The following is a 55,895-nucleotide window of genomic DNA, read 5'->3' on the forward strand; positions in this document are numbered from 1 at the left end:
TAAACGTTATCAGCGTGACGGCTGGTAATGCGCAAATCGCAGAGCGCGATTTGCCGGCATCGACAGATGCAACGTAAAAGAATCGGTGGAGCGGTAGTTCAGTTGGTTAGAATACCTGCCTGTCACGCAGGGGGTCGCGGGTTCGAGCCCCGTCCGTTCCGCCACTTAATTGATAAGCCCTGAGTCTCTGACTCAGGGCTTTTTCATATCTGCATTTTGCGCTTTTCAGGCCGAAATCCTTCTCCTTTACCGTCTTATTTCCCCATATTGTTGCTGGAAAATCAAAAGTCTTATGCCGAACCAGGCGTTTCTGATCAATAAAAAAGTTGCCATAATCTTTCGCATACCGCATCTACCCGCTAATGAGAGAAAATATTATGAGCATCCCTGCATTTGGTTTAGGTACTTTCCGCCTTCAGGATCAGGTTGTTATCGATTCCGTAAGCACCGCACTTGAGCTGGGTTATCGTACTATCGATACCGCACAGATCTATGAAAACGAAGCGGCTGTTGGTCAGGCTATCGCTGCCAGCGGCGTGAAACGCGAAGACCTGTTCATCACCACCAAGATTTGGATCGCGAACCTGGCGAAGGGCGCGCTGATCCCAAGCCTGCAAGAAAGTCTGAAAAAACTGCAGACGTCCTACGTCGATCTGACGCTGATCCACTGGCCATCGCCAAACGATGAAGTGCCGGTTGCCGAATTTATGGCTGAGTTGTTGGAAGCGAAAAAGCTGGGGCTGACTCGTCAAATCGGTGTATCTAACTTCACCATCGATTTGATGCAGCAAGCGATTGACGCGATTGGCGTAGATGAAATCGCCACCAACCAAATCGAGTTGTCACCGTTCTTGCAGAACCGCAAGGTGGTAGAATTCGCACAGCAGCACGGCATCGCCATCACCTCTTACATGACGTTGGCCTACGGCAAAGCGCTGCAGGATGAAACGATCAAAAGCATCGCCGCACGTCACAAGGCGACCCCTGCACAGGTAGTCCTGGCCTGGGCGCTGAAGCTGGGTTATGCGGTGATCCCGTCTTCGACCAAGCGTGAAAACCTGGCGAGCAACCTGTTGGCGCAGCAACTGACGCTGACCGACGAAGATATGGCGCAGATCGCCGCACTGGAGTGCAACGGCCGTCTGGTGAGCCCGGAAGGTCTGGCGCCAAACTGGGATTAATCATTCCTCACGGCATCAGCTTAAGGCGTCCCTCGGGGCGCCTTTTTATCGTTTGAGGTATTCGCTCACAAAATCAATGAAGCTGCGCAGGCGGTTGCTGACGGCGCTGTCGCTGTAATACACCGCGTTGATCGGCATAGCGACCGGCAGTGTCGCTTCCACCAGAATCGGGACTAAATCTCCACGTTTGATATCTTCGTCGCTCATAAAGTCCGACAGGCAGGCGATGCCGTTGCCATGCAGGCAGAGATGACGCTGGGTCTCTCCGCTGTTGGTGGTCAATCCCGGGGTGATTTCCAGCTGGCTGCCGTCTGAACAAGCCAGCGGCCAGCGGTTCAGGCTGGGCAGGTCGTTGAAGCCTATGCAGCAGTGATGTTCAAGATCTTCCACCGTTTGTGGCGTGCCGTATTGGGCCAGATAGGCGGGGGAGGCGAGCACATGCCGGTAGCTGGTCATCAGTTTGCGCGCTTTCAGCGTGGAATCGGTCAGTTCGCCGACGCGGATTGCGATATCCACTTTTCGCTCGATCAAGTTGATAAAGTTTTCCGAAGACACCAGTGATAACGACATTTCAGGATAACGCTCGCGGAACTCCGCGACTAACGGTGTCAGCAAGTGCAGCACCACCGGTGTTGCCGCATCGACCCGCAGCAGGCCTTGCGGGCGCTGGCGGCTTTCCAATAGCGCATTTTCTGCCGCGGCCATATCGTTCAGTACCTTCTGCACCTGGCGAAAGTAATTTTCTCCTTCTTGGGTCAGACTGATTTGGCGCGTGGTTCGGTTGAGCAACGTCACGCCCAGTTTGCTTTCCAGCTTTTTCACCGTTCTGCTGACCACGGAGTTCGCTTGTTCCAGGCGCTCCGCCGCCCGGCTGAAGCTGCCGCTCTCCACTACCGTGACGAAAGTGATAAGTTCATCAGAATTCGCTTTCATTTTTGCTCCGCAGGCAAACTCTATTTTCGATTATTCGCGATCCTGTCATTTAAACACGATAGGCGCAGGGCCGCTATTCACTTGAATACAACAGACTGTAAAACGCTGGGGCACACACCATGCGTTTACGCGCAGGTTTTGCGGCCCTTTTCGCATTTTTCATCCTCCATGCCCAACCTTTACACAGCTATACCGTCAGAAGATTGAAATCGCCGCAGGCGGCCCCTATAACTGAAAAGGTTATGCCTGTAAAAGCCATGCCCTCCGCATGGCTCAGGCGTATAATCAATTCATCGTTGGCGAGTATTCATCGCCAGTTTCATGTTAATGGGTAATAGGCGAATCGCGTGCCGAAACGAACTTATGCAATGAGGTATGTTGCAGGTCAGCCAGTTGAGCGAATCTTTCCTGGCGCCGTTAACCAGCCGCTGCCGCCTGGGGCGGCGCTGCCAACGACCGGCGCCTTGCGCGTCATGGTATGGAATATCTTCAAGCAGCAGCGAGCCGACTGGCTTTCGGTGCTGAAAAATCATGGCAAAGACGCACAGTTGGTATTGTTGCAAGAGGCGCAAACCACGCCGGAGCTGGTGAGCTATGCGACCGCCAACTATCTGGCGGCCGATCAGGTGCCGGCCTTTGTCTTGCCGCAGCATCCTTCCGGCGTGATGACGCTGGCGGCCGCTCACCCGGTTTACTGTTGCCCGTTACGTGAGCGTGAGCCGTTGCTGCGGTTGTCCAAGTCGGCCTTGATCACCGTTTATCCGCTGTACAATGGCGAACTGTTGATGGTGGTGAATATCCATGCGGTGAACTTTAGTCTTGGAGTCGACGTCTACAGCAAGCAGCTGGGGCCGATCGGCGAACAGATCGCCAGCCATCGGGGGCCGGTGATCATGGCGGGGGATTTCAACGCCTGGAGCCGCAAGCGCATCAATGCGCTGTATGACTTTGCCGGCGAGATGGCGTTACGTGAGGTGAGCTTCACCGATGATCATCGCCGCAAGGCCTTTGGCCGCCCGTTGGACTTCGTGTTTTACCGTAACCTGGGCGTCGTGGAGGCCTCGGTGCTGGTGACCAGCGCGTCGGATCACAATCCGTTGTTGGTGGAGTTTCATCCGGAAAAAGACTCGCCCGTCTGGTGAATCGCAGATAATAAAAAAGCACCCCGAGGGGTGCTTTTTTTGTGCCGGAAACTTAGGTGTCCGGCGTGAGCTTGTTGCCGACAAACAGGGTCAGCTTCAGACCAGGTTGCAGGTTGCCTTTGGCGAGCGTTGAATTCCAACGCATCACGTCGTTAATATCGACGCCGTGACGACGTGCGATACTGGCGAGCGAATCACCTTTACGAACCTGATAGGTGATACTGCTGTTACTGCCAGTATTGCTGGCCACTTGCAGGGTTTGCCCAACTTTCAGAGCGCTCTTGGCGCGTAAGTTGTTCCAACTCTGCAAATCGCTGGTCTTAACGTTCAGCCGCTTGGCAATGCCCGATAAGGTGTCGCCGGAGCGCACTTTATACGAACTGCCGCCGGACAAACCGCTGTTCTTCGCCAACTGCGTCGTTGGCTGAGTCACGGCGATCTGGCCATCGGCCAGCGAGTCTTTCAGCTGATCGGCATGACCTTTGGGAACCATAATGTAATGGGGCCCGTTGGGTGCCGTAACGCCTTTCTTGTAGCCTGGGTTATACGCTTTCATCTTGGTGACCGAAAGCCCTGCCATCTCAGCCGCCTGAGTCAGCTGGATCTGCTGCCCAACATCGATACGAGCCAGCGCACGGGTTTCATCCGTTTTCGGGAGTTTCACGCCGTACTTCTTGCTGTTCTTGATGATGTCGCTCAGCGCCAGCATTTTCGGGACATAGATTGACGTTTCACGCGGAAGCGACAATGCCCAGAAATTGGTTGGCTTACCCTGACGTTTGTTTGCCTTCACCGCTTGCATCACGCGGCCTTCACCACTGTTATAGGCGGCTACGGTCAGTAACCAGTCGCCGTTAAACATGCGGTTCAAGCGTTGCATCATGTTAAGCGCAGCGGTTGTCGAAGCGACGACATCACGTCGACCGTCATACCACTGATTGTTTTTCAAACCATAATTGCGACCCGTTTGCGGCACGATTTGCCATAGCCCTGCGGCGTTGGCACTTGACGTGGCGTGTGGGTCAAAAGCGCTCTCCACTATGGGTAGCAGTACCAGTTCCATCGGCATATTACGTTTCTTAATCTGCCCGACTATCCAGTACATGTACGGCTCTGCCCGTAATGTTACATCGTGGAGATAGCTCTTACTTTTTAAGTACTTTCTTTTCTGATCACGGATCCGGGAATTTTCCGGAACCTCCATCTTCAGCTCGTCGCTAATGAAGTTCCACAGGTCCTGTTGCGCGGCGGGACTATTGTTATCTAGCCACCGCGCCGAGCTCGCTCGGCCATTTGCTGTGTACTCTCCTGCTTCACCATCTTGACCAGCCGAAGACAAACTCTGTGCATGCTGTTCTGGCGCCGGTGCGTCCTGCCTGGACGACTGGCAACCCACTAGCAAGACTGAGGCGAGAAATATCGCTTTAGCCTTCATGTGTGTGTCAATGTAGTTGCTTAAAAGACGAGCAATAATACTTTGCTTCGCCAAATAACACAACTAAAAGCTTAGAAGTTATCTTTCCGCAGGCGTAATTCGGAAAAAACTGAATGAAGGCTTTCCGGTGGTGAGTTAAAGCCTAATTTCTTTTGTAAATCAGCGTCATGGCAACGTAAAAACAGGTTAATTTTACGCTCTAATTGCAACGTGGTCGGCACACTGGCTTGGCCTTTTGCCCTTAACGCTTCAACATGTTGTTGATATGTTTCAATCTCTCGATCTTCCGGCAAAATAGCCCGCGCAAACTTAAGATTTGAAAGAGTATATTCATGCGCGCAGCAAATTAAAGTGTTATCGGGAAGTTGCGCGAGTTGTTGAAATGAGTCGTACATTTGTTTGGCGGTGCCTTCAAACAGCCTGCCGCAGCCGGCGGAGAAAATTGTGTCGCCGCAGAACAGATAAGGGGCGCTATAGAATGCTACGTGGCCCAGCGTATGGCCGGGAACGGCGATGGTCCGGTACTGACGGCCATCGATGTCAAAGGTGTCGCCGTCACGGACGATGTGGTTAGCGCCTTTATCCGCGGTTTCCTGCGGTCCGTAGACCGCAAGATCCGGGTATTGCGCTACGATTTGGGCCACGCCGCCGACGTGATCGTGGTGGTGGTGGGTCAACAGGATCGCCGAAGGTGTCAGCTGCAGGCGCTGCAGCGCCTCGAGCACCGGCCGCGCCTCACCCGGATCGACAATAACGCAGCGCCCCTGCCGGTCATCCAATAACCAAATGTAATTGTCCTGGAAGGCGGGAATGCTGATAAGATTCATGGTGTACCTCTCGTTGGCAACGGCTTGAAAGAAGATAATAAATCATGAAACCAGCCCATACTCTACGAAAGCTTACCGGCCCGCAGTCCTGGGCTGAGCTGCCGTGGGGGGAGTACTATCGTGAAGCGCTCGAACGGCAGTTGCAACCCTGGTGGCCGAAGCTGTTTGGTTTTCATCTGCTGAAGATGGGGATGCTTAGCGCCGAGCTGGCCACGGACAAATGCGCGATTTCCCACCAGGTCAACGTCGGGCTGGAGGGGGAAGGGCTGCAGGTGATCGCCGATGCCTATCAACTGCCGTTTGCCGCCAAGTCGGTGGATGCCTGCCTGCTGGCGCACACGTTGTCCTACGCGGACGATCCGCACCGCATGCTGCGTGAAGTGGACAGGGTGTTGATCGACGACGGCTGGCTGGTGATCAGCAGTTTCAACCCGTTCAGCCTGCTGGGACTGGGCAAGTTGGTGCCCGGATTGCGCCATCGCCAGCCCTATGTCAGCCGCATGTTTACCCAAATGCGGCTGCTGGACTGGCTTAGCCTGCTGAATTACGAGGTGTTGTACCAGGCGCGTTTTCACGTGCTGCCGTGGCACCGCAAGGGCGGCAAATTTTTATGCACCCATTTGCCGGCGTTGGGCTGTATGAGCGTGATTGTGGCGCGCAAGCGCACCCTGCCGTTGACGCCCACGCCGATGAAATTGGGGGCGAGAAAACCGTCTCTCAGCCGCGCGGTGGGCGCGACCAAGAGCTATCGCAAGCTGCCTTAGGCTTCCGGTTGGTAACCGACGTCTTCCTGCGTCGGCTTACCGGCCGCTTCGCGCGCCAACACGTCGCAACGTTCGTTCTCCGGGTGGCCGGCGTGGCCCTTGACCCATTCCCATTTCACGTCGTGGCGTTGAATGGCCAGATCCAGGCGCTGCCACAGATCGACATTCTTGACCGGCTTTTTGTCGGCGGTTTTCCAGCCGCGCTTTTTCCAGTTATGGATCCAGCTGGTGATGCCCTGGCGCACATACTGGCTGTCGGTGCTGAGCGTCACGGCGCAAGGCACGGTCAGCGCTTCCAGCGCCACGATCGCCGCCATCATTTCCATGCGGTTATTGGTGGTCAGACGAAAACCCTCGCTGAAGGTTTTTTCCGTCTGCTTATAGCGTAATATCGCGCCGTAGCCACCGGGGCCGGGGTTGCCAAGGCAGGAGCCGTCGGTGAAAATTTCTACCTGTTTGAGCATCTCTGGTAGACTCTTCCTATTAGTTTTACAAAAGCCAAGTCTGACATAAACGAGCGCTGTGAGCACTGCAATATGATCTCAACAACCACCAGACAGATTGTCCTCGATACCGAAACCACCGGTATGAACAAGCTTGGGGTGCACTACGAAGGGCACCGCATCATCGAAATCGGTGCGGTGGAAGTGATTAACCGCCGCCTGACCGGGCGCAACTTCCACGTTTACATCAAGCCGGATCGGCTGGTGGATCCGGAAGCGTACGGCGTACACGGCATCAGCGACGACTTCCTGGCCGACAAACCGACCTTCGATCAGGTTGCCGACGAATTCCTCGAGTTTATCCGCGGCGGCGAGCTGGTGATCCATAACGCGGCGTTCGATATCGGCTTTATGGATCACGAATTCCGCATGCTGCAGCAGGGGATCCCGAAAACCGAGACCTTCTGCACCATTACCGACAGCCTGTTGATGGCGCGTCGCCTGTTCCCGGGCAAGCGCAACAACCTCGATGCCTTGTGCAGCCGCTATGAGATAGACAACAGCAAGCGTACGCTGCACGGCGCATTGCTCGATGCCGAGATCCTGGCTGAAGTCTATCTGGCGATGACCGGCGGTCAGACCTCGATAGCGTTCCAGATGGAAGGCGACTCTCAGCAAAACGACGATGCGCAAGAAATCCAGCGCATTGTCCGCCCGGCGACGGCGATGAAAGTGGTCTATGCCAGCGATGAAGAAGTGAAGGCGCACGAAGCGCGTCTGGATCTGGTGGCAAAGAAGGGCGGCAGCTGCCTGTGGCGCGGGGCGTCGGCCGAATAACGGCGTTTTTGCACGAAAAAACCTCAGTGGGTGATGCTTCGTTGAAAAACTGTGCAAACGGTTCATTTGCGGAGAAAAAGGCGTTGACGGAACCGAGAGGCGTCCGTAATATGCGCCTCGTTCCCCCGCAAGAGGGAATGGCGCGGAGCGGTAGTTCAGTTGGTTAGAATACCTGCCTGTCACGCAGGGGGTCGCGGGTTCGAGCCCCGTCCGTTCCGCCACTATTCAGAAGCCCTGAGTTAGCGATAACTCAGGGCTTCGTCGTTTCTGCACTCTGCAAAACGGCGTGGCCCAATCAACGGGGCCGGCAGGCCGGCCCCTTATTCTCAGAACAACACCGAGTAGTTCAAACCGAAGGTGCGTCCGCGGCCCTTATAGCTGTACAGCTCAGGCGAACCGTAAGTCGGGCTGTACAGGATCGGCGCGCGCTGGCCCCAAACGGTGGTGTACTCCTTGTCCAGCAGGTTTTCCACGCTGAAGCTGATTTTCCCTACCGGCAGGGTATAGCTGCCGAGGAAGTCGAGGGTGTTGTAGCCCTCGATCTTGCGGCCCTGGGTGGCGTTGGCCTTGGTGTAATCGCCATCGTCCGACACGTCGAAAGTTTGCTGCGATTGTAAGCGCAGATTCCAGTCGCCCGGCGCCCAGCCGACATAGGCGGTAACTTTGGATGGGCTGGCGGTATCGACCACCAGTTTCTTCCATTCGCCGTTGACCTTGGTTTCGGAGCGGATGAAGTTGAAGTTGGTGCCGGCGCTCCAGTCGCTGTCTTCAAAGAAATAATCCACCGCGCCTTCCAGCCCGTAGATACGGCGCTTATCCGCATTGACGTTGATGGTCATGTCGGTTTTATTGATGGCGATGCTTTTGTCGGACAACGAATAGTAGGCGGCGATCTGCGTGCGCAGGTTATCGCCGGTATAGCGCCAGCCCAGTTCGTAGGAATTGACTTTGATGCCTTCCAGCTTGGAATCGCCAACGTTAACGCTCTTCAGCAGCCGGTAGTGGCCGCCGTTCAGCGCGTAGGTGCCGTTGCCGTAATACTTGCCCGGATCCGGGATCTCGAAACCCTGAGAGAAGTTGAACCAGGTTTGCTGGCGCTCGGTCAGGTGCGCCAGCAGGCCGGCGTTGAACAGCGCATTGTTGTAGTCGGTTTTCCCTCCCGGTATGGCGTCGGCGGAGGCGGCGGCGCCGGTGGCGATCGCCTGCTGTTGATTGTAGCCGATAAAGTCGTCGATCTTGTTTTCGGTGTACTGATAACGCACGCCGCCGCTCAGGGTGAAGATCGGGTTGATGTCGTAGCTGGCCTGCAGGAACGACGCCAGGTTGCTGGTGGTATAGCTGGGGTAGCGGCCGGTGTTGTAAGCGTTCTCCAGCTTTATGCCGCCGGACTGTTGGGCCTTCGGCAGGTTGAAGAACTGTTGGTTGGCGTTGAAGCTCTCATGCTCGGCGTCGATGCCGTAAGTCAGCGTCAGCGCGTCGAGCGGCTTGCTGTTCAGCGTCAGTTTGCCGCCGTAGAAATCGGTTTTTTGCTGTGAAGCGCCAATGCTGCTGACGTAATAGTTCGGCGCTTTGCCCGCCAGCGTCGGGAACGGATAGAAGGTCAAGGTTTCGTCACGGTAATAGACCTGAGCCACCAGATCCTGGCCGAGGAAATCGGTGTTGGAGTACTGCAGGTTGATCAGGTGGCGTTCGGTGCCGGGGATGCGGTCGGAGTTTAAGTTGCCGCTGTTGTAAGCCTTGGCGTTGCCGGTCACCGCTGCGAAGTTTTCCCCCAGGAACAGGCCATGATCGCCGTCGGACTGGCTTTTGTAATATTGGGTGGTCAGTTGCAGCTGTTGGTGGTCGTCGATGTTGAGGGTGCCGGTGCCCATGACGTCAAGGCGATCGGAATACTGCAGGCCGGTTTGGGTATTGTCGATCAGCACCTCGTTGCCTTTGCCGTCGTACCAGCCGCCATAGCGCTGGTAAGAAACGGACAGGCGTCCCGAGGCGTTGTCGTTGCCGCCGCTGACCGCCGCCGCGACGTTCTCGTCGTGATCGCTATGGCCGCCAAAGCCGGTTTTGCCGCCGACCTGCAATTCGACCTGCTGCTCTTTCTGCCCTTTTTTGGTCACGATGTTGATCAGGCCGCCGGTGCTGCCGCCACCATAGAGTGCGGTGGCGCCGGAGATCACCTCAATATGATCGATATTGAACGGATCGATCGAATCCAGTTGGCGGCTGTCGCTGCGCGATGAGTTCAGACGTACGCCGTCGATCATCACCATCATCGAACGGCCGCGCATATTCATGCCATAGTTGGTGCGGCCCTGGCCACTGACGTCCATGCCGGGGATCAGCTGCGCCAACATGTCCTTGATCTCTTTGCCGCCCTGAACCTGCTGTTCGATCTCCTGGCTTTCGATCACCCAGGTGGTCTGCGCCATTTCCGCCGTGCTGCGGTGTGAACGGCTGGCGGAGACCACCATCTGCTCTTCGGCGCCGGCTTTCTGATCTTCTGCCCAAGCCGTCGGCGCAAGCATCGCCAGCAGACAAGGGTTCAAAACCCAAAGGTGTTTGCGTTTCATCGTTATTTATTTCCCAGGTGATATTGTTATTGCGTTATTTTTGAGAATGATTCTTTTATCAATAACGTTTCTTGTTATCAATAAAATCGTGATATGATTTTTTGCGATACATTAACGTAATTAATTAGTTTTATTAACATTTTACCCGCTGCGCGATCGAGCAACCCACGCCGTCAACACGGCAGCCGATCGGCCATAGGTGCAAGCGACAGCCGTTGCCGGAGAATCGAGAACATGTCCGCCAGCTACAGAATTTTTGATATCACCTTGAAAAGCAAAACGCTGATTTCACCTTCGCTGGTGCGCTGCGTGTTTGAAGGTGCGGATATTCATCGGATGAAGTTGGAAGCGCCGGATCAGCGCATCAAACTGCTGTTCCCGGCGGCGGACGGCCAGATCCCGCAGTTGGCCAATAGCCCGGACTGGTACGGCGATTACATGGCGATCCCCAAAGAGCGGCGCCCGGTGATGCGCACCTATACGCTGCGTGCGCTGCGCCGCGAACAGAATCAGATGGACGTCGAGTTCGTGCTGCATGGTGTGAACGGCCCGGCCTCCGCCTGGGCGACTCACGCCGAGCCGGGCGATGCCATCCAGACGGTCGCCCCCAACGCTGACTTCGATGGCGATAGCGGCGGCTACGAATGGGCGCCGCCGGCGCAGTTGCAGCAGGCGCTGTTGATCGCCGATGAAACGGCGGTGCCGGCGGCGATGGGCATTCTGGAGCAATTGGCGCAGCAGGCCAATCCGCCGCGCGTGCAGGCGTTCTTCGAAGTGCCGCAGGCGGGGGATTGTCTGGATTTGGTCCGTTTCCCGTTCGCCGAGGTTTACTGGCTGCCGCGCGACGTGGGCCGCCAGCTGGCGCACGGCACGTTGCTGGTGGAAGCGGTGCGGCAGCGGGTGGATATTCCCGCTTCGGCGTGCGCGCAAGCGCAGTCTTTGGCGGAAAGCAGCCTGAGCGATGAAGTCTTGTGGGAACGGGCAGCGGGCGGCAACGCTTTTTATGCCTGGGTGGCGGCCGAGTCTTCGGCGGTGAAAACCCTGCGCCGTTATCTGATCGGCGAACGCGATCTGGATCGCGCTACCGTTAACTTTATGGCCTACTGGTGCTGAACGCGCCGCCCTTTTCCGGCGACGCTGCCGGAGAGGGGCTGGCCGCTGTTATTTCCCATCAACGAAGAATCGCTTGCCAGCGGGTAGTTCGGCCGTGCTATGTTCCGCTGAAACAAAGGTTACAGCGAGAACGATAATGCAACGGTTCGACGAACGCCTGCGCCGCGACTACCCACAGCTGACGCCACAGGAGCAGCGGGTGGCCGACTTCATCTTCGATCACTATGACGATTTGATCGGCTACAACAGCGCCGAGCTGGCGCGCCTGAGCGGCGTTTCCAAAGCCACGGTCAGCCGCTTGTTCAAACGGCTGGGCTACCCCAACTATCGCGCCATGCGCGATGAGCTGCGCACCCTGCGCCAGAGCGGCATGCCGCTGACCGATAGCCGCGATGCGGTGCAGGGCGATACGCTGCTGGCGCGGCACTATAAGCAGGAAATGGCCAATCTCACCCGCTGGGTAAAACATATCGATGCCGAACAGTTCAGTGCGACAATCGCCGCGCTGGCACGAGCGCGTGGCGTGATGCTGTTGGGGCTGCGCAACAGCTATCCGGTGGCGATGCACCTGCGTCAACAACTGATGCAGGTGCGTGAACAGGTGCTGCTGGCGCCGCAGCCGGGGCAGACGCTGGCGGAAGATCTGGCGGGCCTGACACCGCAGGACATGGCGGTGGTGGTGGCGTTCCGCCGCCGGCCGCGCCAGATAAAGGCGGTGCTGACGCTGTTGCAAAGCCGCGGGGTACCGACGCTGCTGATCTGCGAGCCGCAGGCGCAGGCGTTGTTTTCGTTGGCCGACTGGCAATTGACCGTGCCGCTCGACAGCGTGTCGGCCTTCGACAGCTATGCCGCCGCCATGAGCCTGGCCAGTTTGCTCAGCAATGCGTTGCTGCATGAGAGGCTGGCGCAGGGGCGGCAGCGCATTCATCACGTCGCTGAACTGTTCCAGACGCTGGACGAACTGGAGCTGCGTTAAGCACGGCAGATCATTTCCCTTCCTTCCCCCCTCCGCCGTTTAAGGCGGATCGGTCATCTCATTGTGTTACTTTGGTTTCATTAATTGATCATAAGAATCTTTTGTTTCAACTGAATCCCTATCGGGAGTAGGCTGTTGGGCAGCAAACAAACGTCATGTCGACGCTGAAGGCATAACTCAATAACTTACTAAGCTGACAGGGAATGAACATGTTGGATATCTCGCAATTCGATCAGATTAACCCGCCGGCGCGCCTGCTGATGGGGCCGGGGCCGATCAACGCCGATCCGCGCGTGCTGCGTGCCATGTCGAGCCAGCTGATCGGCCAGTACGATCCGGCGATGACCGGTTACATGAATCAGGTCATGGCGCTGTATCGCGCGCTGTTCCGCACCGAAAACCGCTGGACGATGCTGGTGGACGGCACCTCGCGCGCCGGTATCGAAGCGCTGCTGGTTTCCGCCATTCGCCCGGGCGATAAGGTGCTGGTGCCGGTATTCGGCCGCTTCGGACATCTGCTGTGCGAGATCGCTCGCCGTTGCCGTGCCGAGGTGCATACGATCGAGGTGCCGTGGGGTGAGGTGTTCAGTGCCGATCGCATCGAAGACGCGATTAAGCGGGTTCGTCCGCGCCTGCTGCTGACGGTGCAGGGCGACACCTCCACCACCATGCTGCAGCCGCTGCATGAGCTGGGCGATATCTGCCGCCGTCACGGCGTGCTGTTCTACACTGATGCGACCGCTTCCTTCGGCGGCAACCCGCTGGAGACCGATGCCTGGGGGCTGGATGCGGTCTCTGCCGGGCTGCAGAAGTGTCTGGGCGGCCCCTCCGGCAGTTCACCGGTCACCCTCAGCCCGCAGTTTGAAGAAATCGTGCGCCGCCGTAAATGCGTGGAGCAGGGGATCCGCACCGCCGAGCACGCCGACGGCGACGACGAGATGATCTACTCCAACTATTTCGATATCGGCATGATCATGGATTATTGGGGGCCGGAACGCCTGAATCACCACACCGAAGCCACCAGCATGCTGTTCGCGGCGCGAGAATGCGCACGGGTGATCCTCGAAGAAGGGCTGGATCGCGCCATCGCCCGCCACCGGCTGCACGGCGCGGCGCTGCTGGCGGGCATCCTGGGCATGGGGCTGGCGGTGTTCGGGGATCTTGAACACCGCATGAATAACGTGCTCGGCGTGATGATCCCGCCGCAGGTGCATGGCGAACAGGTGCGGCAGATGATGCTGAACGACTTCGCCATCGAAATCGGCACCTCGTTCGGCCCGCTACAGGGAAAAATCTGGCGCATCGGCACCATGGGCTACAACGCGCGCAAGGATTGCGTGTTGCAAACGCTGGCGGCGCTGGAGGCGGTGTTGAACCGCCTCGGTTTCGTCAGCAAGCAGGGCGAGGCATTGCAGGCCGCCTGGAACGTTTATGACGCAGGACATCATGGATGACGCCACTGGAGGCGCAACAGGCCGCCGCGCGGGTGATGGCGCGCTGTGACGAGCTGGCGGCGATCAGCGCGGAGCCCGATCGGCTCACGCGCCTTTATCTTTCTGCGGAACATCCACTCGCCAACCGCCTGGTTGGCGAGTGGATGCGCGAGAGCGGGATGGCGGTTTGGCAGGACGGCGTCGGCAATATCTGCGGCCGCTATGAAGGGCTCATGCCCGGCGCTCCGGCGCTGCTGCTCGGCTCGCATCTGGACACGGTGCGTAACGCCGGGCGCTATGACGGTATGCTCGGCGTGCTTACGGCGCTGGAAGTGGTGGCGCGCTATCACCGCCAGGGGCGCCGATTGCCGCTGGCGCTGGAGGTGATCGGTTTTGCCGACGAAGAGGGCGCGCGCTTCGGCGTCACGCTGCTGGGCAGCCGCGGCCTGACCGGCCAGTGGCCCGCAGAGTGGCTGGCGCGCACCGATGCCGACGGCGTCAGCATCGCCCAGGCAATGCGCGAATTCGGGCTGGATCCGGCGGCGATTGCACAGGCGCACCGTGCGCCGCAGGACATCCGCGCCTATCTCGAGCTGCATATCGAACAGGGCCCGTGCCTGGAGGCGGCCGATTTGGCGCTGGGCGTGGTGACGGCGATCAACGGCGCGCGTCGCCTCAACTGTATCTTTAGCGGGGAGGCGGGCCACGCCGGCACGGTGCCGATGGGGCAGCGCAAAGATGCGCTGATGGCCGCGGCGGAATGGATCACGGCGCTGGAAACTTTGACCTGCAACGCCGATCCGCACCTGGTGGCCACCGTGGGCTGCATCGAGAGCCTGCCGGGCGCGGTCAACGTGATCCCCGGCGAGGTGCGGTTGACGCTCGACGTGCGCGGCCCGCAGGATGCGCCGCTGACGGCGCTATTGGCGACGTTGCTGGCGCAGGCGCAGGCGATCTGTGCGCGGCGCGGATTGCGCTTCGCCAGCGAGGAGTTTTATCGCATCGACGCCACCGCCTGCGACGCGGACCTGCAGCATCGTTGGCTGGCGGCCGTCGCACAAGTACAGGGCCGCAGCCTGACGCTGCCGAGCGGCGCCGGGCACGACGCCATCGCCATGGCGGCGCACTGGCCGGTCGGCATGCTGTTTGTGCGTTGCGCCGGCGGCATCAGCCATCATCCGGCCGAAGCGGTGCGACAGGCGGACGTGGCGCTGGCGATCCAGGCCTATTGCCTGATGATCGCCGGCTGGGAGAGCGGTTGATCAGTCCAGGCGCAGAAAACTGTCGGCGTCGCGCCAGGCCGGGAAGGCGCTGCGGTAACTCTGCAGACTTTCCAGCGACAGCTCGGCGTCCAGCCGCGCGGCTGCGCCGGGCTCCGCATCTGCCAGGATCTCGCCCTGTGGGCTGATGATCAGGCTGTCTCCGCTGTAGTTTAGGCCGTTGGCATCTTCGCCCACCCGGTTGCAGCCCGCCACATACACCTGATTTTCAATCGCCCGCGCCGCCAGCAGCGTTTGCCAATGGTTGCTGCGCGGCGCCGGCCAGTTGGCAACGTACAGCGCCAGATCGTAATCCTGCTGATAGCGCGCCCAGACCGGGAAACGCAGGTCGTAACAGATCTGCGGCAGGATGCGCCAGCCGCGCCACTCGAAGATTTCACGCCGGTTGCCGGCCTGGTAGTGCAGATGTTCGCCGGCCATTCGGAACAGGTGGCGTTTGTCATAGGCGTGTACCTGGCCGCCCGGTTCCACCAACAGGAAGCGGTTGACCGCCCCCTCGTCAGTTTTCAGCGCCACGCTGCCGCCGATTAACGCATGGCTTTTCACCGCCCAACCGTGCAGCCAGTCGATCACCTGCTGTTCGGGCAGGGCGCTCTCGCCGGCATCCATGGCAAAACCGGTGGTGAACATTTCCGGCAAGACGATGAGATCGCGCCCGACGATCGGTGCCAGCAACGCGTCGAAGGCGGCCAGGTTAGCGAGGCCGTCGCGCCAGACCAGCGGTTGCTGCAACAGGGTAATTTTTAAAGTCGACATAACCGCTCCGCAGCTGCATCCAGCGTGGCGTCCTGTTTAGCGAAGCACAGCCGGATCAATTTATGGGGGAAAGGATCGGCACAGAAGACCGACAGCGGAATGGCCGCCACGCCCACGTGCTCGGTTAACCAATGGCAGAACGCCACATCGTCCAGATCGGAGATGGCGCTGTAGTCCGCCAGCAAGAAGTATGTACCCGCGCAGGGTAAAATTTCCAGTCGGCTGCTCGCCAGCGCCTGCACAAAGCGATCGCGCTTGGCGCGATAGAACGCCGGCAGCTGTCGCCAGTGCTCCTGCTCGGCGCGCAGGCTATCCGCCAGGGCCAGCTGCGCCGGGGTATTGACCGAAAAGGTCAGGTATTGATGCACCTTGCGCACTTCGGCGCTCAGCGCGGCGGGCGCCACGCAGTAACCCACTTTCCAGCCGGTCATGTGGAAGGTTTTGCCGAAGGAGGACACCGCGATTGCGCGCTGGCGCAGCTGCGGGTGGGCCAGCACGCTGGCGTGGCCGCCTTTGGCGAAGCAGATGTGTTCGTAAACCTCGTCGCTGAGCACGTAGATTTCGCGTTTGGCAATGGCGTGCCACAGCTGCTGCAGGTCTTCCGCCTGCCAGGCGGTGGCGGACGGATTGTGCGGCGTGTTGACGATCACCAGACGAGTGCGCGGCGACAGCGCGGCGGCGAACCGTTGCCAATCGACGGCAAAGGCCGGCGGCTGCAGGGCGATGCGTTTGAGGACGCCGCCGGCCAGCGTTACCGCCGGCGCATAGCTGTCGTAGCTGGGATCAAAACAGACCACCTCATCGCCGGGGCGCACCAGTGCACTGATGGCAGCGAACAGCGCTTCGGTGGCGCCGGCGGTGACGGTCACTTCGCTGTTGGCGTCCGGCTGCCAGCCATACAGCTCGGCGGTTTTGTCGGCGATGGCTTCACGCAGCGGCGCCACGCCGGTCATCGGCGCATATTGGTTGGCGCCCTGGGCGACGTGCCAGGCCAGACGTTCTTTCAGATAGTCCGGCCCGTCGAAATCGGGGAAGCCCTGCGACAGATTGATCGCCTGGTGCTGCTGCGCCAGTGCGCTCATCTGGGTGAAAATGGTGGTGCCCAGAGCGGGCAGCTTACTGTCGGGAATCAATGCGGAAGTGCTCATAGCAGGTGAATACTCCAGGCGCTTATATTGCCGTCAATATAACACGATGCTAGTATTTGGCAATCAAGACGCTTAGATGGCTAAATGCGAAAAAGTGCTTAGCCTGCCTGCTGACTGCTTTAGCGAACGGGAAACGATAATAATGACGGAGAATCCGCAACTTGCCGCGTTACTGGCGGCCTGCCACTGGATTGGCGACAAAGGCTGGTGTCCGGCGACCGGCGGCAACATGTCGCTGCGCCTCGACGAACGTCAATGCCTGATTACCGAGTCCGGCAAAGACAAGGGCAGCCTGAGTGCCGCCGATTTTCTGCGGGTGAATATCGCCGACAATCACGTGCCGAGCGGCCGCACGCCATCGGCGGAAACCGGGCTGCACACGCTGCTCTACCGCCTGTCTGCGCACATCGGCGCGGTGCTGCATACCCATTCCGTTAACGCTACCGTCCTGTCGCGGGTGGAACGCGGCGATGCGCTGGTGCTGCAGGGGTACGAAATGCAAAAGTCGCTGGCCGGCCAATGCAGCCACCTGGACAGCGTGGCGATCCCCATTTTCGACAACGATCAGGACATTCCCCGGCTGGCGGCGCGGGTGGCGGCCTATGCCGAGGCTACGCCGCTGCGGTACGGCTTTCTGGTGCGCGGGCACGGTCTCTATTGTTGGGGAAGCCAGGTGGCGGAAGCCCGCCGCCATCTCGAAGGGCTGGAATTCTTGTTCCAGTGTGAACTGCAACGTCGCTTGCTGGAGGCGAAATGATCCGCGCTATCGTGACCGATATTGAAGGCACCACCAGCGATATTCGCTTTGTGCATCAGGTGCTGTTTCCCTATGCCCGTGAACGGCTGGCGGATTTTGTACGCCGTCATGCCTCAGAGGACGAAGTCGCCGCGCCGCTGGCCGCGCTGCGCGCTGAAATTGGCGAGCCGCAGGCGGATCTCGATGCACTGATCGCCGCGCTGTACCGCTTTATGGATGAAGATCGCAAATCCACCGCGCTCAAGGCGCTGCAAGGCATCATCTGGCGCAGCGGTTATCACGAGGGCGACTTCCGCGGGCATCTTTATCCGGAGGTCGCCGGGCAATTGGCCTCCTGGCAGCGGCAGGGGCTGAAGCTCTACGTCTACTCTTCCGGTTCGGTGGAGGCGCAGAAGCTGCTGTTTGGCTACAGCGACGCCGGCGATCTGCAGCCGCTGTTCAGCGGCTATTTCGATACGCACGTCGGCGCTAAGCGTGAAACTGCGTCGTACCGCAACATCGCGCAGGCTATCGGCACCGCGCCTGACGAGCTGTTGTTCCTGTCCGATATCCGCCAGGAGCTGGACGCGGCACAGGCCGCCGGCTGGCATACCTGCCAGCTGATCCGCGATGAGGGGGATACGCAGAGCCGGCACCCGCAGGTAGGCCGTTTTGATCACATCGATTTAAGGGAGTTCGTCTCATGAGTGGATTGACCATTTTCAGCGATGAAGCGCCGCAGCAGCCGTTGTGGCAGAGCCGCGATGCGCAGGAGATCCAGCGGCAGTTGGCGCAGATCGGCGTACGCTTTGAGCGCTGGCAGGCGGATCGCGAGCTGGGTGACAACCCGCAGCCGGAGGCGGTGATCGCCGCCTATCAGCATGAGATAGACCGGCTGGTGGCGGAAAAGGGTTACCAGAGCTGGGATGTGATCAGCATGCGGCCGGACCATGAGCAGCGCCACGCGCTGCGCGAAAAATTCCTGTCCGAACATACGCACGGCGAAGATGAAGTACGCTTTTTCGTTGAAGGGGCGGGGCTGTTTTGCCTGCACCTGGACGGCAAGATCTTCCAGATCCTGTGCGAAAAGAACGATCTGATCTCAGTGCCGGCCAATACCCGCCACTGGTTCGATATGGGATCGGCGCCGCATTTCACCGCGATCCGGGTGTTCGATAACCCGGAAGGCTGGGTGGCGCATTTCACCGGCGACAAGATCGCCGATGCTTATCCGCGTCTGGACTGAGTGCCGACGGGCGGGCGTTAACCCAACGCCCGCTGGAAAATCCCCGCTTTAACCTGCTGCGGCGTAATCACGCCGCTGTCGAATACCCACCCGCTGATGAGTGCCGCCGGCGTGACGTCGAACGCCGGATTGTAGACCGGCGCATCGGTCGGCGCCCACTGGCAGGCACCGAAGCTGCCTGAAACGCCGGTCACCTCGGCCGCGGCGCGTTGCTCGATCGGGATGGCGGCGCCGTCCGGGCAGTGCGGATCGTGGGTGGTGTGTGGGGCGGCCACGTAGAACGGGATGCCGTGATAGTGCGCCAGCACCGCCAGGCTGTAAGTGCCGATCTTGTTGGCGACGTCGCCGTTGGCGGCGATGCGATCCGCGCCGACCCATACCGCATCGATCTGGCCCTGCGCCATCAGGCTGGCAGCCATCGAATCGCAGATCAGGCGATAGGGAATGCCCAGCTCGCCCAGTTCCCAGGCGGTCAGGCGGCCGCCTTGCAGCAGCGGCCGGGTTTCATCGACCCACACCTGCTGCACTTTACCCTGCTGGTGGGCGCGCAACAGCACGCCGATGGCGGTGCCGACACCGGCGGTGGCCAACCCGCCGGTATTGCAGTGGGTCAGCAGGCGGCTGTCGGGCTTGACCAGTTCCGCGCCGTGTTCGGCGATGCGATCGCAAAGCTGACGATCTTCTTCTACCAACCGCAGTGCTTCGTGCGCCATTGCCGGCGCCCAGTCTGGCGCCGCCAGCGCCAGTTTCATGCGATCCAGATTGTTCATCAGGTTGACCGCCGTCGGGCGGGCGGCGCGCAGCGTGTGCAGCGCCTGTTCCAGTTCGGCGCGCGGCAGACCGCGTTCCGCGAGCAGCGCCAGCAGCAGGCTGGCGGATAGCCCGATCAGCGGCGCGCCGCGTACCCGCAGGCTGTGAATGTGGCCCACCAATTCCTCCACGCTGTCGCAGGCGCGCCACCGCTTTTCCTGCGGCAGGGCTTGCTGATCGAGGATCCAAAGGCGGTTGTCTCGCAGGGTCAAACTGGTGGTGTTAAGCGCTTGCATCGGCGGTTAATTCCTTGTTGCGTGGTTATTGCATCTGAAACGCTATTCTGCCAACATGACTTCCAGATGTATAGACGTCCAAATGCTTTTACGTCTAAATAGATAAAATCGCTGGGGCCAGTGAGAGAGAACAGAGGGGTTGGGGAATGTCGCTTTATCGTACGTTTACGGCTGCCGATGCCGTTGAATACGCCCGTCAATACGGACAGGTGGCCGATCCGCAGGCGCTGGTGAGCGCCGACGAGATCGGTGACGGCAACCTGAACCTGGTGTTCAAGATCCGCGATCGCGAAGGCGTAAGCCGGGTGATCGTCAAACAGGCGTTGCCGTACGTGCGCTGCGTGGGCGAATCCTGGCCGCTGACGCTGGATCGGGCGCGCATCGAAGCGGAAACGCTGCTGATCCACGGTGATTTCTGTCCGCGACATACGGTGAAGGTGCTGCATCACGATCCCGAGTTGGCGGTGATGGTGCAGGAAGATCTCTCCGATCACCGCATTTGGCGCAGCGAGCTGGTACAGGGGCATTACCACCCGCTGGCGGCTGGGCAGCTGGCGGAATACCTGGCGCAGACGCTGTTCCATACCTCCGACTTTTATCAATCGGCGCAACAGAAAAAAGCGGAAGTCAGCCGCTTCACCAACCCCGAGCTGTGCCAGATCACCGAAGATCTGTTCTTTACCGACCCTTACATCGACCATGAACGCAATCAGTTCGAGGCGGCGCTGTTGCCGCAGGTGCAGGCGCTGCGTGAGGATGCGCCGCTAAGACTGGCGGTCGCCGGCCTGAAACATCGCTTCCTCAGCAAGGCGGAGGCGCTGCTACACGGAGATATTCACAGCGGTTCGATCTTCGTGGCGGAAGGACGGTTAAAAGCGATCGACGCTGAATTCGGTTTCTACGGCCCTATCGGCTTCGATATCGGCACGGCGCTAGGTAACCTGCTGCTCAACTACTGCGGCCTGCCGGGGCTATTCGGGCCGCGCGACGCCGCCGCCGGACGCGAGCAGCGGCTGCAGGATGTGCGCGAGCTGTGGTTGATTTTCGCCGATCGTTTCCTGGCCCTGTGCCACCAGCAAAGCCGCGATGCGGCGCTGGCGGCGCCGGGTTATGCCGAGCAGTTCCTGCAGCAGGTCTGGAGCGACGCGATAGGGTACTGCGGCACCGAACTGATTCGGCGCACTATCGGCCTGGCGCACGTCGCCGATCTGGACAGCATCGCCGACGCCGATATGCGCCTCGACTGCCAGCGCCACGCACTGGGATTGGGGCGCACGCTGATCGTCAATGCGCCACATATAGAGCATATTGACGCGCTGTTGGCGCGTATTCGTCAGCAAGGCTGAAAGTCTTGGCAATGAGGCAAACCCGGCTGCGGCCGGGTTTTTTATTTTTTAATAACTTATAGGTATCAGCAATAGAATAGATAAATTCTTTTTAACTAAAAATATATTTTTCTCGCGTCTAATTTGTAAATTTAATTATATTTTTTGACCGTTGGTTACATGTCATTAATATTGTGCGAGACGTATCATTGATGGTTATTTTCCAGGTGTCTGTTGAGGTGGTAAAAATAATAAATGGTAGCCTGTGCTTTTTTTGATCGTTTTATTGTGGGGGCGCAAAGAGAAAATAAGATTTTTTATAGATAAAATCTATCACGCCACCGTTACTTTTTTGTGGCGTGGGTGAGTCTTGTTTTTGCATGAATAAAGTTGCGGCTTGATCATCTCAACATTACCTCCTAGATTGTTCGAAGGTCAGATAAGCACAAATAAATAACGCAAGGTTATTAACTATTAATCACCTTTGGCCTCGGCTTGTCTGATTATTTCTATTAAGACTGGAGTCCTCCATGCAATTAACGCCTAGAGAAATCGAAAAGCTAATGGTCTATACGCTGGCCGACGTCGCCTTAAAGCGAAAGTCCAGAGGGATAAAGCTTAATTACCCCGAGGCGGTGGCGATTATTACCACCGCGGCACTGGAAGGCGCCCGCGAGGGCAAAACGCTGGAAGAGGTCATGAACGACACGCGGCAGGTGTTAAGCCGCGACGACGTGATGGATGGCGTGGCGGATCTGATCCCGCACGTGCAGGTTGAAGCGATTTTCAGCGACGGCAGTCGTCTGGTGACGGTGCACGATCCGATCCAATAAGCGCGTCCCCTGAGAGCTACGGATAAACTTTATCAGCGCAGGTATTTTCGATGAAAAAGCATGACCAAGAAAAGCACGTGCCGCCGGGCGGCTATATCCTGTCCGAAAGTCCCATCACCTTCAATGAAGATCGCGCGGCCATTATTTTAACGGTGCGTAATACCGGCGACAGACCTATTCAGGTCGGCTCGCATTTTCATTTCTTTGAAGCCAACAAAGCGTTGCAGTTCGATCGTGCTGCCGCCTTTGGTAAACGTTTAAATATCACCGCTACGACGGCGATCCGTTTTGAACCCGGCGATGAGATCGAAGTGGCGCTTATTGCCATCGGCGGTAAACAAACGGTGTATGGCTTTAATAATCTGGTGGACGGCTGGGCGGGGGACAGCCCGGTAGCCGCCGGTGAAAGAGTAAAGAAAACTGTAGATGTAAAGCGAGCTATTGAACTGGGTTATAAAAATGTCGAACAGACGCCGACGAAGACGAACGGGGAATAAAGCATGCCAACCATTTCCAGGCAGGAATATGCCGGGCTGTTCGGCCCGACCACCGGCGATAAAATTCGCTTGGGCGACACGCAGCTGTTTATTGAAATAGAAAAAGACCTGCGCGGTTACGGTGAGGAATCGGTCTACGGCGGCGGCAAGTCGCTGCGTGACGGCATGGGTGCCGATAACCGATTAACCAGCGATAATGTTCTGGATCTGGTCATTACCAACGTGACCATCCTGGATGCCCGGCAAGGGGTGATCAAGGCGGACGTCGGCATTAAAAACGGCCTGATCGCCGGCATCGGCAAAAGCGGCAACCCGGCGGTGATGAACGGCGTCACGCCTGGCATGGTGGTGGGCGTCAGCACTGACGCCATCTCAGGGGAGCACCTGATCCTGACCGCCGCCGGCATCGATACGCATATCCATTTCATTTCGCCGCAGCAGGCCGCACACGCGCTCTCCAACGGCGTGGCGACCTTCTTCGGCGGCGGCGTCGGGCCGACCGACGGCTCTAACGGCACCACCGTGACCGCCGGCCCCTGGCATATCCATCGCATGCTGCGCGCCTTCGAAAATATGCCGGTCAACGTGGGGATGCTCGGCAAAGGGCATGCTTCCCATGCCGCGCCGTTGGTCGAACAAATTACCGCCGGCGTGGCCGGATTGAAAGTGCACGAAGACTGGGGCGCCACCAATTCCGCACTGCGCCATGCGCTGCGGGTGGCCGACGATATGGATATTCAGGTGGCGGTGCACACCGACAGCCTGAATGAGGGCGGCTACGTCGAGGACACTATCGACGCCTTCGAAGGGCGCACCATCCACACCTTCCACACCGAAGGCGCCGGCGGCGGGCACTCGCCGGATATCATCAAAGTCGCCGCGCAGATGAACGTTTTGCCGAGTTCTACCAACCCCACGCTGCCGTTCGGTATCAACAGCCAGGCCGAACTGTTCGACATGATCATGGTGTGCCACAACCTCAATCCCAATGTGCCGGCCGACGTGGCGTTCTCCGAAAGCCGGGTGCGCCCGGAAACCATCGCTGCGGAAAACGTGCTGCATGACATGGGCGTGCTGTCGATGTTTTCCAGCGATTCACAGGCGATGGGGCGGGTCGGTGAAAACTGGCTGCGGGTGATGCAGACGGCGCATGCGATGAAAGTCGCCCGCGGCAAGCTGCCGGAGGATGCGGCGGAGCACGATAACTTCCGCGTGTTGCGTTACGTGGCGAAGATCACCATCAACCCGGCGATCGCGCAGGGGATCAGCCATGTGCTGGGCTCGGTCGAGGTCGGCAAGATGGCCGATCTGGTGCTGTGGGAGCCGCGTTTCTTCGGCGCCAAGCCGAAGCTGGTGATCAAGGGCGGCATGATCAACTGGGCGGTGATGGGCGATCCCAATGCGTCGCTGCCGACGCCGCAGCCTACCTTCTACCGCCCGATGTTCGGCGCCATGGGCAAATCGCTGCAGGAAACCTGCGTCACTTTCGTCTCCGGCGCTGCGTTGCACGACGGCATCAAAGAGAAACTGGGGCTGGAGCGGCAGGTGATGGCGGTGCATAACTGCCGGGCGATCTCCAAGCAGGACATGGTGCGCAATGCGGAAACGCCGCACATCGAGGTGGATCCCGAGACCTTCGCCGTCAAGGTTAACGGCGAACATGCCACGGTGAAACCGATCGCCACCGCCGTGCTTAATCAACGCTACTTCTTCAGCTAGGGATCGCCGCTCATGATCGTGATTGAAAAGATACTCGGCAATATCAAACGTGATGCCGATTGGCGCGAGCGCTTGCAACACGCCTCGCTGGACGTGCTGACGCTCTCGCAGTGGGAGGCGCAAAAAAGCCGGTGCCGCAAAACCACCCGCGACGGTCAAGACCTCGGCATTTCCCTCGATCGTCATCAGGTGCTGGCTGACGGCGACGTACTGCTCTGGGACGAAGCGAACCGCAGCGCGGTGGTGGTGCAGATGAACCTGCGCGACGTGATGGTGATCCATCTGCAGTCGCTGTTGGCGACCGATATGGCGACGGTGCTGAAAACCGCGTTCGAACTGGGGCATGCGCTGGGCAACCAGCACTGGAAATCGGTCATCAAGGGGGACCGCATTTTTATTCCGCTGACGGTGGCGACCAAGGTGATGGATTCGGTGATGAAAACCCACGGTTTCCATGCACTGCCTTATTCGTTCGTGAAGGGCGAGAGCATATTGCCGCATTTGACCCAGCCCGAAGCGCGCCTGCTGTTCGGCGGCGCGGAGGATTCCGCCACCCATGTGCATGTCGACAGCCCGTTCCTCGGTCAGCACGTGATCAAACTGAAATGAACGCCGTTCAGTTGATACGCATCCTGCAGTTTGCCGACTCGGTGCTGCCGGTGGGGGCGTTCGCCTTTTCCAACGGCGTCGAGTCGGCGATCCAGGCCGGTATCGTGCGCGATGCCGACACGCTGCAATCGTTCACCCGCACCGCCTTGCAGCAGGCGGCGGGCGGCGACGGCAGGGCGGTGGTGGCGGCCTGTCGGGCGCTGCAGGCGGACGATCGCGAGGCGGCTCTCGGCCACGACTGGGCGCTGTTCAACCGCAAGCTGAACGAAGAAGGGCGCAGCATGGTGGTGCGAATGGGAAAAAAGCTGGCGGAAATGACGGCGGCCATCTGCGATGAGCCCCAGGTGCTCTGGTGGCTTGAGCAGATCAAAACCGGCCGCGCCGCCGGCACCTATCCGGTGACGCAGGCGGTGGTGATGACGGCGCTGGGCGTCGGCCCGCGCGAGGTGGCGGTGATGCACCAGTACGGGGTGGCGATGACCATTCTCAGCGCCGCCATGCGCCTGATGCGCATCACCCATATCGACACCCAACGCATCCTGTTTCAACTCAACCGCGACATCGATGTTTTTTGTGACGAAGCCGAACGCGGCGGCGTTGAACAAATGGCCTCTTACGCGCCGGTGACCGATGTCCTGGCCGCGCTGCACGTCGGCGCATTTACCCGACTGTTCAGCAACTAATGAATAAGGAACGATCAGAGTGAAAAAAATTACCCGCATTGGCATCGGCGGCCCGGTAGGTTCGGGCAAAACCGCAATCATTGAAGTCATCACGCCGCGCTTGATCGAACGGGGCATCAGCCCGTTGATCATCACCAACGACATCGTCACCACCGAAGACGCCAAACAGGTTAAGCGCACGCTCAAGGGGATTCTGGACGAGGAAAAAATCCTGGGCGTAGAAACCGGCGCCTGTCCGCATACCGCCGTGCGTGAAGATCCGAGCATGAATATCGCGGCGGTGGAGGAGATGGAGGCCCGTTTTCCGGAAAGCGACGTGGTGATGATCGAGAGCGGCGGCGATAACCTGACGCTGACTTTCAGCCCGGCGCTGGCGGACTTTTACATCTATGTCATCGACGTCGCCGAAGGGGAAAAGATCCCGCGCAAAAACGGCCCCGGTCTGGTGCAGGCCGACATTCTGGTGATCAACAAAATCGATTTGGCCCCCTACGTCGGCGCCAGCCTGGCGGTGATGGAGCACGACACCCGCGTGGTGCGCGGCGAGCGGCCCTATATTCTCACCAACTGCAAAACCGGCGAAGGCATCGACGAACTGGTGGACATGATCATGCGTGATTTTCTGTTTACCCACGCGCCGTCGGCGGCGGTATGACAGCGGTCAGCGAAGCGGCGAGGCGCGTTGCCCAGCTCGGCGCCGACGCGCCGGAGTTGGCCGACTATCAGGATGAGCCGCCGCAGATGGCCAGCGGTGGCGTAGGCAAAACCGGTTATCTGCGGCTGGAGTTTGCACTGAACGGGCATCGCAGCGTGCTGCGGCGGATGGAGCGGCGGGTGCCGTTTCTGGTACAGCGGGCGCTGTATTGGGATGAAGCGCTGCCGCAGATGCCGTGCGTGTTCGTCATCTCCACCTCGGGGTGCATCTTGCAGGGCGATCGCCTGACGCTCGAGGTGCAAGTTGCCCCCCAGGCCTGCGGGCATATCACCACCCAGTCGGCGACCAAGATCCACGCCATGGAAAATAACTACGCGGCGCAGATGCAAATGCTGAGGCTGGAAGCCGGCAGCTATCTGGAGATGATGCCCGATCCGGTGATCCCCCACTGCGGTTCGCGCTTCATTACCGATACCCGCATTACGCTGCATCCGACGGCAACGCTGCTCTACGGCGAGATCCTGATGTCCGGGCGCAAACACCATCAGGCGGATCGCGGGTTCAGATTCGACGTTTACTCCTCACGCATCAGCGCCTGCAGCCCCGATGGCAAGACGCTGTTTGTCGAACGTTATGTGCTGGAACCGCATAAGCATCCGTTGCACGGCGTTGGCGTGATGGGGCCGTTCGATGTGTTCGGCAATGTCATCCTGCTGACGCCGCGCGAGCATCATCAGCGGATCCTCGATCGCATCGCACCCCGCTATGACGAGGTTGAAGGGATCGCCAGCGGCGTCAGCCGATTGCCCAACGAGTGCGGCCTGATCTTTAAGGCATTGGGCAAAGAGGCGCGTCAGGTGAAGGCGGCCATTCGCGTTTTTTGGCGCGTCGCGCGGGAAGAGATCCTGGGCGTGACGCTGCCCGAGCCCTTTATCTGGCGCTAATCTGCAGCGGGAAACGGTCATGACGACAAAGTGGGATTGGGCGGGGCTGTGCGTTCGCTGCCGGGTGGTGGCGGCGACGGATGCGGTGCTGCGCGGCTGTTCGCAGGTGATGTTTCAAAATAATCCGTTGACCGGATTGCTGTTTTTCATCGCCATTTTCGTCGGTGCCTGGGAGGAAGGGCTGCCGCAGGTGGCCTTCGGCTGCCTGTTGGGCACCGCCACGGCGACGCTGAGTGCGGCGTGGCTGGTGGACGACCGCGCTGCGTTGCGTTCCGGCCTGTATGGCTATAACGGCTGCCTGGTCGGCGCCGCGCTACCGACTTTTTTGTTGCCTTCCGCCTGGCTGTGGGTCGGCGTGATCTTCTGCGGCGCGATCTCGGTGATCGTCACCGTCGGCCTCAATCGGCTGCTGCGCACCTGGCAGATCGCCGCGCTGACCGCGCCTTTCGTGCTGACCACCTGGACGGTGCTGCTGGCCAGCTATCCGTTCAGCCATCTGCGACATGTGCGGCTGCCACCGGCGACCATTCCGGCCGATGGCGCGGTGTTCAACGCGCATCTCGAGATGATGGAGATGCTGAACGGCGCGTTGCACGGCGTTTCTCAGGTCTTTTTGTGCAGCAGCGTGAGCGGTGGCCTGCTGCTGCTGCTCGGGCTGGCGGTTTCGTCGCCGCGCGCGATGCTGCTGGCCTTTTCCGGCGCTTTGCTGGCGGTGGCGACCGCACTGGCGATCGGCGCCGATCCGCAGGCGGTTTTCGCCGGCCTGTACGCCTTCAGCGCAGTGTTGACGGCGGTGGCGCTGGGCTCCGTCTTCAATCCACCCGGCCGGCGGGTGCTGATCTATACGCTGCTTGGCGTGATTTTCACGGTGCTGGTGCAGGGGGCTTTCAATACCTTGCTGGCCCCGCTGGGTATGCCGTCGCTGACCATGCCGTTCGTGATCGCATCCTGGCTGTTCTTGAGCGCCAATCCGGCGGTGATCGCGGCGCGGCGTTAATCCCTCGATTTGAACATAACGATAAAACAGGAGTGTGGGTATGACGGTAGTTTCTGAAGGATTGCACGGTGCGGCCCGGCGGCGGGCGGCATATCTGCTGCTGGGGCTGTTGGCGGTCAACGTCGGCGTCTGGCTGCTGGCGCTGGCGGTGTTCAAAGACAACGCCGCGCTGATGGGCACCGCCTTGCTGGCCTACAGCTTTGGTCTGCGCCATGCGGTGGACGCCGACCACATCGCCGCGATCGACAACGTGACCCGCAAGCTGATGCAGCAGGGCAAAACGCCGGTGGCGGTCGGCACCTTCTTCTCGCTCGGCCACTCGACCATCGTGGTGCTGGCCTCCGCCGCCATTGCCGCGACGGCGATGATGTTCAGCCGCCAGATGAGCTGGTTTCACGAGACCGGCGGCTTGATCGGCACGCTGGTATCCGCGCTGTTTCTGCTGACGGTGGCCTTTATCAATCTGCTGGTGCTGATCTCCGTGTGGCGCGCTTTCCGGCAGGTGAAAGCGGGGGCGCTGCCTGCGCATCAATCGCTGGATGCGCTGATGAGTGGTGGCGGTGCGCTGGCGCGCTGTTTCCGCCCGCTGTTCAGGCTGGTGAATAAGAGTTGGCACATGTACCTGGTGGGCTTCTTGTTTGGCCTGGGCTTCGACACCGCCACCGAGGTTGGGTTGCTGGGCATTTCGGCCGCCGGTGCCGGCCACGGCATGAATCTGTGGAGCATCATGCTGTTCCCGGCGCTGTTCGCCGCCGGCATGGCGCTGATCGACTCCATCGACAACTTCGTGATGATCGGCGCTTACGGCTGGGCGTTTTCCAAACCGATCCGCAAGCTGTACTACAACATGACGATCACGGCGGCATCGGTGCTCATCGCGGTGTTTATCGGCGGCATCGAAGCGCTCGGGCTCATCGCCGACAAGCTGGCGCTGTCCGGCCCGCTGTGGGACGCCGTCGCGCGGCTCAACGATCATCTGGGGGAGATGGGGTATTGGGTGATTGCCGTGTTTATCTTCTGCTGGCTGGTGTCGGTGGTGAATTACTGCTTGCGCGGCTATGACAAACTGACGGTCAGCGGCTGAAAAGGCGGGTGCTCGTAGATCCTGCCTGACACCATCGGCCAACGGGCGGGGCGAACCCCGCCGTTGGGTTGCCTTACCGTTCGGATTCGTAAGCCAAAGTGGCCGCAACCTCCGAGTCTCCCAGCCTGATGCGCAGTTCGCATAGAGAACCGCGGGTTAGCCAGATGAACGCGATCAGCGTCATACAGACGATCACCAGCTTAAGCACGACCCGTTTTTGCTGCATTTTTGACCTCCCTATCCTTGCCTTGCGGCGGGTAAGAGGCTAACCTGATGTTGCTAGGCATCAGAGTGGCCTCGGGTTGATAATATCGACTCGGGGCCTTTCTCTTTCTTTCCTTTGCCAAGGCTCCGGACAGAAAGATCCAGAGCACCCGCCGCGCAGTCTACTCGAACTTCCTTCCGGTGAAATCCGCCGCTGCGCCAACCTGCGGCGCGGTGCGCAGTTTGTGATGCAAGAAAAGAAAAAGGGGCGATGATGATCGCCCCTTGGATGCGTGGAGTTGGACTTGGCGTTAAGCCGCTTCGGTCTGCTGTTGGCGCTTAGACTGCGCCGCCGGCTTTTCCGGCTTGGCGGCCGCCAGCGCGTCCGGCGCGAAGTCGTCCACGTTGATGGAGCGCAGGCGGCTCTCTTCGGCTTTCACCAAGATCTTCGCCTCGTCGGCGCTGATCTTGCCTTCTTCCAGCGCGCGTTCCGCCAAACGATCCAGACGGGTGAACGGCAGATTTTTGCCGGCCGCCTTGCACAGGCGTTCGTGAATCGGCTCGGCGGCCATCACGTCGGCCAGCGCCGCTTCCAGCAGGCCGATTGGGTTATGCTCGCTCGGCGTCAGATACTGACCGCGCCCCAGACGGCTGCGGGTGGCGGAAGGCACCTGCAGGATCTTGGCCAGCTGATGGTCCAGACGATCGGACGGTGCGGTATGCACGCGGCCGAGCGGGAAGACCACGAAGCGCATCGCACCGGCGATAAAGCGGTTCGGGAAGTTGCGCAGCAGGTCATCCAGTGCCTGTTCAGCTTTATGCAGGCTGTCTTGCACGCCCCAATGCACCAGCGGCAGATCTTCTTTCTGACGGCCTTCGTCGTCAAAGCGTTTCAGCACGGCGGAAGCCAGGTACATCTGGCTGAGGATATCCCCCAGGCGAGCGGAGATGCGCTCACGGCGCTTCAAGCTGCCGCCCAGCACGCCCATGGAAACGTCCGACAGCAACGCCAGGTTGGCGCTCAGACGGTTCAACTGCTGATAGTAACGACGGGTCGCGTCCTTGGTCGGCGTGGCGCTGGTGCGGCCATTGGTCAGGCCCAGCCAGAAGCTGCGCACCTTGTTGCTGCCGACGTGGCCCAGGTGGCCGAACAGCGATTTATCGAAAGCGTTCAGATCGTTGTTTTGCGCGGCCGCCATTTCATCCAGTACATAAGGATGGCAGCGGATCGCGCCCTGACCGAAGATCATCATGGTGCGAGTCAGGATGTTCGCGCCTTCCACCGTGATGGCGATCGGTGCGCCCTGATATGCGCGAGCCAGGAAGTTGGATTCGCCCAGCATGATGCCTTTACCGCCGGCGATGTCCATGGCGTCAACGATCGACTGCTGGCCGCGGTGCGTACAGTGGTATTTGACGATGGCCGACAGTACGGCCGGCTTCTCGCCCTGCACCAGCGCATAGGTGATCAATGAAGCGGCGGCGTCCATCACATAGGTGTTGCCGGCGATGCGCGCCAACGGCTCTTCGATCCCTTCCATCTTGCCGATGGAGATCTTGAACTGACGGCGAATGTGCGCGTAGGCGCCGGTCGCCAGGGCAATGGATTTCAGGCTGCCGGTGGAGTTGGACGGCAGGGTGATGCCGCGACCGACCGACAGACATTCAACCAGCATGCGCCAGCCCTGGCCGGCCATTTTCGGGCCGCCGATGATGTAATCGATCGGCACGAATACGTCGGTGCCGCGGGTCGGGCCGTTCTGGAACGGCACGTTCAGCGGGAAGTGGCGGTTGCCGATCTCCACGCCCGGCGTGCTGGTCGGGATCAGCGCACAGGTGATGCCCGGGGATTCGTTGTCGCTCAGCAGGCGATTCGGGTCATGCAGTTTGAACGCCAGGCCCAGTACGGTAGCGACCGGTGCCAGCGTGATGTAGCGCTTGTTCCAGGTCAGGCGCATGCCCAGCACCTGTTTGCCTTGCCATTCGCCCATGCAGACGGTGCCGACGTCCGGGATCGCACCGGCATCGGAACCCGCTTCCGGGCTGGTCAGCGCGAAGCAAGGGATCTCGTCGCCGCGTGCCAGGCCCGGCAGATAGTGATTTTTCTGTTCTTCAGTGCCGTAGTGCTGCAGCAGTTCGCCCGGGCCGAGGGAGTTCGGCACGCCGACGGTGATCGCCAGGATGCCGGAAACGCCGGCCAGTTTTTGCAGCACCTGCGCCTGAGCATAAGGCGAGAATTCCAGACCGCCGTACTCTTTCTTGATGATCATCGCGAAGAAACGGTGTTCTTTCAGGTACGCCCACAGTTCAGGCGGCAGATCGGCCAGTTCGTGGGTGATTTGGAAGTCGTTGGCCATGCGGCAGGCTTCTTCCACCGGGCCGTCGATAAACGCCTGCTCTTCTGCCGTCAGGCGCGGTTTCGGGTAGTTGTGCAGCTTGTTCCAGTCCGGCGCGCCGCGGAACAGATCGCCTTCCCACCAGGTGGTGCCGGCGTCGATCGCCTCCTTTTCGGTGGTGGACATCGGCGGCATCACTTTGCGGAATGCGCGCAGCGCCGGCGCGGAAAGCAGGGAACGGCGCACGGAGGAAAGGTTCAGCGGCAGCAGCACGATAGCCAACGGCAGCAACATCCAGAAGCTCCACAGGCCGATAGCGCCCATGGCGGCGGTGTACGCCACCAGGATCAGGCTGCTGAGGGTAAGGTTCACCCGGTGGTAGAACACCACGCCGAGGAGAGCCAGTAAAACGACAATACTAAGAACCATCATAAGAAGCTCCGAAGTAGTAAGAGGTCTGACCTGTTGTGTGTATGTAATAGGTTTTAGTACAAGGCAGAATTTTTATCAATGCGTTTACAGTTTAATTACAACTCAGGTCACAAACTGACAGCACCAATCATCAAAAACCTCTCCGCTTCCTTAACCGGCGCGCTGTTTGGCTGAGAATGCTTCTCGCTGTTTCCGCGATCCGGTACACTGCGGAGCGGAAGATTTGACGATAACAAGAGGTTCCTCATGTACCACGACCTTATTCGCAGTGAACTGAACGAAGCGGCTGATACCCTGGCGAAATTTATCAATGACGACGCCAACATCGACGCCATCCAACGCGCGGCGGTGCTGCTGGCTGATTCCTTCAAAGCCGGCGGTAAAGTGATTTCCTGCGGCAACGGCGGTTCCCATTGCGACGCGATGCACTTCGCCGAAGAACTGACCGGCCGCTACCGCGAAAACCGCCCGGGCTACCCGGCGATTGCCATCTCGGACGTCAGCCACCTGTCCTGCGTCAGCAACGATTTCGGCTATGAGTATGTGTTCTCCCGCTATGTGGAAGCAGTGGGCCGCGAAGGTGACGTGCTGTTGGGCATTTCCACCTCCGGCAACTCCGGCAACATCATCAAGGCCATCGACGCGGCGCGCGCCAAAGGGATGAAAGTGATCACCCTGACCGGCAAGGACGGCGGCAAGATGGCGGGTTCCGCCGATGTGGAAATTCGCGTGCCGCACTTCGGTTACGCCGACCGCATTCAGGAAATCCACATCAAAGCGATCCACATCTTGATTCAGCTGATCGAAAAAGAGATGGTTAAGGCGTAATAGCCTTCGGGGGGCCGCGGCTCCCCATGAATAAGACGGCGGGCGCCGCATGTTGCGCCCGCTCGGCGTGTGTCAGTGTGGTTAAGGAGTGCTGGCGATGTGTGAACTGCTCGGGATGAGCGCAAACGTACCGACCGATATCTGCTTCAGCTTTACCGGTTTGGTTCAGCGCGGCGGCCGTACCGGGCCGCATAAAGATGGCTGGGGCATTACCTTCTATGAAGGGAACGGTTGCCGCACCTTCAAGGATCCGCAGCCGAGCTTCAACTCGCCGATCGCCCGCCTGGTGCAGGACTATCCGATCAAGTCCTGCGCGGTGGTGTCTCATATTCGTCAGGCCAACCGCGGTGAAGTGGCGCTGGAAAACACCCATCCGTTCACCCGCGAACTTTGGGGCCGCAACTGGACCTACGCGCACAACGGTCAATTGAAAGGCTATCGTCAGCTGGATACCGGCACGTTTCGTCCGGTCGGTCAGACCGACAGCGAATATGCGTTCTGTTGGCTGCTGCATCAGCTGGCGCTGAAATACCCGCGCACCCCGAGCCAGTGGCCGGCGGTCTTCCGCTATATCGGCCTGTTGGCGAGCCAGCTGCGCAAGAAAGGGGTGTTCAATATGCTGTTGTCGGACGGGCGCTTCGTGATGGCCTATTGCTCCACCAACCTGTATTGGATCACGCGCCGCGCGCCGTTCGGCAAGGCGACGCTGCTCGACCAGGACGTGGAAATCGATTTTCAGCAGCAGACCACACCAAACGATGTGGTCACGGTGATCGCCACCCAACCGCTAACCGCCAACGAAACCTGGCACAAGATTGAGCCAGGCGAGTTCGCGTTATTTCACTTCGGTGAGCGGCTTGTTCTGAGCGAAGGGATTGGTGTTGGGCGTCGGGCTGGCTGACGCGTACTGCGTCATCTGGCCGCTGCTCATCAACGGTTGACCCAGCACATACTGGCCGTTGTCTACGGTCATCATCGGCGGCTGGTGGTTCTTGGCGAAGTAATCGTAACCCGGTTTCAGCTGGCGCCAGAAGGCGATATAGCTGGATGACGCATGGCGCTTGAGGTTCTGATCGGTCATGCGGAACGGGTAGATGCTGATGTCGACGCGGCTTTGGCCATAGGCGAAGGCGGCTTCGACGTAGCGATAGATTTCATCCATATAGGTGTTGGTCATCGCGTAACAGCCGATCGATTTGCATTCACCGTGGATCATCAGATAAGCGCCGGAATAGCCCTGCGATTTATCGTAATCATTAGGGAAACCGATATTGATCGCCCGATAATACTTGCTGTCGGGTTTCAGATGGCGCGCGTCAACGCTATAAAAGCCTTCAGGACTTTTAAAGTCGCCTTCACGACGTTTAGGACCCAGCCCGCCGGAGAAATTACAGATCGGGAACGTGTTGACCAGACGGAATTCATTGCCCATTCTGGCATACAATTCCAGCTTGCGTTCCTCTTTGAAGATCTGAATATAGACCGGCGAACCTAATAATTGCTGTTTAACTACCGGCGCTTCGGGTACCTGCTCGCTGGCGCTGCAGGCCGTGATCATCGGCATAGAAACAAGCATCGCAAACAACAGCGCGATTTTGCTCATTATAATTCCTGCTTATATTTATCTGCCGGCGCAATCAAGCTGGCCAGCATGCCACTGATTATTGTTTTTACTGCTGCAAAACACCGCCAGATTACCAGCGCGTTTATTTTTAGCAATACGTGATATGTATAAAAAAACGACAAAGCTCGATAAAAGTGAAATGACCGGCAGATTTTAACGATAAGTAGTGAAAAACAGGCGAAATTTAATTGCGTTTGCTTGACCCAAGTCACGACGGAACGCAGAACAATGTTGCGAACAATGTTAATATTCCCCCTTCAATTTAACGCGCTGTGGCGATTGAAGCGGCAGGGGTTATGGCATATAACCCGGTTGCTTTAAAGGTTATTTGGCTACAGGCCGTTAACACATCGACTGTCGCGCAAACAACGGAAAGGGGGAATCAAAGGAATGCGCGTTACCCCATATATTCACTGCGAGAAAGTTCATGTTGGGCGTGCCGTCGTGCGCACTGCCCGGCAATCCTGGCATCGTCCGCACCCGCCTCTGGGGCCGGGCAGACGTGTAAACCAAACTACATCGTATAAATCCTATGATTAAGATCAGAAAAGGGTTAGATCTGCCGATAGCCGGGGCTCCGGTTCAGGCGATCCAAGACGGCCCGAACATTCAGCATGTCGCCCTGCTTGGGGAAGAGTATGTCGGAATGCGCCCCTCCATGCTGGTGCAGGAAGGCGATACCGTTAAGAAAGGCCAGGCGTTGTTCGAAGACAAGAAAAACCCCGGGGTTTTCTTCACGGCTCCCGCCAGCGGCCGCATCGCCGCGATTAACCGCGGCGAGCGGCGCGTATTGCAATCGGTGGTGATTGCGCTGGAAAACGGCGGCGACGATCAGCTCGAGTTCGCGCACTACCCGCTGGGTGAACTGGCCCAGCTGCCGCGCGAGCAGGTCGAGAGCGAACTGATCGCCAGCGGCCTGTGGACCGCGCTGCGCACCCGCCCGTTCAGCAAGACGCCGGCTCCCGGCAGCGAACCGCGCGCCATTTTCGTCACCGCTATGGACACCCAGCCGTTGGCCGCCGATCCGCAGGTGATCATCGCCGAGCAGCAGGCGGCGTTCAACGCCGGGCTGGTGGTGCTGGCGCGCCTGACGGCGGGCAAGGTGCACGTGTGCCATGCCGCCGGCGCTTCGGTTGGCCAGCAGAGCGGCCCGCAGATCGCTTACAGCGAATTCGCCGGCCCGCATCCTGCCGGGTTGGCAGGCACTCACATTCACTTCCTCGAACCGGTCAGCCTGAAGAAAACCGTTTGGCACATCGGCTACCAGGATGCGATCGCCATCGGCACGCTGTTCACTACCGGCAAGCTCGACACCCGCCGGGTCGTGGCGCTGGCCGGGCCACAGGTGGCGCAGCCGGCGCTGCTGCGCACTCGTCTGGGGGCCAGCCTCGATGAGCTGACTGCCGGCCGCCTGAAAGGCGGCGAGAACAGGGTGATCTCCGGTTCGGTGCTGAACGGCATGCACGCCGCCGGGCCGAACGCCTGGCTCGGCCGCTTCCACTCGCAGGTGTCGGTGCTGGAAGAAGGGCGCGACAAAGAGCTGTTCGGTTGGATCGTGCCTTCGCCGAACAAGTTCTCCATTACCCGCACCACGCTGGGCCACTTCCTGAAGAACAAACTGTTCGCCTTCTCGACCACCACCAACGGCGGCGAGCGGGCCATGGTGCCGATCGGCAACTACGAGCGGGTGATGCCGCTGGATATTCTGCCGACGCTGCTGCTGCGCGATCTGCTGGCGGGCGACAGCGACAGCGCGCAGGCGCTGGGTTGTCTGGAGCTGGACGAGGAAGATCTGGCGCTGTGCACCTTCGTTTGCCCCGGCAAATATGAGTACGCGCCGGTGCTGCGCGAGGTGCTGACCAAGATTGAGCAGGAAGGATAACCGATGGGCCTGAAGAATTATTTTGAGAAGATAGAGCATCACTTCACGCCGGGCGGCAAATTGGAAAAGTGGTATCCGCTGTATGAAGCGACCACCACGGTGTTTTACACCCCCGGCACGGTGACGCGCGGCGCTTCGCACGTGCGCGACGCCATCGATTTGAAACGCATGATGATCCTGGTGTGGCTGGCGGTGTTCCCGGCGATGTTCTGGGGCATGTACAACGTCGGCCAGCAGGCGATCCCGGCGCTGCATCATCTGTACAGCGGCGACGAGCTGCAACAGGTGTTGGCGGGCGACTGGCATTATCGTCTGGCGCAGTGGCTCGGCGCCTCGCTGGCGGCCGACGCCGGCTGGATCAGCAAAATGGTGCTGGGCGCCTGTTACTTCCTGCCGATCTACGCCGTGGTGTTTGTCGTCGGCGGTTTCTGGGAAGTGCTGTTCGCCATCATCCGCAAGCATGAGGTCAACGAAGGTTTCTTCGTCACCTCTATCCTGTTCGCGCTGATCGTGCCGCCGACCCTGCCGCTGTGGCAGGCCGCGCTGGGTATCACCTTCGGCGTGGTAGTGGCCAAAGAGATCTTCGGCGGCACCGGGCGCAACTTCCTCAACCCGGCGCTGGCCGGCCGCGCCTTCCTGTTCTTCGCCTATCCGGCGCAGATCTCCGGCGATCTGGTGTGGACTTCCGCTGACGGTTTCTCCGGCGCGACGCCGCTGGCGCAGTGGAGCGCAGGCGGGGCGCACAGCCTGAGCAACGTAGCCACCGGCCAGTCCATCAGCTGGATGGACGCTTTCCTCGGCAACATTCCCGGCTCGATCGGTGAGGTGTCCACGCTGATGATCCTGATCGGCGGGGCGATTATCCTGTTCGGCCGCGTGGCCTCCTGGCGCATCGTCGCCGGCGTGATGCTCGGCATGGTGGCTTCCGCCATGCTGTTCAACGCCATCGGTTCCGACACCAACCCGATGTTCGCCATGCCGTGGTACTGGCACCTGGTGCTGGGCGGTTTCGCCTTCGGCATGATCTTTATGGCGACCGACCCGGTTTCCGCCTCCTTCACCAACAAGGGGAAATGGTGGTACGGCATTCTGATCGGCGTGATGTGCGTGCTGATCCGGGTGGTCAACCCCGCCTATCCGGAAGGCATGATGCTGGCGATCCTGTTCGCCAACCTGTTCGCGCCGCTGTTCGATTACCTGGTGGTGCAGGCCAACATCAAGCGGAGAAAAGCCCGTGGCGAATGAAGCGAAAAACGACGGCATCGGTAAAACGCTGCTGGTAGTGCTGCTGCTGTGTCTGGTGTGTTCAGTGGTGGTGGCGGGCTCCGCCGTCGGCCTGAAGTCCAAACAGCAGGAGCAAAAGCTGCTCGATAAGCAGCGCAATATTCTCGACGTAGCCGGCCTGTTGCAGCCGAAAATGGAGAGCGAGCAGGTCAAACGCCTGTACAGCGAGCGCATCGAGCCGCGTTTGGTGGATCTGAACAGCGGCGAGTTTGTCGCCGGCAAGGCGGCGGCGTTCGATCTGGGCGCTGCGCTGCGCGACGACGCCAAAAGCGTGGCGCTGGCGGCGGGCGACGATCCAGCCGGCATCAAGCGCCGCAGCAACCAGGCGGAAATCTATCTGGTGCGCAATGAAAGCGGCCAGGTGAACAAGATTGTGCTGCCGGTATACGGCACCGGTCTGTGGTCGATGATGTACGCCTTCGTGGCGCTGGATAACGATGGCAACACGGTCAAGGGCATCACCTACTACGACCAGGGGGAAACCCCGGGGCTGGGCGGTGAGGTCGAGAACCCGTCCTGGCGCCAGCAGTGGGTCGGCAAGCAACTGTTCGACGACAACGGCCAGCCGGCGATCCGCGTGGTGAAAGGCGGCGCGCGCCAGGGAGATGTGCACGGGGTGGACGGCCTGTCCGGCGCCACGCTGACCTCCAACGGCGTGCAGCATACGTTTGATTTCTGGTTGGGCGAGCACGGCTTCGGCCCGTTCCTGAAAAAAGTTCGTGAAGGAGCGCTGAAAAATGGCTGATTCCAAAGAGATAAAGCGGGTCCTGCTGGGGCCGCTGTTCGACAATAATCCGATCGCCCTGCAGGTGCTGGGCGTTTGCTCCGCGCTGGCGGTGACCACCAAGCTGGAGACGGCGGTGGTGATGACCATTGCGGTGACGCTGGTGACGGCGTTCTCCAGCTTCTTCATCTCGCTGATCCGTCATCACATTCCCAACAGCGTGCGCATTATCGTGCAGATGGCGATTATCGCTTCGCTGGTGATCGTGGTCGATCAGCTGCTGCGTGCCTATGCGTTCGAGATCTCCAAGCAGCTGTCGGTGTTCGTTGGCCTTATTATCACCAACTGTATCGTGATGGGACGCGCCGAGGCCTACGCCATGAAATCGCCGCCGATCGAGAGCTTTATGGACGGCATCGGCAACGGGCTGGGCTACGGGGTGATCCTGGTGCTGGTCGGTTTCCTGCGCGAGCTGATCGGCTCCGGCAAGCTGTTCGGCGTGCCGGTGCTGGAAACGGTGCAGAACGGCGGCTGGTACCAGCCGAACGGCCTGTTCCTGCTGGCGCCGAGCGCGTTCTTCATCATCGGCCTGCTGATCTGGGTGCTGCGCACCCTGAAGCCGGCGCAGATCGAAAAGGAGTAAAGGCCGATGGAACACTATATCAGCCTGTTTGTGCGCGCGGTGTTCGTTGAGAACATGGCGCTGGCGTTCTTCCTCGGGATGTGTACCTTCCTGGCGGTGTCGAAGAAGGTCTCGACCGCCTTTGGCCTGGGCATCGCGGTGACCATCGTGCTCGGCATTTCGGTGCCGGTGAACAACCTGGTCTACAACCTGATCCTGCGCGACGGCGCGCTGGTGGAAGGCGTCGATCTGAGCTTCCTCAACTTCATCACCTTCATCGGCGTGATCGCGGCGCTGGTGCAGATTCTGGAGATGATCCTCGATCGCTTCTTCCCATCGCTGTATAACGCGCTCGGCATCTTCCTGCCGCTCATCACCGTGAACTGCGCCATCTTTGGCGGCGTGTCCTTCATGGTGCAGCGCGACTACAACTTCGCCGAATCGGTGGTGTACGGCATCGGCTCCGGCACCGGCTGGATGCTGGCGATCGTCGCCATGGCGGGGATCCGCGAAAAACTCAAATATGCCAACGTGCCGGCGGGACTGCGCGGCCTGGGCATTACCTTTATCACCACCGGACTGATGGCGCTGGGCTTCATGTCCTTCTCCGGTGTTCAGTTGTAAAGGCGGGAAGAATTTATGGAAATTATTTTAGGCGTAGCAATGTTCACCACCATCGTGATGGTGCTGGTGTTGCTGATCCTGTTTGCCAAATCGAAGCTGGTGAATACCGGCGACATCGCGGTGGAGATCAACGGCGATCTGGATAAGAGCTTCCATGCGCCGGCGGGCGACAAGCTGCTCAACGTGCTCTCCAGCCAGGGGATCTTCGTCTCCTCGGCCTGCGGCGGTGGCGGCTCCTGCGGCCAGTGCCGGGTGGTGATCAAAGAGGGCGGCGGCGATATCCTGCCGACCGAGCTCTCGCACATCAACAAGCGCGAAGCGAAAGAGGGTTGCCGCCTGGCGTGCCAGGTGAACGTGAAGCAGAACCTGAAGATCGAGCTGCCGGAAGAGATCTTCGGCGTGAAGAAATGGGAGTGCGAGGTTATCTCCAACGATAACAAAGCCACCTTTATCAAAGAGCTGAAGCTGAAGATCCCCGATGGCGAAGACGTGCCGTTCCGCGCGGGCGGCTTCATCCAGATCGAAGCGCCGGCGCACGACATCAGCTACGCCGACTTCGACGTGCCGCAGGAATATCGCGGCGACTGGGACAAGTTCAACCTGTTCCGCTACCGCTCGACGGTAAACGACACCACGGTGCGCGCCTACTCGATGGCCAACTACCCGGAAGAGAAGGGCATCATCATGCTCAACGTGCGTATCGCCACGCCGCCGCCGAACAATCCGGAGGTGCCGCCGGGCATCATGTCTTCCTATATCTGGTCGCTGAAGGCCGGCGACAAGGTGACCATCTCCGGGCCGTTCGGCGAGTTCTTCGCCAAGGACACCGACGCCGAAATGATCTTTATCGGCGGCGGTGCGGGTATGGCGCCGATGCGCTCGCATATCTTCGATCAGCTCAAGCGCCTGAACTCGAAGCGCAAGATCACCTTCTGGTACGGCGCGCGTTCGCTGCGCGAGATGTTCTATGAAGACGACTTCAACCAGCTGCAGGCGGAGAACGACAACTTCACCTGGCACGTGGCGCTGTCGGATCCGCAGCCGGAAGATAACTGGACCGGCTACACCGGCTTTATCCATAATGTTCTGCTGGAGAACTACCTGAAGAACCACCCGGCGCCGGAGGACTGCGAGTTTTACATGTGCGGGCCGCCGATGATGAACACCGCGGTGATCAAGATGCTGAAAGATCTGGGCGTCGAAGACGAAAACATCATGCTGGATGACTTTGGTGGCTAAATGCGCGCATTGGCGATGAAGAACTGGCTGACGGGCGTGGCGCTGAGCGCCACCCTGCTGCTGACCGGCTGCGGGCCGGAACAGGTGAACCTGGCGGGTAAAACCATGGGCACCTCGTATTCGATCCGTTATGTGACCGGCGACGATACGCCGTCGGCGCGCGAGATGCAGGCGGAGATCGACAAACGGCTGGAGCAGGTGAACGACCAAATGTCCACCTACCGGCCGGATTCCGAGCTGAGCCGCTTCAACGCCAGCCGCGACATTGAGCGGCCGTTCCCGGTTTCACCGGCGACCGCCGAGGTGGTGCGCGAAGCGCTGCGCATCAACCGTGTCACCGACGGCGCGCTGGACGTGACCGTCGGGCCGCTGGTCAATCTGTGGGGCTTCGGCCCGGAAGGGCGGCCGGATAAAGTGCCGAGCGAGGCGGAGCTGGAGCACCGCCGCGCCTGGACCGGCGCCGATAAGCTGTCGGTGCAGGGCAGCGCGCTGGTGAAAAGCATCCCCGAGCTGTATGTCGATCTGTCGTCGATCGCCAAAGGGTATGGCGTAGACGTGGTGGCGGAATACCTGCAATCGCAGCACGTGCAAAACTACATGGTGGATATCGGCGGCGAAGTGCGCACCCGCGGGCGCAACGGCGAGCAAAAGCCGTGGCGCATTGCCATCGAACGCCCGACCGCCGGCGCGCAGCAGCAGGCGCAGCTGGTGATCCAGCCGGGAGAGATGTCGATCGCCACTTCGGGTGACTATCGCAACTACTTCGAGCAGGACGGGGTGCGCTATTCGCACACTATCGATCCGGTCACCGGCCGGCCCATTCATCACCGTTTGGTGTCGATCACCGTGCTGAGCCCGACCTGCATGACCGCCGACGGCCTGTCCACCGGCCTGAACGTAATGGGGCCGGAGCGCGGGATGGCGCTGGCCAACCTGCTCGGTATCCCGGTGTTCATGATCGTGAAAACCGCCGACGGGTTTGAGGAGCGTTATTCGGATGCGTTCAAACCCTATCTGAAAAAGAGTTCGTGAGGTTGCTATGTTGACGGTATTCGCCGCCACCTTCGTGTTGTTCCTGCTGATCGTCGGCGGCATGTCGCTGGGCTATGTGTTTAAACGCAAAAGCCTGCAGGGCAGCTGCGGCGGCATCACTGCGCTGGGGATGGAGAAAGTCTGCGACTGCCCGGAACCCTGCGATGCGCGCAAAAAGCGCGAAGCCAAAGCGGCGCAGCGGCGCGAGCAGTTGGACAAGCACCGCATTCTGTAGCGAAGCGAAAACCCGGCCTTGGCCGGGTTTTTTATTTGGGGCCTTGCCGAAAGGCACATGACTATCTGGCTGGGCGCGATTAACAATGGCGTGAATTTTCAGGGCGTAACGGATAAAACGATCGCCAGAAAATACGAATATGCGCTTTCTCAGTTTTTTAAGCAGAGGTAACAGGATGAACCGCATTATTTTGGCAGGAACGCTGACTTTGCTGCTCGCCGGCTGCATGCACATGAATGATCCGAGGCCAAAGAACTACGCGGCCAGCGTCACTGTCGTTGATAACCATGTTTGCGTGCGGGTTCAACCGGAAGGGGACGAGCGGTTGGCCGGCGTCATTATCGAAGAAATCGGCAACGCCAACGCTATCTTCTGCAAGAACTTTACGGATAACGAGATGCCTGCGCTCACTGCGGCTACGTGCATTCCCGACGTCAGCTATCGATTCGAAGACGGGAGGTCTTACGGGGTTTCGGTGACACTATTGTCGCGGGATAAACGAAGTAAAGGTATTGAGCCCGCCGCTCGGATATTCGGAACTGGGTTTAGTGTGCGCAATGAGGATGGCATCATTCGAGTGGTTCCTGCTCATTGACGGACGCTGAAAGCCAGACAGGCATAAGATGGTTTGTCGAACCATCTTATGCCTTTAGCCGGTTGTTTATTTTGCCTTGCGGAAGCTTTTCGCCTCGGCCGGCGAGTTGACCATTACGCCGTCGGCGCCCAGCGCCAGCGCCTGCTGATACTCCTGCGGCGTGTTGACGCCGAACAGAATGATGTGTGCCGGGCCCTGCGAGCGGAAACAGTCCATCGATTCTTTATCCCAGGTCAGAAACGCCTTCGAGCGCCCTTCGCCGAGGGTGTATTTCTCTACCACTTCCACCTCGCGCTTCAGCTCCAGCCCGTACCAGCGCGGCTGTCGGTTGTCCGGTTTGACATCGCACTGGTGCGCCATGGTGACGTTGGCCAGCAGCGTGCGGGTCTCGTCGCGGCTTTCGAAGCGCGGGATGGCCGGCGGCAGCGCCTGCAGGTATTTGGCGTCGGTAGAGTAGACGCGGGTGCGGTTCAGGCTGTCGGTGCTTTCCAGCGTCGCCAGCAGCGCCTGGCCAAACTGCGCCGGATCGGCGTCCGGGGATTTGATGTCCAGATAGAAGGTGACGTGCGGAAACGCTTTTAGCACCTCGTCCAGCCGCGGAATGCCGATGCCTTGGCCGCGGAACGGATGCGCATCGCCTTTGGCGAACGCCCAGCCGGCATCGGTCTCGGCCAATTGTGCGGCGGTATACGCAGAGACCGGGCCCTGCCGGTTGGTCAGCGCCGTCAGATCCGAGGGGCGATACAGCACGATGACGCCGTCTTTGGATTCTTGCAGGGTGATCCAAACAGCGTCGGCACCGTTTTTCAGCGCGGTTTCGATGGCGATGCGGGTGTTTTCCGGCGCATCGGCGGTGCCGCCGCGATGGGCGACGATCGCCGGCGCGTGACCGGCGGCGGCGCTGGCCGCCAGCGCGCTCAGCGACAGCGCGGAAGCCAGCAGCCAATGAGAAAATCTGATCATGTAGAGTACCTTGTCGTTATCGTTGTGGTGAGCCGCACGGGATAGCGGAGATCATACTATTGAAAAATTAAGCTTTTTTAACAACGCGGAAATATCTGACGGAAGCGGTGCTTTCATCGAAGCCTGCGGCCTTGAGCTTTCGGTATTTGACTGTATACTTATACAGTGTTACTGGAGGGTGCGATGCGTAAAATCATTCATGTCGATATGGACTGCTTCTTCGCGGCGGTGGAAATGCGCGACGATCCCAGCCTGCGTGATATCCCATTGGCGATTGGCGGCAGCGCCGATCGGCGAGGGGTGATCAGCACCGCCAACTACCCGGCGCGGCGCTACGGCGTACACAGCGCCATGTCCACGGCGATGGCGCTCAAGCTGTGCCCGCATCTCACCCTGCTGCCGGGGCGCATGGCGGCCTACAAAGAGGCTTCGCTGCATATCCGTGAAATCTTCGCCCGCTATACCCCGTTGATCGAGCCGCTGTCGCTCGATGAAGCCTATCTTGACGTGACCGACAGCCCGCAATGCAACGGCTCGGCGACGCTGATCGCCCAGGAGATCCGTCAGGCGATCGCCGACGAGCTGAATCTCACCGCGTCGGCCGGTGTCGCGCCGATCAAGTTTCTTGCCAAAATCGCTTCCGAGATGAACAAGCCGAATGGGCAATACGTGATCACCCCGGCGCAGGTGCCGGCGTTTTTGCAGCAGCTGCCGCTCAGCAAGATCCCCGGCGTCGGCAAGGTGACCGCCAAACGGCTGGAGGAAGTGGGGCTTATCACCTGCGCCGACGTGCAGCAATACGATTTGGCGCAGCTGCTCAAGCGCTTCGGCAAGTTCGGCCGGGTGCTGTGGGAGCGGTGTCAGGGCATCGATCGGCGCGAAATCTCGGCGGAGCGGCTGCGTAAATCGGTGGGCGTGGAGCGCACGCTGGCGGAAGACATTCACGACTGGGAAGATTGCGAAACGCTGATTATCGACAAACTCTACCCCGAGCTGGAGATGCGGCTGCGCAAGGTGAAGCCAGATCTGCACATCGCCCGGCAGGGCGTGAAGCTGAAGTTTCAGGATTTTCAGCAAACCACCCAGGAGCACGTGTTCCCGGTGCTGAACCGGCAGGATTTGCTGGCGGTGGCGCGGCAGGCGTGGCGCGAGCGGCGCGAAGGGCGCGGCGTGCGGCTGGTGGGGCTGCATGTGACGCTGCTCGATCCGCAGCTGGAGCGGCAGCTGGCGCTGCCTTGGGAATAAAAAAGCCGGCGAGTCGCCGGCTTTTTGCGTTAAGCGCGCAGATTACGCGCGCTCAGGGATCGCTTTCAGCAGCGAGGTCAGCAGCTTCCAGTACAGACCGACGCTTTCGATATGCACCTGCTCATCCGGCGAGTGCGGGCCGGTGATGGTTGGCCCGATCGATACCATATCCATGTTTGGATACGGCTTTTTGAACAGGCCGCATTCCAGGCCGGCGTGGATCACCATGATGTTCGGCGTCTTGTCGAACAGATCCTGATACAGCTCGCGCACCAGGTGCATCACCGGTGAATCGGCGTCCGGCTGCCAGCCCGGGTAGCCGCCCTTCGGCGCCACTTTGGCGCCGGCCAGCTGGCCCAGCGCGGTCAGCATTTCGACCACGTAGTCTTTGCCGCTGTCGATCAGAGAGCGGATCAGGCAGATGATTTCCGCTTCGTTTTCGCTGGTGGTGACCACGCCGACGTTCAGCGAGGTTTCCACTACGCCTTTTACCGCGTCGCTCATGCGGATCACGCCGTTCGGCGTGCCGTTCAGCAGCGCGAGGAAGCGCTGCTGGCTGTCGGCGCTCAGCGCCTGCGAAGCGCTGGTGGTCGGCTCCAGCAGCACGGTGATGTTCTTCTCTTTGGCGGAGAGTTCGTTCTGCAGCACCGCCAGGAACTCCTGGCTAAGCGCTTTCAGCGCGTCGGCTTTGTCCGCCGGCACCGCAACCACCGCAGAGGCTTCACGCGGAATGGCGTTGCGCAGGGTGCCGCCGTTCAGATCCAGCACGCGCAGGTTCAGCGCCGCCGCATGGGCGAACAGGAAGCGCGCCAGCAGTTTGTTGGCGTTGCCCAGCCCGACGTGGATCTCGGCGCCGGAGTGGCCGCCTTTCAGGCCCTTGAGGGTCAGCTTCAGGGTTTGGTAACCGGCCGGCACCGCTTCGCGCTGCAGCGGCAGGGTGGTGATGAAGTCGATACCGCCGGCGCAACCCATGTAGATTTCGCCTTCTTCTTCGGAATCGGTATTGATCAGGATGTCCGCCTGCAGCCAGTTCGGCTGCAGCCCGAAGGCACCGTCCATGCCGGCTTCTTCGGTCATGGTCAGCAGCACTTCCAGCGGGCCGTGCTCAACGCTGTCGTCGGCCAGCACCGCCAGGGCGGAGGCCATGCCGATGCCGTTGTCGGCGCCCAGCGTGGTGCCGCGCGCTTTCACCCACTCGCCGGCGATATAAGGCTGGATCGGATCCTTGGCGAAGTCGTGCACGGTGTCGTTATTCTTTTGCGGCACCATGTCCAGGTGCGCCTGCAGCGCGACCGGCTTGCGGTTTTCCATGCCTTTGGTGGCCGGCTTGCGCAGCAGGATATTGCCGACCTGATCACGCTCGGCGTGCAGGTTCTTCTCTTTGGCCCAGGTGAGGATGTGCTGCGCCAGCGCTTCTTCATGATAAGAAGGGTGCGGGATAGAACAGATCTTGGCGAAAATATCCCACAGCGGCTGTGGCGAAAGTTGAGACAATTCAGACACTATAAGTCTCCTGTGACGGCAGGCTCCGACAGGACGGGCGTGCCGCGCGGTTGAGGTGAGCGGGTATCTGTGCGTCGTGGCACGATCATCAGAGAATATCACTTTATTTCCGGCGGCGCGCGCCCCGTATTGTGCGGTTTAAGCGCTTGATCACACTGCTTCGCGGTGGGAACGTTCGCTTTTTCAGCATCAATCACCGAAAAGCCGCGCGGCGGAAATCGCGAGGTTTTCCTCGGTACAGCTGGAATTCAACGCGGCCAGTCTCTATAATCTCGCGCAACCTTTTTTCCCCTGAACTATAAAGTAAGCCGCTTCACCAGCCGGCTGGGACACGATTCTATGAGCGAAAAATACGTTGTTACCTGGGATATGCTGCAAATACATGCACGCAAGCTGGCGCACCGCCTGCTGCCTGCCGACAAATGGACCGGCATCATTGCCGTAAGCCGCGGCGGTCTGGTGCCGGCGGGCCTGCTGGCGCGCGAACTGGGCATTCGCTATGTGGATACCGTCTGCATTTCCAGCTACGACCATGATAACCAGCGCGAAATGAAAGTGCTCAAGCGCGCCGAAGGTGACGGTGAAGGCTTCATCGTAGTAGACGATCTGGTGGATACCGGCGGTACCGCAAAAGCGATCCGCGATATGTACCCGAAAGCGCATTTCGTCACCATCTTCGCCAAGCCGGCGGGCCGTCCACTGGTGGACGACTATGTGGTCGACATCCCGCAGGACACCTGGATCGAGCAGCCGTGGGACATGGGCGTCAGCTTCGTTCCCCCTATCGGCGGTCGCTAAGCCCAGCCAGTTCCAAATCAACGCCCGGTTATGCCGGGCGTTTGTTTAATGATAAACGTGATGGCGTTGTCAGGCTTGCCGAAGGCAAAATATAAAAAATAAGGAAAATCAATTTATTGATTTTCGGCCGTTGACCACAAAGGAGGAAAAACCACGTTTTTTCCTTCTTTGTCAGCCGCCTGACGCCCGGTTATGCCGGGCGTTTGCGTTATCTTGGTTTATCCCGCCAGAGTTAGGTACACTACCTCCAGTTAAGTAGGCCTGTTGCGGCCTATCGCCAGATTTACGGAGGCTGTTGTTACCATGGCACAGGCCAACCTTTCTGAAATTCTTTTCAAGCCTAAATTCAAACACCCTGAAACCTCGACGCTGGTGCTGCGCGCGCGCAACAAAGTGAGCGCCGCCATGCATTCCGCGTTGGAAGGCGACACCACCGGCAGCTGGTACCGTATGCTGAATCCGCTGCTGTGGGCCTGGCGCGGCGTCAGCCCGATCGAAATCCACGAAGTGTTGGCGCGCATCGCCGCCTCGGACGCCGAGCGCAGCAATCCGCAGCGGCTGGATACCGTGGTGGGCTACCGCAACGGCAACTGGATCTACGAGTGGATCCATCAGGGCATGCAGTGGCAGCAGAGGGCGACGGAGCAGCAGGATCCGCTGCTCGGCGGCGAGTACTGGCTGAAGGCCGCGAGCCTGTACAGCATCGCCGGTTACCCGCACCTGAAGGGCGACGAGCTGGCCGAACAGGCGGAGATGCTGGCTAACCGCGCTTACGAAGAGGCGGCGCTGCTGCTGCCGTATCAGCTGAAAGAGCTGGAGTTTCGCATCGAAGGCGGCGGCAGCGTCACCGGTTTCCTGCACATGCCGGAGAAGGGCGAGGCGCCGTTCCCGACGGTGCTGATGTGCGGCAGCCTCGATACGCTGCAGACCGACTATCACCGCCTGTTCCGCGACTACCTGGCGCCGCATGGCATCGCCATGCTGACGCTCGACATGCCGTCGATCGGCTCCTCCTGCAAATGGAAGCTGACGCAGGATTCCAGCTACCTGCATCAGCAGGTGCTGATCCAGCTGGCCTCGGTGCCGTGGGTGGATCATCAGCGGGTGAGCGCTTTCGGCTTCCGCTTCGGCGCCAACGTGGCGGTGCGACTGGCCTATCTGGAGCCGCAGCGGCTGCGCGGCGTGGCCTGCCTGGGCCCGGTGGTGCATCGCCTGCTGTGCGACGGCAGCACCCAGCTGAACGTGCCGGACATGTATATGGATGTGCTGGCCAGCCGCATGGGCATGGCTAACGCTTCCGACAACGTGCTGAAGGTGGAGCTGAACAGCTACTCGCTGAAAATGCAGGGGCTGCTGGGGCGCCGTTGCCCGACGCCGATGATCTCCGGCTACTGGGAGCGCGATACGCTCAGCCCGAAAGAGGAGTCGCAGCTGATCGTCACCTCCTCGGTGAGTGGCAAGCTGATCGCCATCCCGCGTACCCCGGTCTACGACAGCTTCCACCGGGCGTTGCTGCAGATGTCCGGCTGGCTGAAGGACAAAATGCGTTAATTAGTTGCTAAATTTTAACAGTTTGTTAAAAAGAGTGGTCTACATTGAGGAGGTTAGAGAATGACGTTACCGAGTGGTCACCCTAAAAGCCGACTAATGAAACGTTTTGCCAGCTTGGGGCCGTACCTGCGTGAAGGGCAATGTGAAAACGACCGTTTTTTCTTTGATTGTTTGGCCGTCTGCGTCAATGTAAAGCCCGCTCCGGAGAAGCGCGAGTTCTGGGGCTGGTGGATGGAGCTGCAGGCGGAAGAGGCGCGTTTCACCTATTCGTACCAATTCGGCCTGTTCGACAAAGAAGGCGACTGGACGGTGCAAAACATTAAGGATGATGAAGTGAGCGCCAAGCTGGAAGACACCCTGCGCGACTTCCATCGCCGCCTGGGCGAGCTGCTGGCGACCATGGATCTGGGGCTGGAACCCGCCGACGATTTCAAAGAAAAACTGATCAAACTCTCCGCCTGACCCCGTTTGACCACGTATTGTGCTGATTTCGCGTTGTGCCTGTTGGCATAACGCGTCTCTCCTGTTACAAAGACCTTTGCACTCTTCTTCTCATCATTACACACGGCAGAAATACTATGAACGGCAGCCAGACATTGGTTGTGAAATTGGGCACCAGCGTGTTGACCGGCGGATCGCTGCGTCTGAACCGCGCCCACATCGTCGAATTGGTGCGCCAGTGCGCGCAGCAACACGCCGCGGGCCACCGCATCGTCATCGTCACCTCCGGCGCGATCGCCGCCGGGCGCGAGCACCTGGGCTACCCCGAGCTGCCCGCCACCATCGCTTCCAAGCAGCTGCTGGCGGCGGTGGGGCAGAGCCGACTGATCCAGCTGTGGGAACAGCTGTTCTCCATTTACGGCATCCACGTCGGGCAGATGCTGCTGACGCGCGCCGATCTGGAAGACCGCGAGCGCTTCCTCAACGCGCGCGACACCATGACGGCGCTGCTGGACAACCGCATCGTGCCGGTAATCAATGAGAACGACGCCGTCGCCACCGCCGAAATCAAGGTGGGCGACAACGATAACCTGTCGGCGCTGGCGGCCATTCTGGCCGGGGCCGACAAACTGTTGTTGCTGACCGATCAGCAGGGCCTCTACACCGCCGATCCGCGCAACAACCCGCAGGCCGAACTGATCCGTGAAGTGCACGGCATCGACGACGCGCTGCGCGCCATCGCCGGCGACAGCGTTTCCGGTCTGGGCACTGGCGGCATGGGCACCAAACTGCAGGCGGCCGACGTGGCCTGCCGCGCCGGCATCGACGTCGTGATCGCCGCCGGCAGCAAGCCGGGCGTGGTGGCGGACGTGATCGAAGGCAAGCCGGTGGGCACCCGTTTCCACGCGCTGGAAACCCCGCTGGAAAACCGCAAGCGCTGGATCTTCGGCGCGCCGCCGGCCGGTGAGATCACCGTCGACGACGGCGCGGTGGAAGCCATGATGGCGCGCGGCAGCTCGCTGCTGCCGAAAGGCATCCGCGAAGTGAAGGGCGACTTCTCGCGCGGCGAAGTGATCCGCATCCGCAACCTGGCGGGGCGCGATCTGGCGCACGGCGTCAGCCGCTACAACAGCGATGCGATGCGCATGATCGCCGGGCACCACTCGCAGGAAATCACCGAAATCCTCGGTTATGAATACGGTCCGGTGGCAGTGCACCGCGACGATATGATTGTCAGTTAAGGAGTGAGCATGCTGGAGCAGATGGGGAAGGCCGCCAAGCAGGCCTCCTGGCAGTTGGCGGTGCTGAGCACGGCGAAGAAGAATCAGGTGCTGTCGGTGATGGCCGACAGGCTGGAAGCCAACAGCGAAGCGATCCTGCTGGCGAACGAACAAGACATGGCACAGGCGCGCGCCACCGGCATGAGCGAAGCGCTGCTCGATCGCCTGCTGTTGACCCCGGCGCGGCTGGCGGCGATCGCCAATGACGTGCGCCAGGTGTGCCGCCTGAACGATCCGGTCGGCCACGTGCTGGACGGCAACCTGTTGGACAGCGGGCTGAAGCTGGAGCGCCGCCGGGTACCGCTCGGCGTGATCGGCGTGATTTACGAGGCGCGCCCGAACGTCACCATCGACGTCGCCAGCCTGTGCCTGAAAACCGGCAACGCGGTGATCCTGCGCGGCGGTAAAGAGACGCACAACACCAACCAGGCGACGGTAAAAGTGATCCAGCAGGCGCTGGAACAGTGCGGCCTGCCGGCGGCGGCGGTGCAGGCGATCGACAGCCCGGATCGCGCATTGGTGAACGAACTGCTGCGCCTGGATCGCTATGTCGACATGCTGATCCCGCGCGGCGGCGCCGGCCTGCACAAGCTGTGCCGCGAGCAATCGACCATCCCGGTGATCACCGGCGGCATCGGCGTGTGCCACACCTATGTGGATGCAGACGTCGATTTCGACAAGGCCCTGACGGTGATTGAAAACGCCAAGATCCAGCGCCCGAGCGCCTGCAACTCGCTGGAAACGCTGCTGGTGAACCGCAGCATTGCCACCGAGTTCCTGCCGGCGCTGAGCGCCAAAATGGCAGCGGCGGGCGTGACGCTGCACGCGGCGGAAAATGCGCTGCCGCTGCTGCAGGGCGGCCCGGCGACGGTGGTGCCGGTGAACGCGGAAGATTATGACGACGAATGGCTGTCGTTGGATCTGAACGTGCTGCTGGTGGACGATATCGATCAGGCCATTGACCACATCCGCACCCACGGCACCAACCACTCCGACGCGATCCTCACCCGCTCGCTCAGCAGCGCCGAGCATTTCGTGCGCGCGGTGGACTCCTCGGCGGTGTACGTCAACGCCAGCACACGCTTCACCGACGGCGGCCAATTCGGCCTGGGCGCAGAAGTGGCGGTGAGCACCCAGAAACTGCACGCCCGCGGCCCGATGGGCCTGGACGCGCTGACCACCTACAAGTGGATCGGCTACGGCGACGATCTGGTGCGCAGCTAGGGCCGGATTGCGGTCAGAAAGAGGTCAGGGCGCAGCAGGCTGCGCCCTGATTGTTTTTGGGGAAGGTTGAGTGTGCCGCAGTGCGGTTGCTTGCAAAACAACCAAACGCCCCGGCGAGCTATTGACTCATTTCACGCACAGGTCTACCTTGTTCAACGCACTTCCGGCTTGCCCCGCAGGCCCGGCTCGATGCCGATATAGCTCAGTTGGTAGAGCAGCGCATTCGTAATGCGAAGGTCGTAGGTTCGACTCCTATTATCGGCACCATTCTCTCTTCCTGTTATCGGCACCACCTCACTTTTTAACTTTCCCTTTCGTACACTCCGTCACCGACTCTGCCGCAAAGCTAAAGCCTATTAATCCGGCGCATGATGCAATACCTGGGCTTGCGTGCCATAAATCGCACAACACACAAACGTCGTAAACGGGAATATGCGTTGCTACGTTGGGACCTCACCGTCTTTTTCTTATCTGAGAAGAAAGGCATTAACGCGATTAATTCATTTAAACAAGTGAGGTTGTTATGTGTGAAGATTTAATTTCAAGAACGAAGTGTTTTGTCTTTAATGGTCAAAGATACAGAGTCTTTATCTCTCATCGCAGGGGGATTGGCGGTAATTTGAACCCGCTGTATCTTTTGGATGCTAACTCCCAGTTTTCGGTCGTGACGGAACGTAACAACAGAAAACGCGATGGGGATATTCTTTATGTCGGCATTGGCTATCAAGACGGGGTGGATGTCTTGAAGGCAAGAACCCGCGATTATACGGTTCCCTCAGGAGAGAAAGAGTTTGCGGAAGGGGGCGGAGCGGCAGCGTTTTATCAGTTTATTGCCGCATGCGTTAAACCATGGGTCGAAGCGCATTATCCTGTCAACGTAGATCGGCAAACGCTGGCAGGCCATTCGCACGGTGGTCATTTTGTGTTGTATACCCTGTTTAATCATCCTGATGCATTTCAAAATTATTTAGCGGCCAGTCCATCCATTTGGTGGGGCAATGGGGCGTTGATTCCTGACGGCAAGTTAGCCATTGATGAACATGTCAATCAGGTCACGCTGATGGTGGGAGAGTATGAAGAAAAGCTTCATCCCCAAAGTAATGAAACAGAGAAAATGCAGATCCTTAGAATGAACGCCACGCCTAAGCTGCGAGCCAGAAATTTGGCGGAGAAGTTGATCGGTAATGAACAGCGCTGTAGCTTTGTTTTTTGCACCGGACGGCGCCACCCCGGCGTTATTAAGGATTATGCACAGGTGGCAAACCTGATCGCTGGGCATCGTCCACAATATGACGGGCTTTAGAATAGACATAGCGTTATTCAAGATCGATTTTATTGCTGTTAGTCCGGGCTGACGCTGCGAATCCTATCAATGCGAGTCACCTAGATTGTCAGTGGGAAGTCACCAGGGAAAATAAAATAGTCTACAAGGATATGGCCCCCTAGGGGCAACACGCTTAGCGCGGCGTCAACGGCTGGCATGATAGTCATGAATACATGCACATTATCCACTTTAAAAACAACAAGATATTAAAGTGTTGAGCCTTCGCCGCAGGAATATTCCTTCTCTTGCCGTACGTCTTTTGCTTGCCTTTCCCCGGTTAAACAACCGTTTAATTAATCACTGTTATAATTACCCCTGTTGAGCCTTGATGGGTGAATGTTTCTTCCTCAAGCATTGCGATGCGGCGCTCTGTGGAGCGGCATCCGTTTTTGGACATGCCGGTGGTTCGGTGAGAAGTTAGGAGAAGTGCACTATGAGCAGAAAAGACAAGCTCGCGGCGGCCCTGCTGGCCATCTTCCTGGGTGGGCTGGGCATTCACAAGTTTTACTTAGGGATGAAGTGGTGGGGGCTGTTCTACCTGCTGTTCTGCTGGACGGGGATCCCGGCGATTGTCGGCTTTATCGAAGGTATTATTTATCTGTTCCAGTCGGAAGAGAAATTCAACCAGAAATACAATCCTGGTCTGATTTAATGCTTTTTCTGGCGGCGCTTCCTGTTAAGGGAAGCGCCGTTTTTCATTCCGTTACTGTTTCTTCATCATCATCTTGCCGCGCATTTCTTTGCTCATCATTTTATTCGAGCTGGAAATCACGCAGTTATATTGCTTGCCTTGGTTAATGATCATAAAGGTGCTGACCGGATCTTTAAAATTCTTGTCGATGGTGAAATAAATATACGCCTGTGGCAGCGCCGCCGGTTTAAAGGCGCCGAAGGCATACACATCCGCCAGGCCCAGCGCGGAGAGATCGACCGTCAGCTCCATCGGTTTCATGGAATCCGGCGATGGGAACATCGACTTGGCCGACATCATCATGGTGCTGCTGTTGATGGTGTAATCGGTTTTGACCTTCATGCCCATATATTTCGATTCCGGCATGGAAAGTTCTTTTTTGCAGGCGGCGTCATGCTGCGGCGCCGGGCTGCCATTTTCCATCACGGCGTGCACGTGTTCCAGCATCACCGCCGCGCTGCCGGTGGTAGGCTGCGCATCGGCCGCGTAGGCCGCGCCGCTGAAGGCGGCCACAGAGGTAAGGATAATGCCTGTAACGATTTTCATTGTCGCTCTCCGGAATGCTAATAATGATATTAATTGCGGTGTGTAGCCTATTGGCTTGATAAAACGCAAAGTTATCCGTTCCATGGAGATAAAGCCTCCTCGGAATATTGTCGATAAAATATTTCCTTGCCCGTTAAAAAACGGACTTTTTTAATTGCTGTCAGTGTCTTTGCTTGTGTCCAGCTGCATATAAATAGTATGTCTAAACATAGTCAATGTTTGGAATATGCACAAATTATTGCAGTTTTTTTCCGCTTTCCTTTTCCGGTTTTTAACAAGGGGTAAATATTATATTGATATACAGGTAGTTATCTTTTTACGTTAAAAGCACTCTATGAAGCGTTATTTATGTGATCTTCATAGTCACAGAAATAACTCTGAAATTATTATCTTTCTATTTAACGGCTAATTATTCATGGCATAGGCTTCAACCCCTTATGTTTCCTGCGCTAGAATCAGGCGGCCGCTCTCTGTTGAAACAAGGATATCGCCATGGCCGCCTGGGCCCTTTTGATCGTCGGTTGGTTGCTGATTTGGCGGGATTACCCGATTTTCGGCGCGCTGTGCATCGCGCTGTTTGCCCTGCTGCAGTGGACGAAATACGCCGCTAAAGGCGCGCAACAACCCGAGGCGCAGGCCGCCGAGTGGCGCAAGACCGACTGGCGTTCGCAACCGATTGAGATGGCGCACGCCGGTGACAGCGACCGGCAGATCGGCGGCGTAGGGGAGCTGGGCATGGGCGGCCCCAACTTTTGGACGCTGCTGCTGCGCGACGGAGCGGTGGTGCATGGCGCCTGTGCGGCGCCGCAGGACGTGGACGGTGGCAAGCTGCGCCTGATCCCGACCCGCAGCCGCGAGGGTGAGGGGCTGACGGTATACGAACCCGCCGCCCAGGTGATGTATGCGCTGCCTGCGCTGACCGATCGCGAACAGGAAGCCTTGGCCGCCGGTGCCGTTGAGGCGCTGGCGCGGCTGCGGGCGAGATGTCGGCAGGTGGAGGCTACGCCGTTGCATCCGGTGCGTGGCCTGTGGGTGCCGCAGTGGGTGGAGGATCCGGCGGATCGTCTGGAGATCGCCTTGCCCAGCGGCCGTACGCTGGTGGCGCGTTCGCGGTTACCGGCGGATCTGCGCCAGGCGGACGATCCCGCCGCGCTGCTGCACGCGCCGCCATATGAGCTGTTGCTGGATAACAGGCCGACCGATCTCTGGGTACGCGATCTCGAACGCGTGGCGGAATCCCCGACGGGCGACGGCTTGAGCGTCGGCGGCTGCCAGTTCCGCGGCGAGCAGATCGTCGACGGTCTGTACCATCTGTATTTTGCCGGCGAGTGGTTCAGCCTACTCTCTTACGCGCATAAACCGGCGGGCGGGCGCGGGGCGGACACCACCTTTTTCGTCGAGCGGGTAGAGCCGCAGGATGGCGGGGTGTTCGTGATTGAATGGGATGCCTACAGCGTGG

At 59.4% G+C, this 55,895-nt stretch carries 55 protein-coding genes and 3 tRNA genes (1 of these 58 running past the window's edge); 44 read left to right on the forward strand and 14 right to left on the reverse strand.

Features of this window, described 5'->3' with window-relative positions; translation table 11 throughout:
• Positions 1-87 precede the first annotated feature (87 nt).
• Positions 88-164: transfer RNA gene (locus AAIE04_RS00005), tRNA-Asp, on the forward strand.
• Between the two features lie 213 nt (positions 165-377).
• Complete coding sequence (dkgB, locus tag AAIE04_RS00010; RefSeq protein ID WP_498576282.1) at positions 378-1,181, forward strand: 2,5-didehydrogluconate reductase DkgB; 804 nt, start codon at positions 378-380, stop codon at positions 1,179-1,181.
• Positions 1,182-1,226: 45 nt separating this feature from the next.
• Here the strand turns inward: dkgB and yafC are convergent, their stop codons facing one another.
• Positions 1,227-2,114 (reverse strand): DNA-binding transcriptional regulator YafC, encoded by an 888-nt coding sequence (gene yafC, locus AAIE04_RS00015; RefSeq protein ID WP_019454339.1) that lies wholly within the window; start codon positions 2,112-2,114, stop codon positions 1,227-1,229.
• Between the two features lie 347 nt (positions 2,115-2,461).
• Here yafC and AAIE04_RS00020 point away from each other — a divergent pair, with 347 nt between their 5' ends.
• The gene (locus AAIE04_RS00020; RefSeq protein ID WP_025160092.1) at positions 2,462-3,256 is read left to right on the forward strand and encodes an endonuclease/exonuclease/phosphatase family protein; all 795 of its coding nucleotides are present in this window, start codon (positions 2,462-2,464) and stop codon (positions 3,254-3,256) included.
• A 52-nt stretch (positions 3,257-3,308) separates the two neighbouring features.
• On the opposite strand, the gene mltD is transcribed toward AAIE04_RS00020, so the two are convergent.
• Both mltD and gloB read right to left on the reverse strand, forming a co-directional pair.
• The gene (mltD, locus tag AAIE04_RS00025) at positions 3,309-4,691 is read right to left on the reverse strand and encodes a murein transglycosylase D (protein ID WP_139285506.1); all 1,383 of its coding nucleotides are present in this window, start codon (positions 4,689-4,691) and stop codon (positions 3,309-3,311) included.
• Between the two features lie 71 nt (positions 4,692-4,762).
• Positions 4,763-5,518, reverse strand: a complete 756-nt coding sequence (gloB, locus tag AAIE04_RS00030) for a hydroxyacylglutathione hydrolase (protein ID WP_498056800.1) — start codon at positions 5,516-5,518, stop codon at positions 4,763-4,765.
• Between the two features lie 44 nt (positions 5,519-5,562).
• Here gloB and AAIE04_RS00035 point away from each other — a divergent pair, with 44 nt between their 5' ends.
• Positions 5,563-6,282 carry a class I SAM-dependent methyltransferase gene (locus tag AAIE04_RS00035; RefSeq protein WP_498576283.1) on the forward strand — a complete coding sequence of 240 codons (720 nt, stop codon included), beginning with the start codon at positions 5,563-5,565 and terminating at the stop codon, positions 6,280-6,282.
• Here AAIE04_RS00035 and rnhA read toward each other — a convergent pair.
• Positions 6,279-6,746 carry a ribonuclease HI gene (gene rnhA, locus AAIE04_RS00040; protein WP_019454335.1) on the reverse strand — a complete coding sequence of 156 codons (468 nt, stop codon included), beginning with the start codon at positions 6,744-6,746 and terminating at the stop codon, positions 6,279-6,281. The genes AAIE04_RS00035 and rnhA overlap by 4 nt on opposite strands.
• A 72-nt stretch (positions 6,747-6,818) precedes the next feature.
• Between rnhA and dnaQ the strand changes: the two genes are divergently transcribed.
• A complete protein-coding gene (dnaQ, locus tag AAIE04_RS00045; RefSeq protein WP_025160090.1) occupies positions 6,819-7,562 on the forward strand; it encodes a DNA polymerase III subunit epsilon in 744 nt (247 codons plus the stop codon).
• A 144-nt stretch (positions 7,563-7,706) separates the two neighbouring features.
• A tRNA-Asp gene (locus AAIE04_RS00050) sits at positions 7,707-7,783 on the forward strand.
• A 105-nt stretch (positions 7,784-7,888) separates the two neighbouring features.
• Here the strand turns inward: AAIE04_RS00050 and AAIE04_RS00055 are convergent.
• The gene (locus AAIE04_RS00055) at positions 7,889-10,129 is read right to left on the reverse strand and encodes a TonB-dependent siderophore receptor (protein ID WP_498576284.1); all 2,241 of its coding nucleotides are present in this window, start codon (positions 10,127-10,129) and stop codon (positions 7,889-7,891) included.
• 234 nt (positions 10,130-10,363) lie between these two features.
• On the opposite strand from AAIE04_RS00055, the gene AAIE04_RS00060 reads away from it, so the two are divergent.
• From AAIE04_RS00060 to hpxK, 4 genes are all read left to right on the forward strand, one after another.
• Complete coding sequence (locus AAIE04_RS00060; RefSeq protein WP_019454332.1) at positions 10,364-11,242, forward strand: siderophore-interacting protein; 879 nt, start codon at positions 10,364-10,366, stop codon at positions 11,240-11,242.
• Between the two features lie 136 nt (positions 11,243-11,378).
• Positions 11,379-12,218 (forward strand): MurR/RpiR family transcriptional regulator, encoded by an 840-nt coding sequence (locus AAIE04_RS00065; protein ID WP_019454331.1) that lies wholly within the window; start codon positions 11,379-11,381, stop codon positions 12,216-12,218.
• A 209-nt stretch (positions 12,219-12,427) separates the two neighbouring features.
• On the forward strand, positions 12,428-13,672 hold the full coding sequence (locus tag AAIE04_RS00070; RefSeq protein ID WP_025160089.1) for a pyridoxal-phosphate-dependent aminotransferase family protein: 1,245 nt from the start codon (positions 12,428-12,430) through the stop codon (positions 13,670-13,672).
• Positions 13,669-14,913: an allantoate amidohydrolase gene (gene hpxK, locus AAIE04_RS00075; protein ID WP_498576285.1), complete on the forward strand. Its 1,245-nt coding sequence runs from the start codon at positions 13,669-13,671 to the stop codon at positions 14,911-14,913. The genes AAIE04_RS00070 and hpxK overlap by 4 nt, the downstream gene beginning before the upstream one ends.
• Here hpxK and AAIE04_RS00080 read toward each other — a convergent pair whose 3' ends face one another.
• Positions 14,914-15,687 carry an amidohydrolase gene (locus AAIE04_RS00080; RefSeq protein ID WP_019454328.1) on the reverse strand — a complete coding sequence of 258 codons (774 nt, stop codon included), beginning with the start codon at positions 15,685-15,687 and terminating at the stop codon, positions 14,914-14,916.
• A complete protein-coding gene (locus tag AAIE04_RS00085; protein WP_498576286.1) occupies positions 15,675-16,835 on the reverse strand; it encodes a pyridoxal phosphate-dependent aminotransferase in 1,161 nt (386 codons plus the stop codon). The genes AAIE04_RS00080 and AAIE04_RS00085 overlap by 13 nt, the downstream gene beginning before the upstream one ends.
• Before the next feature lie 142 nt (positions 16,836-16,977).
• Between AAIE04_RS00085 and AAIE04_RS00090 the strand changes: the two genes are divergently transcribed.
• The 3 genes from AAIE04_RS00090 to AAIE04_RS00100 are packed head-to-tail and all read left to right on the forward strand — an operon-like array spanning position 16,978 to position 18,817.
• Entirely contained in the window at positions 16,978-17,592 is a 615-nt protein-coding gene (locus tag AAIE04_RS00090) for a methylthioribulose 1-phosphate dehydratase (protein ID WP_498576287.1), read from the forward strand.
• A complete protein-coding gene (gene mtnC / locus AAIE04_RS00095; RefSeq protein ID WP_498576288.1) occupies positions 17,589-18,278 on the forward strand; it encodes an acireductone synthase in 690 nt (229 codons plus the stop codon). Before AAIE04_RS00090 ends, mtnC begins: the two co-directional genes overlap by 4 nt.
• Complete coding sequence (locus tag AAIE04_RS00100; RefSeq protein WP_498576289.1) at positions 18,275-18,817, forward strand: 1,2-dihydroxy-3-keto-5-methylthiopentene dioxygenase; 543 nt, start codon at positions 18,275-18,277, stop codon at positions 18,815-18,817. The genes mtnC and AAIE04_RS00100 overlap by 4 nt, the downstream gene beginning before the upstream one ends.
• A gap of 17 nt (positions 18,818-18,834) precedes the next feature.
• Here AAIE04_RS00100 and mtnA read toward each other — a convergent pair whose 3' ends face one another.
• Positions 18,835-19,863, reverse strand: coding sequence for an S-methyl-5-thioribose-1-phosphate isomerase (gene mtnA / locus AAIE04_RS00105; protein ID WP_154747800.1), 1,029 nt, complete (start codon positions 19,861-19,863; stop codon positions 18,835-18,837).
• A gap of 146 nt (positions 19,864-20,009) precedes the next feature.
• Here mtnA and mtnK point away from each other — a divergent pair, with 146 nt between their 5' ends.
• The 10 genes from mtnK (at position 20,010) to AAIE04_RS00155 (ending at position 29,209) form a co-directional block, all read left to right on the forward strand.
• Entirely contained in the window at positions 20,010-21,209 is a 1,200-nt protein-coding gene (gene mtnK / locus AAIE04_RS00110) for an S-methyl-5-thioribose kinase (RefSeq protein WP_063918764.1), read from the forward strand.
• Positions 21,210-21,718: 509 nt separating this feature from the next.
• Positions 21,719-22,021, forward strand: a complete 303-nt coding sequence (locus AAIE04_RS00115) for an urease subunit gamma (RefSeq protein ID WP_025160087.1) — start codon at positions 21,719-21,721, stop codon at positions 22,019-22,021.
• 50 nt (positions 22,022-22,071) lie between these two features.
• Positions 22,072-22,518: an urease subunit beta gene (locus tag AAIE04_RS00120; protein WP_498576290.1), complete on the forward strand. Its 447-nt coding sequence runs from the start codon at positions 22,072-22,074 to the stop codon at positions 22,516-22,518.
• Positions 22,519-22,521: 3 nt separating this feature from the next.
• The gene (locus AAIE04_RS00125) at positions 22,522-24,237 is read left to right on the forward strand and encodes an urease subunit alpha (protein WP_498576291.1); all 1,716 of its coding nucleotides are present in this window, start codon (positions 22,522-22,524) and stop codon (positions 24,235-24,237) included.
• Between the two features lie 12 nt (positions 24,238-24,249).
• Positions 24,250-24,846 carry an urease accessory protein UreE gene (locus AAIE04_RS00130; protein WP_498576292.1) on the forward strand — a complete coding sequence of 199 codons (597 nt, stop codon included), beginning with the start codon at positions 24,250-24,252 and terminating at the stop codon, positions 24,844-24,846.
• On the forward strand, positions 24,843-25,529 hold the full coding sequence (locus tag AAIE04_RS00135) for an urease accessory protein UreF (RefSeq protein ID WP_063918766.1): 687 nt from the start codon (positions 24,843-24,845) through the stop codon (positions 25,527-25,529). Before AAIE04_RS00130 ends, AAIE04_RS00135 begins: the two co-directional genes overlap by 4 nt.
• 19 nt (positions 25,530-25,548) lie before the next feature.
• A complete protein-coding gene (ureG, locus tag AAIE04_RS00140) occupies positions 25,549-26,184 on the forward strand; it encodes an urease accessory protein UreG (protein ID WP_019454316.1) in 636 nt (211 codons plus the stop codon).
• Complete coding sequence (locus AAIE04_RS00145) at positions 26,181-27,128, forward strand: urease accessory protein UreD (RefSeq protein ID WP_019454315.1); 948 nt, start codon at positions 26,181-26,183, stop codon at positions 27,126-27,128. Before ureG ends, AAIE04_RS00145 begins: the two co-directional genes overlap by 4 nt.
• A 19-nt stretch (positions 27,129-27,147) precedes the next feature.
• Positions 27,148-28,125 carry an urea transporter gene (gene yut / locus AAIE04_RS00150; RefSeq protein ID WP_498576293.1) on the forward strand — a complete coding sequence of 326 codons (978 nt, stop codon included), beginning with the start codon at positions 27,148-27,150 and terminating at the stop codon, positions 28,123-28,125.
• Positions 28,126-28,165: 40 nt separating this feature from the next.
• Entirely contained in the window at positions 28,166-29,209 is a 1,044-nt protein-coding gene (locus AAIE04_RS00155) for a HoxN/HupN/NixA family nickel/cobalt transporter (protein ID WP_498576294.1), read from the forward strand.
• Positions 29,210-29,282: 73 nt separating this feature from the next.
• Here the strand turns inward: AAIE04_RS00155 and AAIE04_RS00160 are convergent, their stop codons facing one another.
• Positions 29,283-29,435 (reverse strand): Hok/Gef family protein, encoded by a 153-nt coding sequence (locus AAIE04_RS00160; RefSeq protein ID WP_004930217.1) that lies wholly within the window; start codon positions 29,433-29,435, stop codon positions 29,283-29,285.
• A 289-nt stretch (positions 29,436-29,724) separates the two neighbouring features.
• A complete protein-coding gene (gene fadE, locus AAIE04_RS00165) occupies positions 29,725-32,181 on the reverse strand; it encodes an acyl-CoA dehydrogenase FadE (RefSeq protein ID WP_154747794.1) in 2,457 nt (818 codons plus the stop codon).
• A 246-nt stretch (positions 32,182-32,427) separates the two neighbouring features.
• On the opposite strand from fadE, the gene lpcA reads away from it, so the two are divergent.
• Positions 32,428-33,009, forward strand: a complete 582-nt coding sequence (gene lpcA / locus AAIE04_RS00170) for a D-sedoheptulose 7-phosphate isomerase (protein ID WP_004930220.1) — start codon at positions 32,428-32,430, stop codon at positions 33,007-33,009.
• A gap of 97 nt (positions 33,010-33,106) precedes the next feature.
• A complete protein-coding gene (locus AAIE04_RS00175) occupies positions 33,107-33,910 on the forward strand; it encodes a class II glutamine amidotransferase (protein WP_019454310.1) in 804 nt (267 codons plus the stop codon).
• On the opposite strand, the gene dpaA is transcribed toward AAIE04_RS00175, so the two are convergent.
• Positions 33,845-34,612 (reverse strand): peptidoglycan meso-diaminopimelic acid protein amidase, encoded by a 768-nt coding sequence (gene dpaA / locus AAIE04_RS00180; RefSeq protein ID WP_019454309.1) that lies wholly within the window; start codon positions 34,610-34,612, stop codon positions 33,845-33,847. The two genes, AAIE04_RS00175 and dpaA, sit on opposite strands and share 66 nt — an antisense overlap.
• Positions 34,613-35,165: 553 nt before the next feature.
• On the opposite strand from dpaA, the gene AAIE04_RS00185 reads away from it, so the two are divergent.
• From AAIE04_RS00185 to AAIE04_RS00225, 9 genes are all read left to right on the forward strand, one after another.
• A complete protein-coding gene (locus tag AAIE04_RS00185) occupies positions 35,166-36,515 on the forward strand; it encodes a Na(+)-translocating NADH-quinone reductase subunit A (RefSeq protein ID WP_074053627.1) in 1,350 nt (449 codons plus the stop codon).
• A 3-nt stretch (positions 36,516-36,518) separates the two neighbouring features.
• Positions 36,519-37,760 carry an NADH:ubiquinone reductase (Na(+)-transporting) subunit B gene (locus tag AAIE04_RS00190; RefSeq protein WP_309530919.1) on the forward strand — a complete coding sequence of 414 codons (1,242 nt, stop codon included), beginning with the start codon at positions 36,519-36,521 and terminating at the stop codon, positions 37,758-37,760.
• Positions 37,750-38,544 carry a Na(+)-translocating NADH-quinone reductase subunit C gene (locus tag AAIE04_RS00195; protein WP_019454306.1) on the forward strand — a complete coding sequence of 265 codons (795 nt, stop codon included), beginning with the start codon at positions 37,750-37,752 and terminating at the stop codon, positions 38,542-38,544. Before AAIE04_RS00190 ends, AAIE04_RS00195 begins: the two co-directional genes overlap by 11 nt.
• Entirely contained in the window at positions 38,537-39,166 is a 630-nt protein-coding gene (locus tag AAIE04_RS00200; RefSeq protein WP_004930232.1) for an NADH:ubiquinone reductase (Na(+)-transporting) subunit D, read from the forward strand. Before AAIE04_RS00195 ends, AAIE04_RS00200 begins: the two co-directional genes overlap by 8 nt.
• A gap of 6 nt (positions 39,167-39,172) precedes the next feature.
• A complete protein-coding gene (nqrE, locus tag AAIE04_RS00205) occupies positions 39,173-39,769 on the forward strand; it encodes an NADH:ubiquinone reductase (Na(+)-transporting) subunit E (protein ID WP_015376732.1) in 597 nt (198 codons plus the stop codon).
• Positions 39,770-39,784: 15 nt separating this feature from the next.
• Entirely contained in the window at positions 39,785-41,008 is a 1,224-nt protein-coding gene (nqrF, locus tag AAIE04_RS00210) for an NADH:ubiquinone reductase (Na(+)-transporting) subunit F (RefSeq protein WP_498576295.1), read from the forward strand.
• Entirely contained in the window at positions 41,009-42,040 is a 1,032-nt protein-coding gene (locus tag AAIE04_RS00215; RefSeq protein ID WP_019454304.1) for an FAD:protein FMN transferase, read from the forward strand.
• Positions 42,041-42,047: 7 nt separating this feature from the next.
• On the forward strand, positions 42,048-42,275 hold the full coding sequence (nqrM, locus tag AAIE04_RS00220) for a (Na+)-NQR maturation NqrM (RefSeq protein ID WP_004930244.1): 228 nt from the start codon (positions 42,048-42,050) through the stop codon (positions 42,273-42,275).
• 175 nt (positions 42,276-42,450) lie between these two features.
• Positions 42,451-42,870, forward strand: a complete 420-nt coding sequence (locus AAIE04_RS00225; protein WP_498576296.1) for a putative T6SS immunity periplasmic lipoprotein — start codon at positions 42,451-42,453, stop codon at positions 42,868-42,870.
• Between the two features lie 66 nt (positions 42,871-42,936).
• Here AAIE04_RS00225 and AAIE04_RS00230 read toward each other — a convergent pair whose 3' ends face one another.
• Positions 42,937-43,833, reverse strand: a complete 897-nt coding sequence (locus AAIE04_RS00230; protein WP_432525549.1) for a glycerophosphodiester phosphodiesterase family protein — start codon at positions 43,831-43,833, stop codon at positions 42,937-42,939.
• A 183-nt stretch (positions 43,834-44,016) separates the two neighbouring features.
• On the opposite strand from AAIE04_RS00230, the gene dinB reads away from it, so the two are divergent.
• A complete protein-coding gene (gene dinB / locus AAIE04_RS00235) occupies positions 44,017-45,078 on the forward strand; it encodes a DNA polymerase IV (RefSeq protein ID WP_033634092.1) in 1,062 nt (353 codons plus the stop codon).
• 42 nt (positions 45,079-45,120) lie between these two features.
• Here dinB and pepD read toward each other — a convergent pair whose 3' ends face one another.
• Entirely contained in the window at positions 45,121-46,581 is a 1,461-nt protein-coding gene (gene pepD, locus AAIE04_RS00240; protein ID WP_019454301.1) for a beta-Ala-His dipeptidase, read from the reverse strand.
• A gap of 339 nt (positions 46,582-46,920) precedes the next feature.
• On the opposite strand from pepD, the gene gpt reads away from it, so the two are divergent.
• From gpt to AAIE04_RS00280, 8 genes are all read left to right on the forward strand, one after another.
• A complete protein-coding gene (gpt, locus tag AAIE04_RS00245) occupies positions 46,921-47,379 on the forward strand; it encodes a xanthine phosphoribosyltransferase (protein ID WP_019454300.1) in 459 nt (152 codons plus the stop codon).
• Between the two features lie 303 nt (positions 47,380-47,682).
• A complete protein-coding gene (frsA, locus tag AAIE04_RS00250; RefSeq protein WP_019454299.1) occupies positions 47,683-48,930 on the forward strand; it encodes an esterase FrsA in 1,248 nt (415 codons plus the stop codon).
• Positions 48,931-48,990: 60 nt separating this feature from the next.
• Positions 48,991-49,392 (forward strand): sigma factor-binding protein Crl, encoded by a 402-nt coding sequence (crl, locus tag AAIE04_RS00255; protein WP_498576297.1) that lies wholly within the window; start codon positions 48,991-48,993, stop codon positions 49,390-49,392.
• A gap of 116 nt (positions 49,393-49,508) precedes the next feature.
• On the forward strand, positions 49,509-50,612 hold the full coding sequence (gene proB / locus AAIE04_RS00260; RefSeq protein ID WP_033634090.1) for a glutamate 5-kinase: 1,104 nt from the start codon (positions 49,509-49,511) through the stop codon (positions 50,610-50,612).
• A gap of 9 nt (positions 50,613-50,621) precedes the next feature.
• On the forward strand, positions 50,622-51,875 hold the full coding sequence (gene proA, locus AAIE04_RS00265) for a glutamate-5-semialdehyde dehydrogenase (RefSeq protein WP_060425303.1): 1,254 nt from the start codon (positions 50,622-50,624) through the stop codon (positions 51,873-51,875).
• Positions 51,876-52,066: 191 nt separating this feature from the next.
• Positions 52,067-52,142: transfer RNA gene (locus tag AAIE04_RS00270), tRNA-Thr, on the forward strand.
• Between the two features lie 256 nt (positions 52,143-52,398).
• Positions 52,399-53,178: an alpha/beta hydrolase gene (locus AAIE04_RS00275; RefSeq protein WP_071891938.1), complete on the forward strand. Its 780-nt coding sequence runs from the start codon at positions 52,399-52,401 to the stop codon at positions 53,176-53,178.
• A gap of 454 nt (positions 53,179-53,632) precedes the next feature.
• Positions 53,633-53,851, forward strand: a complete 219-nt coding sequence (locus AAIE04_RS00280) for a TM2 domain-containing protein (RefSeq protein WP_015376761.1) — start codon at positions 53,633-53,635, stop codon at positions 53,849-53,851.
• A gap of 51 nt (positions 53,852-53,902) precedes the next feature.
• Here AAIE04_RS00280 and AAIE04_RS00285 read toward each other — a convergent pair whose 3' ends face one another.
• Positions 53,903-54,436 carry a hypothetical protein gene (locus tag AAIE04_RS00285; protein ID WP_063990859.1) on the reverse strand — a complete coding sequence of 178 codons (534 nt, stop codon included), beginning with the start codon at positions 54,434-54,436 and terminating at the stop codon, positions 53,903-53,905.
• 492 nt (positions 54,437-54,928) lie between these two features.
• Between AAIE04_RS00285 and AAIE04_RS00290 the strand changes: the two genes are divergently transcribed.
• A protein-coding gene (locus AAIE04_RS00290) for a hypothetical protein (RefSeq protein ID WP_498576298.1) crosses the window boundary here: on the forward strand, positions 54,929-55,895 show its 5' portion. 134 nt of this gene lie beyond the right edge of the window; 967 of the gene's 1,101 nt are visible here — the first part of the coding sequence; the start codon lies at positions 54,929-54,931; its stop codon lies off the right edge, out of view.

The sequence above is a fragment of the Serratia sp. Ae19-1 genome (assembly GCF_059801225.1).

Bases quoted from the DNA above. Each gene is read 5' to 3' on its own strand.
- nqrM (WP_004930244.1), top strand. From the start codon at position 42,048: ATGTTGACGGTATTCGCCGCCACCTTCGTGTTGTTCCTGCTGATCGTC.
- hpxK (WP_498576285.1), top strand. From the start codon at position 13,669: ATGACGCCACTGGAGGCGCAACAGGCCGCCGCGCGGGTGATGGCGCGC.
- rnhA (WP_019454335.1), bottom strand. From the start codon at position 6,746: ATGCTCAAACAGGTAGAAATTTTCACCGACGGCTCCTGCCTTGGCAAC.
- AAIE04_RS00065 (WP_019454331.1), top strand. From the start codon at position 11,379: ATGCAACGGTTCGACGAACGCCTGCGCCGCGACTACCCACAGCTGACG.
- AAIE04_RS00200 (WP_004930232.1), top strand. From the start codon at position 38,537: ATGGCTGATTCCAAAGAGATAAAGCGGGTCCTGCTGGGGCCGCTGTTC.
- AAIE04_RS00100 (WP_498576289.1), top strand. From the start codon at position 18,275: ATGAGTGGATTGACCATTTTCAGCGATGAAGCGCCGCAGCAGCCGTTG.
- mtnA (WP_154747800.1), bottom strand. From the start codon at position 19,863: ATGCAAGCGCTTAACACCACCAGTTTGACCCTGCGAGACAACCGCCTT.
- AAIE04_RS00160 (WP_004930217.1), bottom strand. From the start codon at position 29,435: ATGCAGCAAAAACGGGTCGTGCTTAAGCTGGTGATCGTCTGTATGACG.
- AAIE04_RS00070 (WP_025160089.1), top strand. From the start codon at position 12,428: ATGTTGGATATCTCGCAATTCGATCAGATTAACCCGCCGGCGCGCCTG.
- yut (WP_498576293.1), top strand. From the start codon at position 27,148: ATGACGACAAAGTGGGATTGGGCGGGGCTGTGCGTTCGCTGCCGGGTG.
- AAIE04_RS00135 (WP_063918766.1), top strand. From the start codon at position 24,843: ATGAACGCCGTTCAGTTGATACGCATCCTGCAGTTTGCCGACTCGGTG.
- proB (WP_033634090.1), top strand. From the start codon at position 49,509: ATGAACGGCAGCCAGACATTGGTTGTGAAATTGGGCACCAGCGTGTTG.
- fadE (WP_154747794.1), bottom strand. From the start codon at position 32,181: ATGATGGTTCTTAGTATTGTCGTTTTACTGGCTCTCCTCGGCGTGGTG.
- AAIE04_RS00090 (WP_498576287.1), top strand. From the start codon at position 16,978: ATGACGGAGAATCCGCAACTTGCCGCGTTACTGGCGGCCTGCCACTGG.
- AAIE04_RS00130 (WP_498576292.1), top strand. From the start codon at position 24,250: ATGATCGTGATTGAAAAGATACTCGGCAATATCAAACGTGATGCCGAT.
- AAIE04_RS00190 (WP_309530919.1), top strand. From the start codon at position 36,519: ATGGGCCTGAAGAATTATTTTGAGAAGATAGAGCATCACTTCACGCCG.
- mltD (WP_139285506.1), bottom strand. From the start codon at position 4,691: ATGAAGGCTAAAGCGATATTTCTCGCCTCAGTCTTGCTAGTGGGTTGC.
- AAIE04_RS00155 (WP_498576294.1), top strand. From the start codon at position 28,166: ATGACGGTAGTTTCTGAAGGATTGCACGGTGCGGCCCGGCGGCGGGCG.
- AAIE04_RS00225 (WP_498576296.1), top strand. From the start codon at position 42,451: ATGAACCGCATTATTTTGGCAGGAACGCTGACTTTGCTGCTCGCCGGC.
- dkgB (WP_498576282.1), top strand. From the start codon at position 378: ATGAGCATCCCTGCATTTGGTTTAGGTACTTTCCGCCTTCAGGATCAG.
- yafC (WP_019454339.1), bottom strand. From the start codon at position 2,114: ATGAAAGCGAATTCTGATGAACTTATCACTTTCGTCACGGTAGTGGAG.
- proA (WP_060425303.1), top strand. From the start codon at position 50,622: ATGCTGGAGCAGATGGGGAAGGCCGCCAAGCAGGCCTCCTGGCAGTTG.
- mtnC (WP_498576288.1), top strand. From the start codon at position 17,589: ATGATCCGCGCTATCGTGACCGATATTGAAGGCACCACCAGCGATATT.
- lpcA (WP_004930220.1), top strand. From the start codon at position 32,428: ATGTACCACGACCTTATTCGCAGTGAACTGAACGAAGCGGCTGATACC.
- crl (WP_498576297.1), top strand. From the start codon at position 48,991: ATGACGTTACCGAGTGGTCACCCTAAAAGCCGACTAATGAAACGTTTT.
- AAIE04_RS00035 (WP_498576283.1), top strand. From the start codon at position 5,563: ATGAAACCAGCCCATACTCTACGAAAGCTTACCGGCCCGCAGTCCTGG.
- AAIE04_RS00120 (WP_498576290.1), top strand. From the start codon at position 22,072: ATGAAAAAGCATGACCAAGAAAAGCACGTGCCGCCGGGCGGCTATATC.
- AAIE04_RS00145 (WP_019454315.1), top strand. From the start codon at position 26,181: ATGACAGCGGTCAGCGAAGCGGCGAGGCGCGTTGCCCAGCTCGGCGCC.
- AAIE04_RS00230 (WP_432525549.1), bottom strand. From the start codon at position 43,833: ATGATCAGATTTTCTCATTGGCTGCTGGCTTCCGCGCTGTCGCTGAGC.
- mtnK (WP_063918764.1), top strand. From the start codon at position 20,010: ATGTCGCTTTATCGTACGTTTACGGCTGCCGATGCCGTTGAATACGCC.
- AAIE04_RS00285 (WP_063990859.1), bottom strand. From the start codon at position 54,436: ATGAAAATCGTTACAGGCATTATCCTTACCTCTGTGGCCGCCTTCAGC.
- dpaA (WP_019454309.1), bottom strand. From the start codon at position 34,612: ATGAGCAAAATCGCGCTGTTGTTTGCGATGCTTGTTTCTATGCCGATG.
- frsA (WP_019454299.1), top strand. From the start codon at position 47,683: ATGGCACAGGCCAACCTTTCTGAAATTCTTTTCAAGCCTAAATTCAAA.
- AAIE04_RS00185 (WP_074053627.1), top strand. From the start codon at position 35,166: ATGATTAAGATCAGAAAAGGGTTAGATCTGCCGATAGCCGGGGCTCCG.
- dnaQ (WP_025160090.1), top strand. From the start codon at position 6,819: ATGATCTCAACAACCACCAGACAGATTGTCCTCGATACCGAAACCACC.
- AAIE04_RS00085 (WP_498576286.1), bottom strand. From the start codon at position 16,835: ATGAGCACTTCCGCATTGATTCCCGACAGTAAGCTGCCCGCTCTGGGC.
- AAIE04_RS00175 (WP_019454310.1), top strand. From the start codon at position 33,107: ATGTGTGAACTGCTCGGGATGAGCGCAAACGTACCGACCGATATCTGC.
- AAIE04_RS00060 (WP_019454332.1), top strand. From the start codon at position 10,364: ATGTCCGCCAGCTACAGAATTTTTGATATCACCTTGAAAAGCAAAACG.
- AAIE04_RS00080 (WP_019454328.1), bottom strand. From the start codon at position 15,687: ATGTCGACTTTAAAAATTACCCTGTTGCAGCAACCGCTGGTCTGGCGC.
- AAIE04_RS00280 (WP_015376761.1), top strand. From the start codon at position 53,633: ATGAGCAGAAAAGACAAGCTCGCGGCGGCCCTGCTGGCCATCTTCCTG.
- AAIE04_RS00215 (WP_019454304.1), top strand. From the start codon at position 41,009: ATGCGCGCATTGGCGATGAAGAACTGGCTGACGGGCGTGGCGCTGAGC.
- AAIE04_RS00115 (WP_025160087.1), top strand. From the start codon at position 21,719: ATGCAATTAACGCCTAGAGAAATCGAAAAGCTAATGGTCTATACGCTG.
- AAIE04_RS00275 (WP_071891938.1), top strand. From the start codon at position 52,399: ATGTGTGAAGATTTAATTTCAAGAACGAAGTGTTTTGTCTTTAATGGT.
- nqrF (WP_498576295.1), top strand. From the start codon at position 39,785: ATGGAAATTATTTTAGGCGTAGCAATGTTCACCACCATCGTGATGGTG.
- gpt (WP_019454300.1), top strand. From the start codon at position 46,921: ATGAGCGAAAAATACGTTGTTACCTGGGATATGCTGCAAATACATGCA.
- AAIE04_RS00125 (WP_498576291.1), top strand. From the start codon at position 22,522: ATGCCAACCATTTCCAGGCAGGAATATGCCGGGCTGTTCGGCCCGACC.
- nqrE (WP_015376732.1), top strand. From the start codon at position 39,173: ATGGAACACTATATCAGCCTGTTTGTGCGCGCGGTGTTCGTTGAGAAC.
- gloB (WP_498056800.1), bottom strand. From the start codon at position 5,518: ATGAATCTTATCAGCATTCCCGCCTTCCAGGACAATTACATTTGGTTA.
- dinB (WP_033634092.1), top strand. From the start codon at position 44,017: ATGCGTAAAATCATTCATGTCGATATGGACTGCTTCTTCGCGGCGGTG.
- AAIE04_RS00055 (WP_498576284.1), bottom strand. From the start codon at position 10,129: ATGAAACGCAAACACCTTTGGGTTTTGAACCCTTGTCTGCTGGCGATG.